Below are 57,025 nucleotides of genomic sequence, written 5' to 3' on the forward strand. Positions count from 1 at the left end.
CCATCGCTCCGCGACGGGGAGGATCGCCAAGGTCCGCTTCCCACCCCCGACCAGCCACTCAGCCTCAGCCGAATGCCGCGATCTTTTCCGTCGGCCGCGGTTCACTGCTCCGCCGGATCGCCTGATCGAGCTGGGTCAGGGTGAAGGGCTTGCGCAGCACGTCATGGTCGCCGAACGCCGCGACCTCGCTCGCGTCGCCGGCGAAGCCGGTCACGAACAGCACCGCGAGACCGGGCCAGCGCTGTTTCAGCTCGGCGACTAGCTCGGGGCCGGTGAGGTCGGGCATCAGCACATCGGACAGGATCAGGTCGAAGCCGTGTTTTTCGACCAGCGCCGCGGCGTCGCGCGGATCGTTGCACGCGACCGCGCGGTGCCCCAGTTCCTCGACCGCCTCGACCGTCGCGGTGAGCACGCGCGGATCGTCCTCGACGACCAATATATGCAGCGCTTCGCTTGCGGCCTCGGTCGCGGCCACCGGCGATGCGACGATTTCGGTCGGCATGGCTTCGGGCCGTTTGATCACCGGCAGCAGCATAGCGACGCTGGTGCCTTCGCCCTCGGTCGACTGGATCTGCACCTCGCCGTCGGACTGGCGGCAGAAAGCGAAGACCTGGCTCATGCCGAGGCCGGTGCCCTGTCCCGCGGGCTTGGTGGTGTAGAAGGGGTCGAAGACGCGTTCGAGCACATCGGGCGACATGCCGCAGCCGGTGTCGATTACCTGCACCGCGAGCGCTGCGGGTTCATCCTCGCCGTCGCCGAGCGTGCGGATCGTCAGCGAACCATGGCTCTCCATCGCATCGCGCGCATTGACCGCCAGGTTGAGCAGCGCATTTTCGAACTGCTGGCGGTCGAGCCACGCCGCGAGTCCCGGCGCCTGCAGGTCGAGCGTCAGCGCGATGCGGTCGCCGATCGTGCGTTCGATCAGTTCGGCAAAGGCGGCGATGCTGTCGTCGACCACCATCATCTCGGGCCGTGCGGGTTCCGACCGCGCGAAGGCGAGCAGGCGGCGGGTCAGGTCGGCGGCGCGGTTGGCGCCGTCGAGCGCATTGTGGATGTGTCGCTGCGCCTTGTCGGGCGCGTCGGCGAGCCAGCGCTGCGCGAGTTCGAGCCCGCCAACGACGACCGCCAGCATATTGTTGAAGTCGTGTGCGATGCCGCCGGTCAGCTGGCCGACCGCCTCCATCTTCTGGGCTTGGCGCAGCTGGTCCTCGGCCACCGCGCGCTCGGTCATCTCGTTGCGCAGCGCGAGGTTCGCCTGAGCCAGCTCGGCGGTGCGGTCGGCGACTGCGGCTTCGAGCTGGGTTGCGCGGTCGGTCTCGGCGAATTGTTCGCGGCGCGCCAGTCGGCGATCGCCCTCGGCGCGGATTAGCGAAAAGGTTGCGGCGATGGCGATGATCGCGGCGGCGGCACCGAGCAGCGAAAATAGCAGGATCGCCTGGTTGAGGCTGTCGCGGTCCGAGGCGGCAAGGCGATTGCGCTCGGCGAGCAGGGTGCGCTCGTTCTGGATCAACTGGGTCAGCAAGCGGTCGATGCGGATCAGCGCGACGTCGTGGCCCGCGGCGTTATATTTTGAGATCGCCGCGATCGTCTGCCGGTAGTTGGCGCTGAGCGCCGCGTCGCCGAGCTGCGCGCCGCGGCGGTCGAGTTCGGTCGTCAACTGCCCGACCAGTTCGGCCGCCTTGGGATTGTCGCGGACGTTGCGCCGCAGCAATGTCAGATATTGGCGCGCGAGGCCCCATTGCTGCTGATAGACGCGGCCATCCTCTTTCTGCAGCCCGACCGCGAAACGCCCGAGCGCCGCCTCCGACCGCGCGAGCGCGGCGTCGAGGCTTCGCGTTTGCGATATGACTTCGAGGCTGTGGGCCTGCCAGCCGAGCGAGCGGTCGTAATTGTCGTTGGCGCGGGTCACGAGCAGGACGAGCGCGACGACGACCCCGACGAGGATGGCGCCGACGCCGATCGTCAGCCAGAAGCGGAGACGCTCCCGCCGGCCATCGTTTTCGCTGTCATAATCCCGCTCGAACACGCGGCGCTTGTACCGGACAAGCGCCGCGTGGAAAAGCCGCGAACGGGTCGCCAGGCGTTGGCCCCGTCAACTCGCCCCGAAAATGAGTCCGCTGGTCGGCCAGCCCACTCGATTCAGCCGATAATGCCGACGCGTTTGCCCGCACGTTCGAAGCGGCCGAGGATTTCGCCGACCTGTTCGCTGCTATGCTCGGCGCAGAGCGAACAGCGCAGCAAGGTCATGCCCGCCGGGGTCGCGGGCGGACGCGCGAGATTGACGTAGAGTCCCTCTTCGAGCAGCGCTTCCCACATCATCGCGCCCTGTTCGAGGTCGGGCATGATGACCGCGATGATCGCCGACTGCGGCTCTTCGGTGCCGAGCGTGAAGCCGAGATCGCGCAGACCCTTGTGCAGCAGCTTCGAATTTTCCCACAGATGGGCGCGCTTGTTCGACCCGTGCATCAGCTTGCGGATGCTCGTCGCCGCGGTCGCGACGACGCTCGGCGGCAGCGAGGCGGTGAACACATAAGGACGGCAGACGAGCCGCAGGATTTCGAACTTCGGGTGGTTCGAAACGCAGAAGCCGCCGACGGTGCCGACGCTCTTGCTGAACGTGCCGATGACGAAGTCGACGTCGTCGAGCACGCCCTGCGCCTCGGCGACGCCGCGGCCATGTTCGCCGATGAAGCCCATCGAATGCGCCTCGTCGACCAGTATCATCGCGCCGGCCTCCTTCGAGACGCGGATCATCTCTTTCAGCGGCGCGATGTCGCCGAGCATCGAATAGACGCCCTCGAGCACGACAAGCTTGCCTGCCTCAGGAGGCAGGCGCTTCAGGCGCTTTTCAAGCGCTTCGACGTCGTTGTGGCGGAACGCGACGATTTCGGCATTGCCCATCGCGCAGCCGTCATAGATCGACGCATGGCTGTCGATGTCGAGGATGACATAGTCGCCCTTGCCGGCGATCGTCGAAATGATGCCGAGATTCGCCTGGTACCCGGTCGAGAACACCATGGCATGATCCATGGCGTAAAATTCCTTGAGCGCCTCTTCGCACTCCTTGTGGCCCTGATAGGTGCCGTTGAGGACGCGGCTGCCGGTGGTACCGCTGCCGAACTTGTCGAGCGCATCCTTGCCCGCGGCGATGACGTCCTCGTCGAAGGTCATGCCCATATAATTATAGGTGCCGAGCAGGATCGTCTCGCGCCCGTTGCAGATCGCGACGGTCGGAGAGACGACTTTCTCCATCACCAGATTATACGGATCGGTGACGCCTGTCGCGAGCAGATCCTCGCGCTGCTGGATCAGCGGATCGAATTTCGAAAAAAGGTCGGTCATTTTTGGTCTTCCGTGTTCCCCGGCGAAAGCCGGGGTCCAGATGAGTGGCGCGATATCGCATGGGCCCCGGCGTTCGCCGGGGAACACAAAGCTATCAGCCCTGCAGCTTTTCGACGGCGGCGATCAACTGGCCGACGGTTTCGATCTCGGCCTGCATGTTCATGCTGATGATGATGTCGAAGGTGTCCTCGACCTCGGCGACGAAATCCATCACCGTCAGGCTGTCCCATTCGAGATCGCCGGCAAAGGTGGTGGCGTCGCTCAGCTCGACGCCCTTCTTGTTGAACGGTTCGATCAGGCCGTGGATCTGGTCGGTGAGGGCGGTGCTCATAGGGGTGCGTCCCTTAAAGAAAGAATGTTGCGCGCGGGCATGCCGCGCTGTCCCCTGCTTGGCAAGCGAATGCGGCGGGATTCGGGCAGCATCTTGCCCGCGCCGGACGGACGTGCCATCGCTGCTGCGGGTCGCACCACACAGGCATGGCAGGGGCAAGCCGATGGACGACAAGGCCAGCGAGACCAGGAACCCGACCGGGGCGGCAGCGCCGCCGCCCGCGATCAGCTTTCCGCCGAACGCGGTCCATCTGGTGCGCACCAACCAGCAGATCACGCTGACGCTGTCCCAGATGGCGGACCAAAAGGCGTCGATCCTGATGGGGGCGACCTTCGTCGTCTTCACCCTCGCGATCGGCCAGGCGCGCGCCGGGGCGGGGGCGCTCGCCATACCGCTGGCGATCCTCGCGACCTTTTCCTTCCTGTCGGCGCTGCTCGCGATCTCCGCCGTCCTGCCGCGCGTCGGCAGGGCGCCGCCGATCGTCTACAAGGACGGCAAGGACCACAGCAATATCCTGTTCTTCGGGCGCTTTTCGCAGATGGAGGAGGATGAGTTTATCGACGCGGTGAAGACGCGGCTGCGCACCGAGGAAGATATTTACGAAACGATGCTGCGCGACACCTATCAGAACGGCATCGTGCTGGCGCGGCGCAAATATCGCTATCTGGCCTATGCCTATCGGCTGTTCGTTGTCGGGCTGACCGCGACCTTCATCGCCTTTGCGGTCGAAATGGCGATGCTGTGGAGCAAATGACGGCGTGAAGCATTAGGCCAAAGATGACCGACGTCTTCATCAGCTACAAGCGCGAGGAGCGGGCGCGCTGCGTCGCGATCTACAACGCGCTCGTCGACCTGAAACTATCGGTGTGGTTCGACGCGCATATCGAACCCGGTACCGATTTCGACCGCGAGATCGAGCGCGAGGTGCGCGGCGCCAGCGCGGTGCTCGTGCTCTGGTCCGAACGCGCCGCCGACAGCGACTGGATCCGCGCCGAGGCGCGTAGCGGGCGGCAGACGAACCGGCTGGTCGCGATCCGGCTCGACGATTGCCTGCCGCCGCTCGAATTCGCGTCGGTGCAGGCGATCGACCTGTTCAACCATCGCGATTTTCAGGCGAGCGAGGGCTGGCGCCAGATCGTATCGCGGATCGGACGCCTCGTTGGACGGCTGGGGCTCGGTGATTATGTCGGTTGCGAACAGGAGACCGACGCAGATCGCTGGCGCGCATGGATTGCGGACAACCCCGGCGATCCGCTGGTCGACAAGGCGAGGCAGCGGCTGGCGCTGCTGATCCGGCCCGAGCCCGCCTTATCCCTGGCGCAAGCCACGGCGCCCGCAGCCGATATCGCGCCGCCGGCGACCTCCATCCCGACACCGGCACCAGCCGAATCCGCCGCCGTATCCCCGCTATCATGGATAGGTCGTCACGGCTGGACCGTCGCAATCGCCGTGCTGCTGTTGTTCGGTACGATCGCGCTTTTCGATCGTTTCACGACCAGCGACAAGGCACAGAATGCGGCAATCGACGGCCCGCTGTCCGAACGTCCGTCGCAAGGCGTGCCTGTGCCGAACAATCCCGCCGCCGCCCCGGCCGCGACCGGGGTGGCGGGAAAGGACAAACCCGCGCGGTGCCCCGGAACCAATCCCTTTCGCATCGCCGCCTTGCCCGGGCGTACCGATCTGCAACCGCAATGGAAGCAGGCGGCCGACAGCGCCTGGCTCGCATGGCGGAATTGTCCGGGTCTGGTCGTTGTCGAGGGTCATGTGGAAAAGGGCGGTAACAGCCGCGACGCATCGAACATGGCCATTAAAATGGCGGAACAACTCGCGCTGAAGGGGATTCCGGAAGGAACATTGACCTGGACCGGCAAAGGCGCGGAGACACCGCTGCCAGGCCGCGACCCAGGCGATGCGGCGAACCGGCGCGTCGAAATCTATCTGATGGAGCCCTATCACCCCGGCCTGCGCTGATCGCTGAATGTGGCCAATATGCCACCATCGCCGACAATCTTGGGCCCGGCACCAACGCTCGATTGAAACCCCCTGCGGCCGCGCCTATTCGGGCCGGCTGTGTTGCAGACCGCCACCCCCCTGACCGCGGATGTTCCGTCGGGTCTTCGCACCGAATTTCGGGCGACGCTGGCGCTCGCCTGGCCGCTGGCGGCCGCGAACCTGTTGCAGATGCTCGTCCATGCGATCGACGTGATCTTCGTGGCGCGGCTCGGCGACGCGGCGCTCGCCGCCTCGTCGCTCGGCGTTTCGATCTTCGGGTTGCTGTTGTGGACCGGCTCGGGACTGGTCGGGGCGTCCGCGCCGCTGATCGCCGCCGAACTCGGCCGCCGCAAACATGCGGTGCGCGAGGTGCGGCGCACGGTGCGCATGGCGCTGTGGCTGAGCGCGCTCGTTGCCACGGTCTTTATGGGTATCTGTGCCGCGGGCGGGCCGATCATGATCGCGACGGGGCAGGGCGCCGACATGTCGACGCGCGCCGCCGGGTTCCTGCTCATCTTGATGTGGGGCATGTTCCCGATGATCGCGGCGAGCGTGCTTCGCATCTTCGTCTCGGCGCTCGGCCGGCCGACGATCGCGACCGCGATCACCTTTGGTGCGCTTGGGGTCAACGCGCTCGGCAACTGGATGCTGGTGTTCGGCAATCTCGGCATGCCCGCGCTCGGCCTTCATGGCTCGGCGATCTCCAGTGTGATCACCAGCACGCTGATGCTGCTCGCTTATGTCGTCATCATCCAGTCCGACCGGCGGCTGCGGCGCTATCACCTGTTCGGCAATTGGTGGCGCAGCGAATGGACGCGCTTTTTCGAAATGTTGCGCATCGGCGCGCCGATCGCACTGACCATTTTGGCGGAGGCAGGGCTGTTCACCGGCGCGGCCTTCCTGATGGGTCGCATCGGCGAGGCGCAGCTTGCGGGCCATACCATCGCGCTGCAGGTCGCGGCGCTGGCTTTCCAGATCCCCTTCGGCGTCGCACAGGCGGCGACGATCCGTGTGGGCCTGGCCTATGGCGCGGGCGACCATCGCGGCATTTCCTATGCCGGGACCGCTGCGATGATACTCGGCATCGGCTTCATGGGCGTCACCGCGCTGACGATGTGGCTGTTCCCGTCGCTCGTCCTCTCGATCTATGTCGACGTCGACGCCGCGAAGAACGCCGCGCTCGTCGGCTTCGCGATGCAGTTCCTGGTGGTCGCCGCCGCCTTCCAGCTGTTCGATGGTGCGCAGGCGGTCGCGGCGGGGGCGCTGCGCGGGCTGCAGGACACGCGCACCCCGATGATCATCGCGATCTGCGGTTACTGGATCGGCGGTTATGGCACCGCGATCTACCTCGGCTTCTGGACGCCATGGGCCGGAGTCGGGGTGTGGATCGGGCTGGCGGTCGGGCTGGTGCTCGTTGCCGGGCTGCTGCTGCTGCGCTGGCGGATGCGCGCCCGGCTCGGCCTGTTACCGGCCTGACGCAAAAACTTCACAAGAATCTTGTGGGAGTCGCCTTGACGCCTATCTGACTCCCACCCATATGCCCGCCTGTTAGCACTCCCCCGTGGCGAGTGCTAAAGGACTATAGTTCGTATCATTTGGAGGGAGTCCCATGGCTCAATTTCGTCCGCTGCACGACCGCGTGCTTGTCCGCCGTATCGAAGCCGAAGAAAAGACGGCCGGCGGCATCATCATCCCCGACACCGCCAAGGAAAAGCCGCAGGAGGGCGAAGTCGTCTCGGTCGGCACCGGTACCCGCGCCGATGATGGCAAGGTGACCCCGCTCGACGTCAAGGCGGGCGACCGCATCCTGTTCGGCAAATGGTCGGGCACCGAAGTCAAGGTCGACGGCGAAGAGCTGCTGATCATGAAGGAATCGGACATTCTGGGCGTCATCGCCTGAACCGTCCCCGCGTCCCTTGCGGATGCGATTTCAGTGTAAAGTTGCGCGGTTTTCCGTGCATTTCAAAGGAACAAGCACATGGCTGCTAAAGACGTCAAATTCTCGCGCGACGCGCGCGAACGCATCCTGCGCGGTGTCGACACCCTCGCCGACGCGGTGAAGGTCACCCTCGGTCCCAAGGGCCGCAACGTCGTGATCGACAAGAGCTTCGGCGCGCCCCGCATCACCAAGGACGGCGTCACCGTCGCCAAGGAAATCGAACTCAAGGACAAGTTCGAAAACATGGGCGCCCAGATGCTGCGCGAAGTCGCATCGAAGGCGAACGACAAGGCCGGCGACGGCACCACCACCGCGACCGTTCTCGCCCAGGCGATCGTGCGCGAAGGCATGAAGTCGGTTGCCGCCGGCATGAACCCGATGGACCTGAAGCGCGGCATCGACCTCGCGGTCACCAAGGTTGTCGAAACGATCAAGGCACAGTCGAAGCCCGTTTCGGGCACCGCTGAAATCGCCCAGGTCGGCATCATCTCGGCCAATGGCGACACCGAAGTCGGCGAGAAGATCGCCGAAGCGATGGAAAAGGTCGGCAAGGAAGGCGTGATCACCGTCGAAGAAGCCAAGGGCCTCGATTTCGAGCTCGACGTCGTCGAAGGCATGCAGTTCGACCGCGGCTACCTGAGCCCCTACTTCATCACCAACCCGGAAAAGATGCTCGTCGAGCTGGCCGATCCGTACATCCTGATCTTCGAAAAGAAGCTCTCGAACCTGCAGGCGATGCTGCCGATCCTCGAAGCCGTGGTTCAGTCGGGTCGCCCGCTGCTGATCATCGCCGAAGACATCGAAGGCGAAGCGCTCGCGACGCTGGTGGTCAACCGCCTGCGCGGCGGCCTGAAGGTCGCGGCCGTCAAGGCACCGGGCTTCGGCGATCGCCGCAAGGCGATGCTGCAGGACATCGCGATCCTCACCGCCGGTGAAATGATCAGCGAAGACTTGGGCATCAAGCTCGAAACCGTCACGCTCGCCATGCTCGGCCAGGCCAAGCGCGTCACCATCGACAAGGACAACACCACCATCGTCGACGGTGCCGGTGAAGCCGCAACGATCAAGGGCCGCGTCGAACAGATTCGCGCCCAGATCGAAACGACGACCAGCGACTACGACAAGGAAAAGCTGCAGGAACGTCTGGCGAAGCTCGCCGGCGGTGTTGCGGTGATCAAGGTCGGCGGCGCTTCGGAAGTCGAAGTGAAGGAACGCAAGGATCGCGTCGACGACGCTCTCCACGCAACCCGCGCTGCGGTCGAAGAAGGCATCGTCCCCGGCGGCGGTACGGCGCTGCTGTACGCGACCAAGGCCCTCGAAGGCCTGTCGGGCATCAACGAAGACCAGACCCGCGGCATCGACATCATCCGTCGCGCGTTGCAGGCTCCGGTTCGCCAGATCGCCGAAAACGCGGGCTTCGACGGCGGTGTCGTCGCGGGCAAGCTGTTCGACCAGAAGGACACGAGCTTCGGCTTCAACGCCTCGACCGACGTCTATGAAGACCTGGTCAAGGCCGGTGTCATCGACCCGACCAAGGTCGTCCGCATCGCGCTGCAGGATGCCGCCTCGGTTGCCGGTCTGCTGATCACCACCGAAGCCGGCATCGCCGAAACGCCCGACGACAAGCCCGCCATGCCCATGGGCGGCGGCGGCATGGGCGGCATGGGCGGCATGGACTTCTAAAGTCCTTGTTGCACCCATCGCTCGGCGCAAGCTGACAGGAAGGGCCGGGGAGGAAACTCTCCGGCCCTTTCCCTTTGTCCCTCGCGCTTGCGGGACAAGCGAGGGAAGGGCATGGAGGCGGCATGACGACCGCCACGCCCATCGACCGCCTCCGCGCCGCGCTGCTGGCCGATGAGGCGGCGCAGCTCCGGCTTGCTCCGCTTGCCGATACGGCGACCTTTCTCGACGCGATCACGGCTTATGCCGCCGAACTCGGCCTGCCGATCGCCCGCGATGCCTTTGCCGCCGGCCTTGCCCGCGCCGCGACGCCGCAGATGGAGCAGGAACTGCCCGCGCTGCGGCTGGCCGAGGCGCCGCCGCGCCACTGGTTGCCGGTCGAACTCAAACCCTATCAGGGTGCGATCGTCATCGAATGGCTGCATTTCGCCGGCCTGCCGCTGACCGATCCCTTTTTCGAAGAAACATGGCGCAAGGTCCGGCTGCTGCCGTTCAACCGGCTGATGCGCACCGCGACCCCGCTGTCGGCGATCGAGCCTTTCGTCGAGGCGTCGCCGCCCGACGGACTCGTCTTCCACATGTCGCGCTGCGGTTCGACGCTCGTCGGCCAGATGCTCGGCGCGGCGCCCGACCATATCGTCCTCGCCGAACCGCCGGTCCTCGACACGGTGATCCAGCTTGTCGGACTGGGGCAGGTGTCGCCCGCTGCGATCCGCGCGATGGCCGGCGCGCTGACCCGCGACCGCGGCGGCGATGCACGGCATCGCTTCATCAAGCTCGACGCCTGGCACGCTCTCGTGCTGCCGTTGCTCCGCGGTATATGGCCCGACACACCCTGGACCTTTCTCTACCGCGATCCCGTCGAGGTGCTGGTATCGCAGCAGCGCCGACCGGGGATGCATTGCCGGCCCCGGGTGCTGCCGCTCGAGGCCTATGGTGTCGATCCGGCGGAAGGCGCGGCGGCGGAGGATTATCCCGCGTGGATCCTCGGACGCATCTGCTCGGCCGCGGCGGACGCGGTCGACGGCGATTGCCTGCTGCTCAACTATGACCAGCTTCCCGCCGCCTTGACCGACGCGCTCCTGCCGCATTTCGGGGTCGCGCCCGATGCGGCCTCGCTCGACAAGATCGTCGCGGCGGGTGGGCGCTATTCGAAGGCGCCCGGACAGGCCTTCACCGGCGATTCCGCGGCCAAGCAGCGCGAGGCGTCGCCCGCGCTGCGCGCCGCCGCCGCACCCCTGCTCGCGACTCATGCGCGGATCGAGGAACTGCGGCTCGCGGCCAAGACGCCGTCGGAGCCGGTGGCATGATCGCGTCGCGCGTGCTCCTGATCGCTGCGGCGGCGCTCGCGCTGCCCGCCGTCGCCACCCCGCCCGCGCCGGCCCCCGCGCCCGCCGTGGCCGAGCCCGCACTGCCGACGGTGCCGCGCTGCGGCTATCGCATCGTCGAGACCTATCCGCACGACAAGGACAGCTTCACCCAGGGGCTCTTCTGGCACGATGGCTATCTTTACGAAGGTACCGGCCAATATGGCCGCTCGCGCCTCGCGCGGCTCGACCTTGCGACGGGCAAGGCGCTCGCCGAAACGAAGCTGCCCGTCGACGAGTTCGGTGAGGGCATCACGCGCTGGCGCGACCAGATCATCGGCGTCACCTGGCAGGGCGGCGTCGGCCATCGCTGGCGGCTCCAGGACCTGAAACCGATCGGCGATTTCCGCTACAAGGGCGAGGGCTGGGGGGTCACGATGGTCGGCGACGATCTCGTTCTCAGCGATGGCACGCCCGACCTGCGCTTTTTCGATCCCGCGACAATGACCGAAAAGGGCAAGGTTACGGTGCGCTTCGCCGGCCGGCCGCTGGCGATGCTCAACGAGCTCGAAACGATCAAGGGCGAAATCTGGGCCAATGTCTGGATGACCGACGCGATCGTGCGCATCGACCCCGCAACGGGAACCGTCAAATCATATGTCGACCTGACGGGATTGAGCGCGACGGCAGGCGTTGGCGATCCCGACGCGGTGCTCAACGGCATCGCGTGGGACGCGAACAAGAAGCGCTTGTTCGTCACCGGCAAATATTGGTCGAAGCTGTTCGAGATTGCGCTGACCGACTGCCGCTAGGGCGGCGTCAGCGCCGCCTCCATCCGCGCCGCCGCCGCATCATAGACCCGCGTCTTCAGACCGGCGGTAATCGCGGCGGGTGTCCGGTCGGGATGGCCGCCGGCGAAGGGCGGCGCGGGGTCATATTCGATCGCAAGCTGGATCGCTTGTGCGACGGCCTCGCCCTTCAGCCGCGCAATCAGGGTGAGCGCGAAATCGAGGCCCGAGGTCACGCCGCCGCAGGTGACGATATTGCCATGTTCGACGACGCGTGCTTTCACCGGTTCGGCGCCGACGCGCGGCAAAAGATGGGTGTAGCCCCAATGCGTCGTCGCGCGCTTGCCCGCGAGCAATCCGGCGCGGCCGAGCAGGAAGGCGCCGGTGCACACGCTCGTCACCCATGCGGCGCCCGCCGCCTGCCGCGCGATGAAAGCGATCGTTGCCTGATCGCCCAAAGCGTTGACGACGCCGTGGCCGCCGGGAACGCAGAGAATGTCGGCTTGCGGCGCCGAGGCGAAATCATGCGTCGGCAGGATTGAAAAGCCACTGTCGGTGACGATCGGATCGAGGTTCGCCGCCGCACCGACGAGTGTGGCCCCGGGCATGCGGCTCAAGGCCTGAGCGGGCGCGGTGAAGTCAAGCTGGGTGATACCGGGGAACAGCAGGAAGACGATGGTGATCGGCCGGATATCGGTCATGGGCGTGTCCTTGCGCTGGCGATGGATCACCCAGGCGCGCGGCTCGCAGGACCGATCGGTCCGTCCCGCTTCCCGATGGGACTCCATCTTCAGCGCCAGTCGCGGGACGCCTCCATTCTAGCGCCGCGGCGGCGCGGACGGAAGGCGGTTATTTCTTCGCCTGATCCCGATCGGCGGCGGTCGCGTCGGGGGGCGCCGTGCCATCGCGGCTTTCGAGCATGTCGGCGGCGTCGTCGAGCGCCTTGGCCTCGCCGACGGTCACGCCGCCCGGGCCGGGTTCATTGTCGGTGCCGCCGCACCCGGTCATCAGCATCAGCGCTGCGGCAACGGGGGCCAGCGTAGCGGTCCTGCGGTTCGGCATCGTTTCTCTCCCGCAAAAAAGGGCTCCATCCGCTTTGGAATGGAGCCCTCTTTTTGATGCACGCGTCAGCGCGCCAACGACTTACTTCTTGTCGTTGGCTTCGGCCTTGGCGGTTTCGTCCTTGATCTTGTCGCCAGCGGCGGCAGCGGCGTCGCCGGCGGCGTTCACGGTGCCTTCGACGGCGTTGCCGGCCTTGTCGGCGGCAGCGGCGGTCGCGTCGGCGGCATCGGCTGCACCGGCGGCAACGGCATCGCCGGCAGCGGCGGCGTCATCGGCGACGGCGGCGCCGGCTTCCGAGGTTTCTTCCTTCGCCTTTTCCGAGCAGGCGGTCAGGCTGAAAGCCGCAGCGGCGATCGACGCGATGATAAGTTTACGCATGGTAATTCCTTTCGAATGCCAAGGTGACCGGCATCCGGTCCCTGACGGCAAGGACTAACCCCCCGCCGTGCGCTTGGCAACCGTAGAGCAGCGGTGCGGGGCGCTGGCCCTTGTTCCAAAACGGAAAAGGGCCGCCGGCTTGCACCGGCGACCCCTTATTCCTTCAGCCGAAAGGCTGGCGGAACGCTTACTTCTTGGCAGCGTCGACAGCAGCCTTGGCAGCGTCGGTCGCTTCGGTAGCGGCCTTGGCAGCTTCACCGGCCTTGTCGGCAGCTTCACCAGCCTTGTCGGCGGCGCCGGTCGCGGCGTCGGCAGCTTCGCCAGCGGCAGCGGCGGTCGCGTCGGCGGCACCGGCAGCGGCGTCCATCGCACCGTCGGCAGCACCTTCGGTGGTGGCTTCGGTCGTCGCTTCGGGGGTTGCGGCTTCGTCAGCCTTCTTTTCGCCGCAAGCGGCGAGGCCCAGCGAGGCGGCGAGGACGAGCGACAGAGTGATCGACTTTTTCATATGGGAATACCCCTCTCGATTGAACTGATCGGTAGCATTCCGGAGACGGTCCATTCCGAACCCGGCGAGTTGCCAACCGCCCTTACCGCTACAATTTCGCAGAATCCGGTGCAACGGGCTTTTTGCGTGGTCTGGCGCAAATGAGACGAGGCGGTCGTTCATCTTTGGGAAAGGCGCCGGAAATGCGGCACCGCGCTCGGTTGACTGGATATAAAGAAATCTTTATATGTGTGTATGTGACCGAGCTTATCGACATTTTCCGTGCCTTGGCCGACCCGACCCGCCTGCGAGTCGTCGCCTTGCTGCGCGAGATGGAACTGGCGATCGGCGAGCTTGCGGTCGTCCTCGAACAAAGCCAGCCGCGTGTGTCGCGCCACGTCCGTATCCTTGCCGACGCCGGGATCATCGAGCGCCGCCGCGAGGGGAGCTGGGTGTTCCTGCGTATCGCCGAGGGTGGTCCGGTCGGCGAAATCCTGGCGCGCGCCGAACTCTGGCCCTTCTCGCCGCGCGAGGCGCTGATCATCGGCTATGACGCGCAGCGGCTTGCCGCGGTTCGCACCGAACGCGCCGCGGTTGCCGAACGCTATTTCGCCGATCATGCCGCCGAATGGGACGCGATCCGTTCGCGCCATATTCCCGAAAGCGAAGTCGAGGCGGCGATGCTCGCGCTGGTGGCGGGCCGCCGGCTCGGCCATCTGCTCGATATCGGCACCGGGACGGGCCGGATGGCGGAGATTTTTGCGCCGAGCGTGCGCCGTATCACCGCGCTCGACCGCAGCCCCGAAATGCTGCGCATCGCGCGCGCCAAGCTCGCCGACCAGCCGGTGCCGATCGACCTGGTGCAGGGCGATTTCCTGAACCTGCCGCTCGACGACGCGACGATCGACAGCATCGTGATCCATCAGGCGCTGCACTTCGCGCACGAACCCGACCGCGTGATCGCCGAGGCCAGCCGGGTGCTGCGGGGCGGCGGGCATCTGTTGATCGTCGATTTCGCGCCGCACGAGGATGAGGAAATGCGCAACGTCGCCGCGCACGCGCGCCTCGGCTTTTCGGACGCGCAGATGCGCGGCTGGTTCGCCTCGGCGGGCATGGTGCTCGAAAATTCGCAAACGCTCGAAGGCGGCGATCTGGCGGTCAAGCTCTGGCTCGGCCGCCGCCGCTCGGACGAAGATCAATCCCCCGTTCGCGAGGACGGGCAGCGCAAAAGGCTTGCGGCATGACGACCAATCTCAACTCGCTGGCGGAGGCGCATCGCGCCGCCGCGTCGCCCTTGTTTGCCGGACTTGCCGGCGACATCGGCATCAGCTTCGAATTTTTCCCGCCCAAGACCGATAAGATGGGCGAGACTTTGTGGGACTCGATCCGCACGCTCGAACCGCTCGGTCCGCGCTTCGTATCGGTGACCTATGGCGCGGGCGGGTCGACGCGCGAGCGCACCCACGCGACCGTCGCGCGCATCGTTCAGGAAACGGGCATCCCCGCCGCCGCGCACCTGACCTGCGTCGATGCCAGCCGCGACGAGATCGCCGAGGTTGCGCAGGCCTATTGGGATGCCGGCATCCGCCACGTCGTCGCGCTGCGCGGCGACCCGCCGGTGAAGGGCGAGAGCTTCCGCGCCCACCCCGATGGTTATGGCTGCGCCGCCGATCTGGTGTCGGGCCTGCTCGAGATCGCGCCGTTCGAGATCTCGGTTGCCGCCAATCCCGAGATGCACCCCGAGGCGCTGAGTCCGCAGGCCGATCTGGACAATCTCAAGCGCAAGCTCGACGCCGGGGCGACCCGCGCGATGACGCAATTCTTCTTCGAACCCGATACCTTCTTCCGTTTCCGCGATGCCGCGGCGGCGGCGGGCATCACCGCGCCGATCCTGCCCGGCATCATGCCGGTCAGCAATTTCGCCGCGATCCAGCGCATGTCGGCGATGTGCGGCACCGACGTGCCGCGCTGGCTGGCTTCGTTGTTCGAGGGACTCGACGACCTCCCCGCCGCGCGCCAGCTCGTCGCCGCGACGACCGCCGCCGAACTTTGCCGCCGGCTTTATGCGGGCGGGGTTCGCGACTTCCATTTCTACACGCTCAACCGCGCCGAACTCAGCTATGCGATCTGCCATATGCTGGGGGTTCGTCCGGCGGCGCCCGCGACGGAGAAAGCCGCATGACGACCACCGCCCGCGAAGCCCTGATCGCTGCCGCCAAGGAACGCATCCTGCTCACCGATGGTGCGTTCGGGACCGAGATTCAGAACTGGAAGCTGGCCGAGGCGGATTATGCCGGGTCGCTCGGGCTGAGCCATGACCAGAAGGGCAACAACGACATCCTCGCGATCACCAAGCCCGAGGTGCCGGAGACGATCACCCGCGCCTATCTGGACGCCGGATCGGACATCGTCTCGACCAACACCTTCTCGGCCAATATGATCAGCCAGGCGGATTACGGGGCCGAGCATCTGGTCCGCGATATCAATGTCGAGAGTGCGAAAATAGCGCGGCGGCTCGCCGACGAATATGCCGAGAAGGATGGGCGCCCGCGCTTTGTCGCCGGCGCGATCGGGCCGACCAACAAGACCTTGTCCCTGTCGCCTGACGTCAACGATCCCGGGTTTCGCGAGATCGACTTCGACCATCTCAAGACCGTCTATCTTGAGCAAACGATCGCGCTGGCCGAGGGCGGCGCCGACTTCATCCTGATCGAAACGATCTTCGATACGCTCAATGCCAAGGCGGGCATCGCCGCGGTGATCGAGGCCGAGGCGAAGGTCGGGCGCGAGCTGCCGCTGATGATCTCGATGACGCTCACCGACCTGTCGGGCCGAAACCTGTCGGGGCATACGGTCGAGGCCTTCTGGTACGCGGTGCGCCACGCCAAGCCGTTGACGATCGGGCTCAACTGCTCGTTCGGCGCGGCGCAGCTGCGGCCGCATGTGAAAGTGCTATCGGAAATCGCCGACGCGCTGGTGATGGTCTATCCCAACGCCGGGCTGCCCAACGAACTCGGCGAATATGACGAGATGCCCGACACCACCGCGGGCCTTGTCGGCGAATGGGCCGAGCATGGCCAGGTCAATATTCTCGGCGGCTGCTGCGGTTCGACCCCTGCGCATATCGCGGCGATGGCAAAGGCGGTGACCGGCCTCACGCCGCGCCACCTGCCGCAGGTGCCGGTGCGCACACGCCTCGCCGGCCTCGAACCCTTCACGATGGCGGCCTAGCCCCCTCCCGCCTGCGGGAGGGGGCTAGGGGAGGGCCTGTCTCACCCCGCACCGACCGACGATGATTGAACAAGCCCTCCCCCGACCCCTCCCGCAAGCGGGAGGGGAGAAGATGGATCAGATGACCGAAACCGCTTCCTCCTCCGCCACCAATTTCGTCAATATCGGCGAGCGCACCAACGTCACCGGCTCGGCGGCGTTCAAGAAGCTGATCCTCGCCGACGACTATACCGCGGCGGTCGAGGTCGCGCGCCAGCAGGTCGAGAATGGCGCGCAGATCATCGACGTCAACATGGACGAGGGTCTGCTCGACGCCGAATATGCGATGACGACCTTCCTCAAGCTCATCGCCGCCGAACCCGATATCGCGCGGGTCCCGGTGATGATCGACAGCTCGAAATGGAGCGTGATCGAGGCGGGGCTGAAATGCGTCCCCGGCAAGCCGATCGTCAATTCGATCAGCATGAAGGAGGGCGAAGAGCCGTTCCTAGAACATGCGCGCAAATGCATGGCCTATGGCGCCGCGGTCGTCGTCATGGCGTTCGACGAGGTCGGACAGGCCGACACGATGGAACGCAAGATCGAAATCTGCGAGCGCGCCTACAAGCTGCTCGTGGGTATCGGCTTTCCGCCCGAGGACATCATCTTCGATCCCAATGTCTTCGCGGTCGCGACGGGATTGGAAGAGCATGACAATTATGCCGTCGATTTCATCGAGGCGGTCAAGGTGATCCGCGTCCGTTGCCCGCACGTCCATTTTTCGGGCGGGCTTTCCAACCTGTCGTTCGGCTTCCGCGGCAACGAGACGGTACGCCGCGCGATGCACAGCGTCTTTCTTTATTATGCGATCCCCGCCGGGCTCGACATGGCGATCGTCAACGCGGGGCAGCTCGACGTCTATGACACGATCGACCCCGAACTGCGCCAGGCGTGCGAGGATGTCGTGCTCAACCGCAAGGTTGAAGGAGAGGTGGAATCGCCGACCGAGCGGCTGATCGCGCTCGCCGAACGTTACAAGGGCAGCAATCCGGCGCAGGAGAAGGCCGCCGAGGAATGGCGCGGCTGGCCGGTCGCCAAGCGGCTCGAACATGCGCTGGTCAAGGGCATCGACGCCTATGTCGTCGACGATACCGAGGAAATGCGCCTGCTGCTGCCGCGCCCGATCGAAGTGATCGAGGGGCCGCTGATGGACGGCATGAACGTCGTCGGCGACCTGTTCGGATCGGGCAAGATGTTCCTGCCGCAGGTCGTGAAATCGGCGCGCGTGATGAAGAAGGCGGTGGCGCATCTGCTGCCCTTCATCGAGGCGTCGAAGGAGCCGGGCGCGAAGGGCAAGGGCAAGGTCGTGATGGCGACCGTCAAGGGCGACGTCCACGACATCGGCAAGAATATCGTCGGCGTCGTGCTCCAGTGCAACGGCTTCGAGATCGTCGATCTCGGCGTCATGGTGCCCTGGTCGAAAATCCTCGAGGCGGCGAACGAGAATGACGCCGACATCATCGGCCTGTCGGGGCTGATCACGCCCTCGCTCGACGAAATGGTGACGGTGGCCGAGGAGATGCAGCGCGCGGGCATGACGATGCCGCTGCTGATCGGCGGCGCGACGACGTCGAGGGTCCACACCGCGCTGCGCATCGACGTCGCGTACAAGGGGCCGGTGCTCCATGTGCTCGACGCGAGCCGCGCGGTCGGCGTTGCGACCGCGCTGGTCAGCGACACCGGGCGCGACGCTTATGTGCAGGGCTTCAAGGACGACTACGCCCATGTTCGCGACGTGCGCGCGGGCAAGGGACAGAGCGTGCTGCATACGCTCGAAGAGGCGCGCGCCAATTATTACGACGCCTATCTCAGCGACAAACCGCCGCCGCCGCTCCAGCCCGGGCTGCACCGCTTCGACGACTGGTCGCTCGAGGATTTGCGCGATTGCATCGACTGGACGCCCTTCTTCCGGGCGTGGGAATTGCACGGCACCTGGCCGTCGATCATGAACGACGAGATCGTCGGCGAAACCGCGCGGGCGCTCAAGGCCGACGCCGATGCGATGCTCGACCAGTTGATCGCGGAGAAATGGCTGACCGCACGCGGCGTCTGCGCCTTCTGGCCCTGCGCCCGCGACGGCGACAGCGTAACTATCCACCTCGCCGAGGAAGAGCGCCATGTGACGCTCCCCTTCCTGCGCCAGCAGATCAAGAAGAGCCGCGACCGCGCCAATATGTGCCTTGCCGACTTCATCGACCCGGCGGGCGACTGGATGGGCGGTTTCGCGGTCGGCATCCACGGCATCGAGCCGCATTCGGAGCGCTTTCGCGCCGACAAGGACGATTATTCGGACATCTTGCTGAAGGCGCTCGCCGACCGCTTCGCCGAGGCCTTTGCCGAGCGGCTGCACCAGCATGTTCGTACGACCTTGTGGGGTTATGCGCCCGGTGAGCAACTGACCAACGAGGCGCTGATCAAGGAGGAATATCGCGGCATCCGTCCGGCGCCCGGCTATCCGGCGTGCCCCGACCACAGCCTGAAACCGATCCTGTTCGACCTGTTGCAGGCGGGTGACACGGCCGGGCTGGTGCTCACCGAAAGCTATGCGATGCTGCCCACCGCTGCGGTCAGCGGTTTCTATTTCGGCCATCCCGAGAGCCAATATTTCGGGGTGGCGCGGATCGGCAGCGATCAGCTTGCGGACTATGCAGAGCGGCGCGGGGTCGATATCGAGACCGCGACGCGCTGGCTGCGCCCCAACCTCGACTGACGAAGGCTGTCCATGTCCGAAGTGCTTGAAATCGCCTGTCTCGAGGAATTTTGGGCGTCGCACAGCGGCAAGGGACCGCCGCTCGACGAGATGGTGGGAAAGCTGCTGCTCGACACGCTGGGCCTCGGCAACCAGCAGGTGTTCGAACAGCTTTATCAGGTGAAACCCGACTATGCGGGTTTCCAGGCGTGGATCCTCGAAACCGCCGGTCCGCCCGACCCGCGCCTCGTCGATCGCTATCACGCCTGGCTCTATGAAATGCCGCCGGGCGGGGACGCGCAAGCGCAACTCGACGCGATCGCGGCGATGCCCGACGTGCTCGACGCCGCCGCGCTCGCCCATTGGGACGCGCATGGCTATGTGATCCTGTCCGACGCGATCGGTGCAGACGAGATTGCGGCGGTCAAGGCGCTGCTCTGGGGGGTGATCGACGCGTCGCCCGACGATGTCGAAAGCTGGTTCACGGCGAAGACCAACGGCATCATGGTGCCGCATTTCCAACATCCCGCGCTTGAGGCCGCGCGGCGCAGCCCGCGCGTCCATAAGGCCTTCGCCCAATTATGGGGCGGCGAAAATCTGTGGGTGACGATCGACCGCATGGGTTTCAACCCGCCCGAGCGCGCCGACCGGCCGTTCGCGGGATCGGACGTGCATTGGGATGCCAGCCTGGTCCAGCCGATCCCGTTCGGAACGCAGGCGGTCCTCTATCTCAGCGACACTGCCGAGGATCAGGGCGCATTCCGCTGCGTGCCCGGTTTTCACAAGCGCATCGATGGCTGGCTGGCGGGCCTCGACGGCGCCAACCCGCGCGAGGCCGACCTCTCGGCGGACGTGAAGCACATCGCGGGCAAGGCCGGTGACCTGATCATCTGGCGCCAGGACCTGCCCCATGCGGCAAGCCCGAACCGCTCGGACAAGCCGCGGCTGGCGCAATATCTGACCTATTATTCGCCCAATATGACGATCCGACCCTGGCGGTAAGGGGTGGGTTTCGGACGTTTGCGGTCATGCTGCTAAGGTGGCAACTAATCAAAGATGCGCACCCAAATCGCGATTTTGCTGTTCTTGCTCGTGTCTTGCACCGATGCGCTCGGCGGCTCTTCTCGGGACGAAGTGGCTTGGGCTAAATCGCCTGATGGGCGCGTTCATGCGATCTTGCTGGAAACAAACGGCGGCGCCACGACCTCCTTCGGTTACCTGATTGAGCTTCACCCGGCGGACCATCGAGGTGAAAAGCCCGTCAATGCCGGCAGTTTATACGGCGCCGTTCGAAGTGATTGTGCATATGGCATCGACCTTCACTGGAATGACGCCAACACGCTGGTTCTCCGATTTGATAGTGCGAAGAAGATGGACGTCCCCGCATCGGTTACAGTTGCTGGCAAACGGATTCGCATCGCAGTTGAGGACGGTATGAAAAACGAGTCTGCGCCATGCGGTGGAATGGCAGCAAACCGAGCTGCAGCGAATGGCAGCTAACTGTCCCAAACCTGCCCTTAACCCATAGCACGTCAACCGTCCGCTTTCGGGACGGCGCCGATATTAACCAGCCTTGCAAACGACTGCCCCGCCCCCGTCGCCTATAGGTGCGCGATGATCCGCATTCGTCCCAGCCTCGTCACCGCGCTGCTCATCGCCGCTGCGGTTATTGCCGCCCCCGCGCCCGCGCAAACCGGTGGCGGTGCCCCCTACAGCATCGACGGCCGGGGCTTCTCGCGCCTGCAGGATGCGGTCGACGCGATCGGTGAGGGACAGGGGACGATCACCATCGCGCCGGGCTATCATCGCGACTGCGCGATCCAGACCGCCGGGCGCATCGCCTTCGTCGCCGCCGAACCGGGCCGTGCGATCTTCGACGGTGTGACCTGCGAGGGCAAGGCGGCGCTGGTACTGCGCGGCGCGGGCGCGAAGGTCGACGGGATCGTGTTCCAGAATATGCGCGTGCCCGACGGCAATGGCGCGGGCATCCGGCTGGAGAAAAGCGACCTCGAAATCGCCAACAGCCTGTTCCGCAACAGCGAGGAAGGCATCCTTACCGCTGACGATCCCGAGGCGACGCTGACCATCGACCGGTCGACCTTCTCGCGCCTCGGCCGCTGCGACCGCGGGCTGAGCTGCGCGCACAGCGTCTACACCGGCATTTACGGCCGTGTCGTCGTCACCCGCACGCGTTTCGAAAAGGGCAGCGGCGGCCATTATTTCAAGTCGCGCGGCATCCAGGTCGATGTGCGCGACAACAGCTTCGACGACACGCAGGGCACAGCGACCAACTATATGATCGACCTGCCGTCGGGATCGGTCGGCCGGATCGCGAACAACATGCTGATCCAGGGCCGCGACAAGGAAAATTACTCCGCTCTGATCGCGGTCGCCGCCGAGGAGCGCAAGAACCCGTCGCGCGGGCTGGTGATCGAGGGCAATCGCGCGACCCTGCCCGCCGGCATGGACCGCAAATCGGTGTTCGTCGCCGACTGGAGCGGCGAGGCGCTGGCGATCGGGCAGAATGAGCTGGGTGCGGGGCTGACGCGGTTCGAGAAGCGCTAAACGAATCTCTCAACCCTTTTGTGTCGAGCGAAGTCGAGACACGCTGATATCGTGCGCGCCTTCACCTGTCTCGACTTCGCGCTACACAAACGGAATAGGGGCGGGCGTCAGGCCTCGCCGCGCGTTTCGATCAGCGATGCCGCCAGCGCTTCCGCCGGGCTTTTGCCGCCCCACAGCACGAACTGGAACACCGGGTAAAAGCGCTCGCATTCGTCGATCGCGCTTTCGATCAGCGTCTCGGTCAGGTCGAGCGGCAGCGAGGCCTCGCTGCCGAGCAACAGGCCGTGGCGGAACAGGATCGTGCCGCTGTTCGACCACAGTTCGAAATGGCCGAGCCAGAGCTGTTCGTTGATCAGCGCCAGCGCTTCGTGCGCGACAGCGCGCTTGTCCTCGACGACGCGGATGTCGGGAAAAGCGAGCAGCTGGATGACGCCGTCGTCGGCGCGCCAAACGGCGCGCAGTTCATAGGTCGTCCAGCTGCCCTGCGCGGTCGCGACGATCTCGTCCTCGCCGACCATTTCGTGCGGCCAGTCGTGCGCGGCGAAATAGGACGCCAGCATTTCCATCGGCGCCGCGTCATGGCCGTCGTCTTCGTCGTAGATATCGTCACTCATGCGCGCGCCTTTAGCGACAAACGCGCAAGGTGGCGAGTCGCTGCGTCAGGCCTTGGGCTTGCGCGCCGCGGCGGGCTTGGCCGCCGGTTTGCCCGGGGGCGTCCTGACGGTATCGGCCTTGCTCACGCCTTCCAGCTTGTCGAGCCGCGCCTTCAGCGCTTCGGCCTCGGCGCGCGCGGTGGCGGCCATTTGTTTCACCGCCTCGAATTCCTCGCGGCTGACGAAATCCATGCGGCCGATCCATTCCTTGGCGCGCTCGCGCATCGCGGTTTCGGCCTCGCGGCCGGCGCCGGCGACGGTTCCGGCAACGCCATTCACCATCTTGGCCAGATCATCGAAAAAGCGGTTTTCGCTCTGCATGTCTTACTTCCTTCGTCGGGGGAGAGACCCCTTGCCGGGCTATATCTGGGTGCTTGCCGCGTGCGGGACAAGGGCTTCGGCGTCGGGATTGCGCTGATCGATCTGGAAATTGAGGATCGCGGCAAAGCTCAGCCAGATCATATAGGGGACGAGCAGCCACGCCGCCGCCTTGCGGATCGGGGCGAAGGCGAAGGCGGTGGCGATCGTCATCAGCAGGATGAACACGATCAGGTAAAAAGCCTTGGTCACCTCGTGCGCGCCGAAAAACAGCGGCGACCAGGCGAAATTGGCGATCAGCTGAACGAAGAAGAGCAGCAGCGCCATGCCGCGTCCCTTCGCCCCGCGCGCATGCAGAACCATCGCGAGCGAGAGGCCGAGGCAGATGTAGAGCGCGGGCCACACCGTGGCGAAAACCCACCCCGGCGGTGTGATCGCGGGCAGGTCGAGCGATGCGAACCAGCGATTGCCATAGCCGCTGTTCGACAGCAGCCCGGAGAGGCTGCCGAGCAGGACGACCGCTGGAACCGTCACCAGCGCCCAGCGCAGATAAGACATGCGTAGCTGACCCGGCGTGGCGATTTCCGTCATCCCCGCAATACCCCTCGCTTGCGATTCCGTTGCAGCGGTGTCGCGATTGCGCGGCGCAGCGTCAAGCGGGACCTTTGACGGCGGCGATCAGGAATTCGACATTGCCCTCGGGTCCGGTGATCGGGCTTTCGACCAGATCGACGACCGACCAGCTTTCGCCTTCGAGCCAAGTTCGCACTTCGGTGCATATACGCGCATGCACAGCCGCATCGCGGACAACGCCCTTCTTGCCGACCTCGCCGCGTTCGGCCTCGAACTGCGGCTTGATGAGCGCGACCATCCGCGCGCCGTCCTTCGCGAAGGACATCGGCACCGGCAGGACCTTCGACAGCGCGATGAAGCTCGCGTCGCAGACGATCAGGTCGATGGGTTCGGGGATATGCGCCGCCGTCAGGATGCGCGCGCTCGTCTGTTCGTGGACGATGACGCGGTCGTCCTGCCGCAGCTTCCATGCGAGCTGGTTGGTTCCCGAATCGACCGCATAGACGCGGGCGGCGGCGCGGCTCAGCAGCACGTCGGTGAAGCCGCCGGTCGAGGATCCGACATCGATCGCGACGGCGCCCGCCACGTCCCAGCCGAGATGCGCCAGCGCATGGTCGAGCTTGACCCCGCCGCGCGACACCCACGGATGGTCGCGGCCCTTGACGCTGATCGCGGCATCCGCGGCGACCTGTTGCCCCGCCTTGTCGACCTTGCGATCGCCGATGAAGGCGAGCCCGGCGAGGATCAGCGCCTGCGCCCGCGTCCGGCTTTCGGCGAGGCCTAAGTCGACAAGCAACTGGTCAGCGCGGATCTTCGCCATCAACCCAATCCCGTCATTGCGAGGAGCGAAGCGACGCGGCAATCCAGGGTGGCGTAAACCGCTCTGGATTGCTTCGCTGCGCTCGCAATGACGAACGGAAATGTCATTTTGTGGCCAAATCCGTCAGCGTGCCGGGGGTCAGGATCTGCGGCAAAATCTCGGGCTTGTCGGCGCCGGGGGCGTACCAGAGATAGAGCGGCACGCTGTTGCGGCCATGTTCGGCGAGGGTCCGCGTGATGACGGGGTCGCCATTGGTCCAGTCGCCGACGAGGGTGACGACGCCCTTCGCCTTGAAGACCTCTTGCACCGCCTCGCGGTTGATCGCGCCCGCCTCGTTCGCCTTGCACGACAGGCACCAGTCGGCGGTGAAATAGACGAAGACGGGCTTACCCGAGGCGCGGGCAGTGGTGAGGGCTTCGGGGGAAAAACGGTCGCCAGCGATGGTCGATTCGGCATCGTTCCGAGCGGCATGGACCAGCCCTCTTCCGCTGATCGCCGTGATGGCGACCGCGACGAAGAGGAAAAAGAGAACAGCCCGCCAGCCCGCCTGTCCGCGCTGTTGCCGTCCGAGCGCGTTAAAGAACACGATGGACCAGATGATGGCGGCGAGCGCCGACTGCCATCCTGCGTTACCCGCCTGTCGCCACAGCAGCCACGCGAGCGCCAGTGCCGTCAGCCCCATCGGCAGCGCCATCCATTTGCGGAAGGTTGCCATCCACGGTCCCGGCTTGGGCAGGCGGCGACGCAGCGCGGGAAGGAAGCCGATGGCGAGGAAGGGCAGGGCGAGCCCCAGCCCCAGCCCGCCGAAGATCGGCAGCGCGGCCCATGCTGGGAGCACGAGCGTCGCGCCGAGCGCGGCACCGAGCAGCGGCCCGCTGCACGGCGTCGCGACAAAGGCCGCGAGCGCGCCGGTCCAGAAACCGCCGGCCGCGCCGCCCTGGTCCGCGAGCTTTTGCCCGCCGCCGAAGGAGGGCAGTTCGTAAGTGCCGAGCAGGTTGAGGGTGATCGCGATCGCGAGCAGCAGCAGGATGAACACGCTCAGTGGATGCTGGAGCTGGAACGCCCAGCCGACCTGCTCGCCCGCCGCGCGCAGCGCGAGCAGTAGGCCGCCGAGCGCGAGGCTGACCAGCACCGCGCCCGCGGTATAGGCGAGCGCTTCGACCTTCGCTTCGCGCGCATTGCCGCCCGAGCGCGCGAGGCTCAGCGCCTTGAGGCTGAGGATCGGGAACACGCAGGGCATCAGGTTGAGGATCAGCCCGCCGAGGATCGCGCCGCCGAGCGCCGTCCAGAACAGCCCCATGTCGATACCCGGCTTGGCGACCGCGATCGGTTCGCCGGCCGCACGCACCGCGGCCGGTTCGAACGTCACCGTCAGCCCGCGCCCGTCGGCGAGCTTGACCAGCCCCGCCACCTGCCCGGTGGCGTCGCCATTGGCGCGGGTTTCGACGATGATCCAGTCGCCGTTGCGGCTGAAATTTTGCGGGGCGGGATAATCGATCAGATTCTGTGTTTCGAGGAACAGGTGCGGTGCATCGATCGCGGTACCCTCGGGCAGGGGGATGCCGAAGCGCAAGGTCTGGCCGCGGCGCTCCCACGTCCCCGGCCGGTCGAGCGGCTGCGGCAGCCGCGCGCGCCACGCGTCGAAGCGCGCGCGCGACGCCGCCGCGACCTTGCCGTCCCCTGCGGTCAGCTTGACCGACACCACCGCCTTTTCGGGCACGCAGATCTTGTCGGTGCAGGCGAGCCAGTTGGCGATACCCGACAGCGTCAGGTCGGTCCCCGGCGCGACGCTCTGGTCGACCCTGATATCGGCGAGCAGCGCATAGGGATGCTCATAGACATGGTTCATCATGCCGAAGAGCATCAGCGCCTCGGGCACCGGATAGCGGAAGGGGGCGACGGTCACGCCTTCGGGCAGGTTCCAGTCGACCGACATGCCGAACCCGGCATCGCCGCCGTTGAGCCAATAGCCGTGCCAGCCCTTGCCGGGCGTCATGCTCAGCGCCAGCGTCGATGTCGTGCCCGGCGCGGGCGTCGGCGACTCGGCGATCAGTTCGGGCGTGATGTTCACCGGCTGCGCGCGGGCGGGGGCGAGGGCGAGCGTCGCCAGCGCCAGCATGGCGAGCAGCGTGCGCCAAGCCCCTGTCACAAAAGCGTCCCTGCTGCGATCCATGCCCGTCCTATGTCCATCCATCGTTCGAGGCTTGCCATATAGGCGGCTTTCGTCGAGAGGACAGCCCGCGCTGACACCCCCTGTATCGGAGAAGCCGCCCGTGAAGATGAAATATCTCAACACCGCCCTCGCCGCCGCGCTTTGTGTCGCCGGAGCCGGTGCCAGCTTCGCGCAGGATGCGGCCGCGCCTGTACAGAAGGTCACCGCGCAGACGCCGCCGCCCAAGCTGATCGTCATGGTCGCGGTCGACCAGTTTTCGGCCGACATCTTCGCCGAATATCGTGGTAAATTCACTGGCGGCCTCGCGCGGCTTGCCTCGGGCGTCGTCTTCCCCGCAGGCTATCAGTCGCATGGCGCGACCGAAACCTGCCCGGGTCATTCGACGATCCTGACCGGCAACCACCCCGCGCACACCGGGATCATCGCGAACAATTATTTCGACCTGTCGACGCCGCGCGACGACAAGCGCGTCTATTGCGCCGAGGATGAGAGCGTGACCGGCACGACCTCGGGCAGCGGAAAATATGCCGCATCGGTCAAGCATCTGCTCGTCCCGACGCTCGGCGACCTGATGAAGGCGCGCGATCCCCGGACACAGGTCGTGTCGGTCGCGGGCAAGGACCGCGCCGCGATCATGATGGGCGGGCACCAGGCCGACGAGCTGATGTGGCTCGTCCCCACCGGGCTCACCAGCTATCGCGGCACGGCGCTGTCGCCCGTCGCGACGCAGGCCGGCGCGGCGATCGCCGCGGCGATGGCGCAGCCGCGCCCGCCGCTGCTCCTGCCCGCCGATTGCGCGGCCAAGGATATCGCGATTCCGATCGACAAGGGCGGGACCGTCGGCACCGGTCGCCTCGCGCGCGATGCCGGCAATTTCCGCGGCTTCATGGCCTCGCCCGAAGCCGATGGCGCGGTCCTCGCGACCGCCGCCGCGCTGCGCCAGACGCGCAAGATGGGCGAGGGGGACACCACCGACCTGCTCATCGTCGGGCTGTCGGCGACCGACTATGTCGGCCACACTTATGGCACCGAGGGCAGCGAAATGTGCCTGCAGATGGCGGGTCTCGACCGCGAACTCGGCGATTTCTTCGCGCGGCTCGATGCAAGCGGCATCGATTATGCAGTCGCGCTGACCGCCGACCATGGCGGCCACGACCTGCCCGAGCGCAACCGCCAGAATGCCTGGCCCGCCGCCGAGCGCGTCGACCGCGGTCTCGACGCCGACCAACTGGGCAAGGCGGTCGCCGAAAAGCTCGGCCTGCCGCAGCCTTTGCTCTATAGCGACGGCCCGTTCGGCGACATGTATCTGTCGAAGGCGCTGACCCCGGCGCAGCGCAAGGCGGCGTCGGCCGAGCTGCTCGCGCGCTGGCGCGCGCATCCGCAGGTCGAAGCCGTCGTGACCGGTGAGGAACTGGCGAAATATCCAATCTCGAAGCGTTCGCCCGACGTCTGGTCGATGATGGACAAGCTGCGGGCGTCCTACAATCCGCAGCGTTCGGGCGATTTCGTCGTCGTGCTCAAACCGCGCGTGACCCCAATCCCCGAATCCGGCCTTGGTTATGTCGCGACGCACGGATCGGTGTGGGATTATGACCGGCGCGTACCGATGCTGTTCTGGCGCAAGGGGCTGGCCGGTTTCGAACAGCCCAATGCGGTGATGACGGTCGATATCCTCCCCACGCTGGCGGGGCTGATCGGACTGCCGGTGGACGCCACCAAGATCGACGGCCGCTGCCTCGACCTGCTTTCGGGTCCGGACAGCAGCTGTCGGTAACAACGAAAAGAAAAGACCATGACCAAGACATTGCGGACTTTTTCCGGCCAGCTGTTGCTGGTCGGCTGCGGCAACATGGCTGGTGCGATGCTCGACCGCTGGCTGGCTGCGGGGCTCGATCCCGCGCAGGTCGCGATCGTCGATCCGGCGGCGGCCCCGCGCGAAGGCATCGTCCAATATGCCGCACTCGCCGAATGGCAGGCGGCGGGCGGCGATGCCGACTGGATCATGCTCGGCATGAAGCCGCAGCAACTCGGCGAAGTCGCGGGCGAACTCGCGCCGCAGGTGACCGACGACGTCCATCTGCTCTCGATCCTCGCCGGGGTGTCGTTGACCGATCTTGTCGCGCGTTTTCCAAATGCCCGCGCACAGGTGCGTATCCTGCCGAACCTCGCCGCGCGGATCGGCGCCGGGGTGTCGGCGGTCGCCAGCCTTGGCCGGACCGACGACAAGGCGGTCACCGCGCTTCTGAAACCCCTCGGCCAGGTCGTGCCGCTCGCCGACGATTCGACGATGGATCTGGTCACCGCCTTCACCGGCAGCGGCCCGGCTTTCGTCTTTCGCCTGATCGAAGCCTATGCTGCGGCCGGCGAACGGCTTGGCCTGTCGAGCGAGGACGCGCTGGCGCTGGCGCTTGCGACCTTCGGCGGCTCGACCGCATTGCTCGCCGACAGCGAGGACAAGCCGGGGGTGCTCGTTGCACAGGTCGCGAGCAAAGGCGGCACGACGCAGGCGGGACTCGACATCCTCGACGAGGGCGGCCAGCTCGTCGCGCTGATGACCAATGTGCTGCGCGCCGCGCGCGATCGCGGCCGCGAACTCGCCGATATCGCGCGCGGGGAAGGCTGACGTCGCCCCCGCGAAGGCGGGGGCCGTTGTCGGCATATCTCAGCCTCGCCGTGTCGAACTTCTAGCGGCCCCCGCCTACGCGGGGGGGCGACGCTCAGTTTTCGCTCCCCAATTTGCCGACCCGTTCGCGCTCGCGGGCCGGAAGCAACGCCTCGCTGACCTGCCAGAACCCCGTCACCGCCTGTTGCCCCGCATGGGTATAGGCGCGGCTCATCGCGTCGCGCAGAAGTGCGAAGATCGCCGCCTCGATCGCGCGGCCTTCGTCGGTGAGCCGCAGCTCCTTTTGCCGCCGGTCGCGGCCGCCGGGACGCGTCGTCAGCAGTTCGCGCGCCTCGAGGTCCTTCACCACACGTCCCAGCGACTGTTTGGTGATGCCGAGCAGCGCGAGCAGGTCCGAAATCGCGAGGCCGGGCTGGCGCGCGATAAAATAGAGCGCGCGGTAATGGGCGCGGCCCAATTCCTGCTCGGCCAGCCGCGCGTCGATCGTGCGCCATAGCGACGCATGGGCGAAAAACAGAAACTCGATACCGCGGCGGACCTCTTCCTCGCGCAAGAAAAGGGCCGAGGCACTGGGGACTTGTGAAAGAAAATTATCGTTCGGCATAGTCACCAGCGTTGCGCGAAGGGCCGCGCTTTGGCAAGAGGCGGCCTCGATTCACCCCCTGACCGAGTAGGTTCCCGCATGTCGCTCCCCGCCTTCACCCACCTGCCGCACCCCAGCAAGGTCGCGGACGAGGTACGCGCGGCGGCAATCGCGGACCCGGTGTTCGGCCGCGTCTTCACCGACCATATGGTCTCGATCCGCTATTCGGAGGAGAAGGGCTGGCACGATGCGCAGGTGATGCCGCGCGGCCCGCTGACGCTCGACCCCGCGACCGCGGTGCTCCATTATGCGCAGGAAATCTTCGAGGGGCTGAAAGCCTATCGGCTCGACGACGGGTCGATGGCGCTGTTCCGCGTCGATGCCAATGCGGCGCGTTTCAACGCCAGCGCGCGTCGCATGGCGATGGCCGAACTGCCCGAGGAGCTGTTCATCGCCGCGGTCAAGGAAGCTGTCGCCGCCGATGCCCACTGGTTCCCGCCGGTCGACGGCGGCGCGCTGTACCTGCGCCCCTTCATGTTCGCGAGCGAGGTGTTCCTCGGCGTCAAGCCGGCCGCCGAATATCAGTTCCTCGTCATCATCTCGCCGGTCGGCAATTATTTCCGCTCGGGCGCTCCCGCGATCTCGCTGTGGGTGTCGGAGGATTACACCCGCGCCGCGCCCGGCGGCACCGGTGCCGCCAAATGCGGCGGCAATTATGCGTCGAGCCTCGTCGCGCAGCGCGAGGCGATCGCCAAGGGTCACGACCAGGTCGTCTTCCTCGACGCCGCCGAGCATCGCTGGATCGAGGAACTGGGCGGCATGAACATGTTCTTCGTGTTCGACGACGGCAGCATCGTCACCCCGCCGCTGACCGGCACGATCCTGCCCGGCATCACCCGCGACGCGATCATCACGCTCGCCCGCGACGCCGGGCTGACGGTGCGCGAGGAGCCCTATGCGATCGACCAGTGGCAGGCCGATGCGGAAAGCGGCAAGCTGACCGAAAGCTTTGCCTGCGGCACCGCCGCGGTGGTCACCCCGGTCGGCAAAGTCACGCGCGGCGACACCGCCTTCACGATCGGCGCCGGCGGCCCCGGACAGGTGACCGCGATGCTCAAGGACAAGCTCGTCGACATCCAGCGCGGCCGTTCGGCCGACCCGCATGGCTGGGTGACGCGGCTCTAAGCCTGCCTTGCCATTCATGCGCCCGGCGCTATAGAGCGCCCTCGCACCGGCCCGTTGGGGCGTCGCCAAGTGGTAAGGCAGCGGCTTTTGATGCCGCCATTCGCAGGTTCGAATCCTGCCGCCCCAGCCAGCCGGTGTGACCAGGCCTTGCGGCTTTGCACAGGGCGCCTTGCGCTCCATCTGCGCTGTTCGCGCCCGCGTTAGGCGCGCTCCCGAGAGCGGCTATTTTCGACCAACAATCGAATATCGGCGCTTCGGCATTGTCTCGCTCAACAGTCTATTGGGGCGGGTCGGCATGAACCACGTTGCCGTGCCAACTGCGGAACTCATGCTCGCGTGTGTCGACGATGAACTCGTGCCGGTGCGTCGGATATTTGTTGACCTGCCGAAAAGTGACGCGTGTCACGCCTTCGATACGATAGATGTTTTCGATCGTGGCGGTCATCGCGCGCTGATCCTTGGCATACATATGCGCGAGCAGGTTATATGCTCCGGTCTTCATCGCGCAGCCCGAGCAGCGATCCATGCCGGCGATTGCCTTGTACGCCGCGCTCAGATGCAGGGGATGCACCTCGATATACATCCAGCCGAATATCCGCATGTTCGTGGCGGCGACGTCGATCAGCAGCCCATATGTAATCAGCCCGGAGTCGGTGAGGCGTTTCAGCCGCTTGCGAATGGCGGCTTCCGACAGTTCGAGCTGTCGCCCGATCGCCCGGTTGCTCGTTCGCCCATCGTCATGAAGCAAGGCCATGATGCGCCGGTCGATCGCGTCGGGGATGAAAGGCCCGCTCACAGCGATGCGATGCCCTGCTTGATGCACGCTTCGCCGATCGAAACATCCGCGGCGATTCCGCTGACCCCGGCTATGGTACCGATCCTGTTCTCGATCAGGTCGCGAAGGTCGGCCGCGCTCTGCACGAACACCATCACCTGAAGGAAGGGATTCTCGAAAAAAAGCGAGATCGAAAAGACGTTTTCGATCTTGCCGACTTCTTCCGCAATCCTTTCGGCTTCCCCGAATGCGCAGCTCACATCGATCCAGCCCAATACGCCATAGCCAGCCTTGGCGATATTTTGCTGAACCGAAAGCTTGATCACCTTCTCGCGGATCAACGTGTCGACGCGGACCGATATGGTACTCTCGGCCACGCCGAGTTTTACCGCCAGGTCACGGTTGGACGTCTGGGGCGCGTGCGCGAGAATCGCGATGATTTGCCGGTCGATCGAATCGAGGCGTTTATTCGAACCCATATGCCTCCCTCGACGTCACCGCGAGCCGGATCGCCCGAGGCGGGCATGATACCAAGCTGCCCGTAACTCAAGAAAATTCTGCGATTATCGCATGTGGTACCATTTATACGAATTATGCGTTCCAAAAACCATTTGACAGGTTCGCATACATCGGAGAACATGGGCCTCGACAAAAGCTCGACAATGAGCAGTGGCCGCGATGGGAGCGGCTGACACAGCCGCCGTAGCGCGGCGGTCGATGGGAGAGGGAAAGCCATGAATCCGAAATCCGTGCACCAAGTCCGCTTTTTGCTGGCGAGCAGCCTGCTGTCGCTGGCCCTGGCATATCCGCTGGCCGCCGAGGCGCAGGATGCTGCGGCACCCGCGGACGCGGCCGACACGTCTCCCGACGCCACCGACGGCGACATCGTCGTCACCGCGCGCCGGCGCGAGGAAGGGTTGAGCCGCACGCCGGTCGCGGTTTCGGTGCTGACCAGCGACGCGTTGCAGTCGCGAAGCATCAATTCGGAAGCCGACCTGCAGACCGCGACTCCCGGCCTGATCGTTCGTTCGACGCAGGGTAGCAGCCAGTTCAGCTATGCGATCCGCGGCCAGTCGATCGATGCGTTCAGCGTGTCGCAGCCCGGCGTGTTGACCTATGTGAACGAGTTCCAGACCAACGCGCTGAGCGCGGGATCATTGTACGATCTCGCCTCGGTACAGGTGCTCAAGGGGCCGCAGGGGACCCTGTTCGGGCGCAACACGACCGGCGGCGCGGTGCTCTTTTCGACGGCGGACCCCGAATTCGATGCGGTTCGCGGCTTTGCGCGCGGCCGCGTCGGCAATCTGGGAGCCTGGCAGGCCGAGGGGATGCTGAACGTCCCGCTCGGCGACAGCGCTGGCCTCCGCGTCGCGGGCATGATCGACCAGCGCGACGGCTTCGTTCGCAATCTGGTCAATGGCGAACGCCTCAACGATATCGATCGCTGGTCGGTGCGCGCCTCGCTCAGTTTCGAGATCGGCGATAAGATCGAGTCGAAGTTCGTTGCGCAATATGGGCGCACGAAGGGCAATGGCGATCCGCTGCTGGCCTTCTCCGCAAACGAACCGGGGTCGGTCGGGCCGAATGGGCAGGTGCTTCCCGCGACGCTGACCACTTTCTACAGTCCGATACTCGACACGCTGGCCGGACCGGGCGCCTATGCGGCGCTGCGGGCCGCCTATCCGGGAAGCCCGGCGGGCGGTTACGGCGAATATGTCTCGATCCAGCGCGCACTGGGCAATCGCGCCACCTATCTTGACGCCGACACCGGGCTCGACGCCAAAAGCGCCTTCATCATCAACACGACCACGATCGCGATCTCGGACAGCGCCGAGATCAAGAATATCGCCGGCTATTCGTACAACCGCAATATCTCGCTGTTCGACCAGGACGGTAGCCCGCTCCCCTTTTACGGGCGCGTGCAGACGCTCAATCGCGTCGAATCGCTGTCCGAAGAATTGCAGCTGTCGGGCGAGGCGATCGACAACCGGCTGAACTATATCGTCGGCATCTATTATTCGAACGAGAAACGGACGAGCGGGCAGGACTTCAACTATTTCGACCTCGGCCCCGTTGCCAATCCGATCCTCGGCCCGGTGTTCGGCGGCAGCCTGCCGCTTGGCAATCGTCTCGAGGGCGATTTCGACATCTCGAGCATCGGCGCGTTCGCGCAGTTGTCGTTCAAGCTCACCGACGAACTGAGCGCGACGGGCGGCATCCGTTACACGCAGGAGCGGAACAAGTTCACCGAGGTGTCGGGTTTCGCGCCCTTCTATCCGGCGGGGATCGTTGAAAAACGCAAGGACAGCGAACCGAGCTGGACGCTTGGCCTCGAATATCAGGCGACGCCCTCGCTCTTCTTCTACGGCACCTATCGTGGCAGCTGGCGCGGCGGCGGCTTCAACTACAACGCGCCGCCGGTGAACGCGATCGCCGAACTCGGCGGCAATACCTTCAACCCCGAGAAGATCGAGGATGTCGAACTCGGTGCGAAGTTCAACGGCCATCTCGGCACGGTGCGCACGCGCGCCAATCTCGCCGTCTATAAAAGCTGGGTCGATGGCATCCAGCGCATTGCTTATCTGACCTTCCCCGATGTCGGACCGGGCGGTGCGACCGTCAACGCCGACGGCGCCACCTTTCAGGGGGTTGAGTTCGATGCCGAGGTCACGCTGGCGCCCGGCGTGGTGATCGGCGGTTCGTTCAACCACACCGATCCCAAATATCGCGGCGACACGCAGCAGACGCTGTTCGGCACCTTCATCGATTTCACGACCTTCGCCGACGTGACCAGATATTCGGGCAGCGGCTACATCGACGTGACCACGCCGCTCGGGGGGAACACGGGCGAACTGCGCGCGCGCCTCGATGTCTATGCCCAGTCGAGCCTCTATTTCTCCAACTATGGCAAGAGCGGCGCGCCGGGGACGCTGCTTCCCTCCTACGAGTTGGTGAACGCGCGGATCGGGCTCGACAATATCGGCGGGTCGGGGGTCTCGGCAGCCTTTTTTGCCAAGAACATCTTCGACAAGGAATATTTCGTGGGCGGCATCGGGCTCGGCACCGCGGGCGGATACAATCTCGCCGTGCCGGGCGAGCCGCGCACCTACGGCGTCGACGTCAGCTTCCGCTTCTGACTCCTCCCCCTGTCCCGGCCAGCGCCTGGCCGGGACGTCTTTCCCCAGGAGTGAAATCCATGATCGAACTCGATGCGATCGTCATCGGTGCCGGCATGTCGGGCATGTACCAGCTTCATCTTCTGCGCGGCCTGGGACTCACCGTCCAGGCGCTGGAGGCGGGCAGCGAAGTGGGCGGCACCTGGTACTGGAACCGCTACCCCGGCTGCCGCTTCGATTCCGAAAGCTACAGCTATTGCTTCTCGTTCGACGAGGAGATGCTTCAGGAGTGGGACTGGAGCGAGCATTTCGCGCCGCAGCCCGAGACGTTCGCCTATCTTCGGCGCGTCGCCGACAAGCTCGACCTGCGAAAGGACATCCGCTTCGCGACGCGGGTCGTCTCGGCGCACTGGGACGAGGCGGACGGTCGCTGGGTGGTGCGTTGCGACGACGGCTATGCAGTGCGTGCCAAATATCTGGTGACCGCCATCGGAATATTGTCGATCCCGGTCATTCCCGATTTTCCGGGACGCGGCAGTTTCGCGGGGGCGTCCTTCCACACGTCCGACTGGCCGCGCGGCGGCATCGACCTGTCCGGAAAGCGGGTCGCCGTGGTCGGTACCGGCGCGACCGGGATCCAGGTCATCCAGGAGGTGGCCAAGATCGCGGGCCACCTTACCGTGGTGCAAAAGGAGCCCAATTGGAGCAAGCCGCTCTGCAACGCGCCGATCGCGCCCGATGAAATGGCGGACATCAAGGCGCGCTATGCCGATATTTTCGAGTCCTGCCGAAGCAGCGACGCGGGCTTTCTCCACAATTGGGACCCGCGTTCGACGTCGGACGTCAGCGATGCGGAACGCGAGGCGTTCTACGAACAAAAATATGGCGAGCGCGGTTTCGCCTTCTGGCTGAGCAATTTCGCCGACCTGTCGGTCGATGAAAAGGCCGCGCGGCTCGCGAGCGATTTTCTGGCGCGCAAGATCCGCGAGCGCGTGACGGACCCTGAAACGGCCGAGAAACTGATTCCCACCGACCATCTCTTCGGCACCCGGCGGGTGCCGATGGAGACCGGCTATTATGAGGTGTTCAACCAGCCCAATGTCGATCTCGTCGACGTCAACGCCGACCCGCTGCGCGCGATCACGCCGGGCGGCATGACATTCGACAGCGGGTTCGTGCCGCTCGATGTCATCATCTATGCAACGGGCTTCGACGCGGTACGCGGGGCGTTCGACCGCATCGAGATCATGGGGCAGAGCGGCCTCACGCTGCGGGAGAAGTGGGACGACGGTCCCGTCACCTTCCTCGGGCTGCAGAGCCACGGCTTTCCGAACTTCTTCATGATCGTCGGCCCGCACAGCGGCGCGACCTTCTGCAACGTACCGCGCTGCGCCGAGCAGAATGTCGAATTCATCGCCGACCTTGTCGGGCATATGGAGCGCCGCGGCCTGGCACGATGCGAGGCCACGGTGGCGGCCGAGCAGGACTGGACAAAACAGGTTCTCGACCAGGCCGACCTCCTGCTCGCCGGCAAGACCAACAGCTGGTTCACCGGGATCAATCACAACATCGCCGGGCGAAACGAACGGAAGATGCTCCTCTACACGCTGGGGCAGCAATTTTTCCTGCAGGTCTGCCGCGAGACGGTCGAGCAAGATTATCGCGGTTTCGACATGGCGCCCGCGCGTTCGGCCGCCTGAACCGCCGCAAAGGAGAGGACCATGCCCAGCGACGCCTTCCAATCCCTCGTCGAACAATTGTTCGCCTCGCCCATGCCGACCGACATTATGGAAATGCGCGAGGCGTACCGCGCCATGGGCGACGCCTTCCCGCTCCCGCCCGATGTCCTGGTCGAAAAGGCGACGCTCGGCGGCCGGCCTGCCGAATGGCTTAGTGTGTCGAAGGCCCCCAGCCACGCGATCCTGCTCGTCCACGGCGGCGGCTATTGCATCGGCGGGCTGGACTCGCACCGTCACCTCGGCGGCGAGATCGCGCGGCAGACGGGCAGCCGGGTGGCGGTGATCGACTATCGCCTTGCGCCCGAACATGCCTATCCCGCCGGGCTCGAGGATCTGAAGCTGGCCTATTCGGACCTGCTTGCAGGGGCGGGCGGCGAGAAGATCGCCCTCGTCGGTGACAGCGCCGGCGCGGGGCTGGTGATGGCCCTGGTGGCCGAACTGCTGCGCGAGCAGCGCCCGCTGCCGGCAAGCATCTATTGCATGTCGCCCTGGGCCGACCTTTCGGACACCGCGACATCGCGAACCTTGAAGCGCGACGTCGATCCGCTTGCCAATGCCGACCTGCTCGCGCGGATGGCCGGCTTTTACGCCGGCGACATCGCGGTCAGCGATCCGCGCGTCTCTCCCGCCTTCGCAGACTTTCGCGGCTGCCCCCCGGTCTTCATCCAGGCGGGAACCGCCGAGGTGCTGATGGACGACGCGCTCAACCTCGCGAAGTCGCTGGGGGATGCCGACGTCGATGTCGATGTCGAACTGCGCGCGGACATGGTCCATGTCTGGCCCTGGTTCTTTCCCGCGATCCCCGAGGGCGCCGAAGCGCTCGCGCGCGCTTGCCGCTTCCTCTCGCGCCACTTTGGCGGGGGCGCCTGATCATGGCGCCCGCTGTCCGCTGTCCCCCGCAGAAAGGCCTCCCCGATGCTTGACGATGTGATGCCCGCCGCCGAGGACGATCTCGAATGGGCACGCGCCAAATATGGTGCCGAACGTGATAAGCGTGCGGGACGCCGCGGCCGGACCGCGTATCGCACGCCCGATACCGGGATCGCGATCGACCTTGCCGACACCTATGTCCCGCGCATCGAGCGCGCGGCGCGCGACGAACAGGTCGAGGCGCTTGTCATCGGCGCGGGTTTTGCCGGGCTGATCGCGGCGATCGAGATGCGCCGATGCGGGGTCGGGCCGATCCGCATTCTCGACACGGCGGGGGATTTTGGCGGGGTGTGGTACTGGAACCGCTACCCGGGCGCGCAGTGCGACGTCGAATCCTACATCTATCTGCCGTACCTTGAGGAAACCGGCTATATTCCCAGCGAGAAATATTCGCACCAGCCCGAAATCCTCGCGCATGCCCAGCGGTTGGGGCGGCATTTCGACCTTTATAAGGATGCGCTGTTTCATACCGGCGTGACCGACGTGCGCTGGTCCGACGCCGAGCGCTGGACGGTGCGCACCGACCGCGGCGACACGATCCGGTCCAATTTCGTCGTCATGGCGGGCGGTGGCCAGGATCAGCCGCGGCTTCCCGACCTTCCGGGCCTCGACGCCTTTCGCGGTCGCATCTTTCACAGTTGTCGCTGGGACTATGAGTATACCGGCGGCGACGCGTCGGGCAATTGCACCGGGCTGGAGGGCAAGCGGATCGCGGTTGTCGGAACCGGCGCTTCGGCGGTGCAGGCTGTTCCCTATATCGCGCCGTCGGCCGCGCATCTTTATGTCCTACAGCGCACGCCGGTCGTCGTGGGCGAGCGGCTGAACAAACCGACTGACCCCGCCTGGGCGGCGACGCTCGAACCCGGCTGGCAGGACCGCCGGATGCTCAACTATTCGACGCTCGTCCTCGGCGGCCAGCAGGACGAGGATCTGGTCGACGATGGCTGGACGCACGCGACCGCGGAGCTTGCCAGCGTCTATGGCGGCGACCGGAAGGAAAGCGATGTTTCGGCCGAGGCAGCCGCGGAAGCCGCCGAGCGCGCCGACCTTCGCTATATGGCGAAACTTCGGGGTCGCATCGACCGCGTGGTCCACAAGGACGCGGCCGCCGAGCTGCTGAAACCATGGTACCGCTATTTCTGCAAGCGACCCACTTTCAACGACCTCTATCTGCCCGCCTTCAACCGGGACAATGTCGAACTCGTCGACGTGAGCGGAGCCGCCGGCCTGGAACGGCTCACCGAAACAGGGTTCGTCGTCGACGGGAGCGAATATCCCGTCGATGCGATCATCTTCGCCTCGGGCTTTGCCAGCGACCTGTCCTCCCGCAAGGGCTATGAGATCGCCGGGCGTGGCGGGGTGACCTTGCGCGAACATTGGCGCGACGGCGCGCGCTCACTCCACGGGTCGCTGATCCACGGCTTTCCGAACCTGTTCCTGATGGGAACGGTGCATGTCGGGCTCACGATCAATTATACCGAGATGATGCTGCGCCAGGGGCGCCATCTTGCCCGGACGATCGAGCTGGTGCGCGAACGCGGCTTCGACGAAATCGAAGCGAGCGCACAGGCCGAGGATGATTATGTCGAAGCGATCGTGGATGCGCGCGAGGCCGATGTCGCCTTTCACGCCGCTTGCACGCCGGGTTATTTCAACAACGAGGGCATGCCCGTGAAGCGCGGCAAGGGACTCACCGACGCCGTTTACCCCGGCGGTCTCTTCGCCTGGGTCGAGATGGTCACCGACTGGCGCGAGCAGCAGGGCTTTGCCGGCGCGACGCTCCGGTGACGGCGCGGCGCTATCTGGAAATCGACAGGAGAGGCTGATGACATTTGACCGGATCGAGCGTTCGACGATTGCCGGCACCATATACGGGCATGTGGATTCCGCTTTTGCAGAACTGGCGGATATCTTCACCGCGAACTTCGAGGCGCGGGGCGAGGTCGGCGCGAGCCTCTCGCTCTTTCACGAAGGGCGGCTTGCGGTTGATCTCTGGGGCGGTCGCAAGGCCGTGGGCGGCGACGCGTGGGACGAAGACACGATCTCGATCGTGTGGTCGAGCACCAAGGGCATCGCGGCGATCGCCGCGCATCACGCGGTCGAGAGGGGCCATATCGACCTCGACGCGCCGATCGCCCGCTATTGGCCCGAATTCGCCCGCGAGGGGAAGGAAGATGCCACCGTCGCGATGATCCTCGATCATTCGGTCGGGGTTCCCGCGCTGCGCGATCCGGTGAAGCCGGGGGGCTTCGCGGATTTCGACTATATGTGCGACCGCGTCGCTGCCGAGCGCCCGTTCTGGGTTCCGGGAACGCGCCACGGCTATCACGGCCATACTTATGCCTGGACGCTCGGCGGGCTTTTTCGCCGCGCCGTCGGCGTGCCGCTCGGCGAATATATCCGCAGCGAGCTGGCGGTGCCTCTGGGTGCCGATTTCTGGCTCGGCCTGCCGACCAGCGAACATCGGCGGGTGGCGCCGATGGTCTATCCGACCGATCCGCTGTTCGGCGGCCAGTCGCGCGCCAACCATGCGATCGAGAATGAACCCGGTGCGCCCTTCACGCTGATGATGACCAACGACGGCGCCTATGACTGCAACGACCCGGCCTATTGGCCGGTCGAGATCGGATCGCTCAACGGCATGACCAATGCGCGGGGGCTGGCCACCCTCTATTCGGCGCTCGCCAATGGCGATCTGCTTGCCGCCGATACGGTCGCCCGCATGGGGCGGACGGCCAGCGCGAGCCACCTCGATGCGACGCTGCTGATGCCGATGCGGTTCGGGCTGGGTTTCATGAAGACGACCGACAACCGGCCGGCTTCGCATCTCGTCGACTGTACGCTCCTCCTCTCCGAGGATGCGTTCGGTCATGTCGGTTTTGGCGGTTCGGTCGGCTTCGCGGATCCCGCGGCGCGCATGGGGTTCGGCTACACGATGAACCGGATGGGCGCGGGCGTGATGGTCGGCGATCGCGCGCAACTGCTCATCGACGCCGCCTATCGCGCGCTTGGTTACCGATCGAAAGCGAGCGGCGCCTGGGTGTGAGGGCGCCGACAAATCCGAAACAGGGGCCGGGCCGGGCGAACCATCGAGCGCACGGAGCAATGACATTACCGCCGCGTAATTTGTTGGCCATGCACCGGCAGCGCTGACGCAGCTATGCGGTGTCCTGCACGCGCAGGATATCCGCGGCTCCTTCGGTTGCGCGTCCTGCGGAGGATGACATGGCCTTGCCCGTTTCCAGCGCCGAGCTCGACGAGCGCACGTGCCGGCTGATCTGCCCGATCGCGGCGGCGATGGTCGGCGTCTGTTTGACGGGGATCGGCATCTTGCAGGTCAGCATCAGCGTCGCCCGGCGCACGACGGCCGCCGACGATTTGCTGGCGATCGACGCGCTGCTGTTCCTCACCGCGATGCTGTCATCCTATTTCGCCCTGCGGCTGAATTCGTCGCGGCGGCTGCATCGGCTCGAGCAACTCGCCGATGCCAGCTTCATCGCTGCGATGCTGTTGATGACGATCGCCTGCTTCGTCATCACCTATGCCGTGCATATCTAGGATAGGTGACGCTCGGCGGCGATCGGCAAGGCCAGCCGCACCAGCAGCCCATGCGGAGAATGGGATTCGAGTCGCATCGTGCCGCCGTGCAGGTGGGCGATGGTTTCGACGAGCGACAGGCCAAGCCCCGCTCCGGTGCCGCCGCGCGCCGGGTCGAGGCGGACAAAGCGCTGCGCGGCTTCGGCCATCTGCTCGCTGGTCAGGCCCGGACCGTCGTCGTCCACCGTCAGGTCGATGGTGTTGCCGTCCATCGGGTGTGCGCCGATCCGGATCGTCGACCCGCCGGCGGCATATTTGAGCGCATTGTCGACAAGGTTCGACAGCGCGCGCATCAGCAATTCGCGGTGGGCGAATATGTCGAGTTCGGTGGGCGCATCGACCACTATCGCAAAGCCGCGATCCTCGGCCAGCGGGCCATAGACCTCCGCCGTGTCATCGAGCATCGGACGCAGGGCAAAGCGCGTGAACTGGTCGCGGCCGATACCGGCCTCGGCCCGGCTGATCTCGAGCGCGGTGTCGAGCAGGCGGTGCAGGCTGTCGGCTTCCTCGATCGCGCCGGCGATCGCGGCCTGCGCCTCCGCATCCTTTGTCCGCCCGAGCGCCTGTTCGAGGCGCGCCTTCATCCGCGATACCGGCGAACGCAGATCATGCGCCATCGAATCGGTCACCATGCGCAGTTCGCGCACCAGCCCTGCGATGCGGCCGAACATCGCGTTGATCGAGAGCGCCAGCCGGTCGAAGGCATCGCCGGTTTCGTCGCGCTCGACGCGGGTGTCGAGCTTGCCGCCGACAAACGCGTTGGCCGCGCGTGAGAAGACATCGATCCGGCGCGCCAATATCCACGCCACGAGCGCGGCCATCAGCGCAGCGATCAAAAGCCCGACGGCGAGCGCGTAGAAAAAGGCCGTCTCGCTGGCCTCGGCCAGTTGGCGCTGCGCTTCCAATGTCTCGCCGGTCAGCAGGGCATAGCCGCCGGGCAGGCGCGCGGTGACCACGCCCATCGGTTCGGCGGCGGTGGCGCCTTCGCGGGTGAGCGACCTTTGTCGCCAGTGCGCGGTGTCGGCGACGGTCGCCGGCCATTCGCGCAGATTGCCCGCCAGGCGCTTTCCGTCCGGCGCTTTCAGCAGGACGATGAAATTGCGATCGTCGCGCGCCTTCAACCGGTAATCGATCGCCTCGATCAGGCCGGGCAGGCCGAGCTGGCGGTAATCGTCGATCAGGTCGTCGCGCGCGACTTCGGCGGCGGTGCGCGCGTCGGACAGGATCGTCGCCGAGGTGAATCGGTGGATGACGGTCAGCCCCAGCGCCAGCGCCGCGACCTGCGCGAGCACGAGCATCAGCGTCAGGCGGACGATCGTGCTGTTGCCCCAACGCATACGGCCTAGTCCGGATCGCCGAGCATATAGCCGGCGCCGCGAATGGTGTGGACGAGCGGCTTGTCGAACCCATCGTCGACCTTGCGGCGCAGCCGGCTGACATGGACGTCGACGACATTGGTGCCGGGGTCGAAATGATATTCCCAGACGCCCTCGAGCATCATCGTCCGGGTCACCACCCGATCCTTGTGACGCAGCAGATATTCGAGCAAGCGGAACTCGCGCGGTTGCAGGTCGACGCGCTTGCCGGCACGGGTGACGCGGCGATTGAGCAGGTTCATCTCCAGGTCCTGGCACGCGAGAATCGTTTCGGCGGTCGTCGCGCCCGATGGCCTGGCCATCAGCAGTTGCAACCGGGCGAGCAGTTCCGAAAAGGCGAACGGCTTGGTGAGATAATCACTTGCACCCGACGTCAGCCCTTCGACCCGCGCATCGACCGCGCCGAGCGACGAGAGAATGATGACGGGGGTGGCGATGTGCGCGGCGCGCATCGCGGCCAGCACCGCCATGCCGTCCATGCCGGGCAGCATGCGGTCGAGGACGATCGCGTCGTAACTGCCGTCGGTCGCATGGAACAGGCCGTCGCGCCCGTCGCTGGCATGGTCGACCAGAAAGCCTTGTTCGATCAGGCTTTTGCAGACGAAATCCGCCGTCGTCCTATCGTCCTCGATCACCAATATCTTTTGCGACATCGCGAAACTTTCCAACCCGGAGCGGTGTGTCCGACAGGCGTCTATACGCGCTTGCATCGTCATGGCGAAGATGAAGCCGCAGGCGCGGGGTCGCGCGCCGCTGGCCTGGCGGCTGCGCGCTCCTCCTTCGTGCGGGCGGGGCGCGAGACGATGTGATGCACAGCGGTCATGCCGCGGGCGAACGCCATGCCGCGCGATCCGGCGATATAGCGTGGTTCCCAATGCGTCGCGAACTTGGCCTTGTAGCTTCGCAGCCCCTCGAAGCCATAAAGCATCTCGCCGTGCCGGAACAGGAAAGCGGCGCCGCGCGCCCACGCCGGCGCCAGCTTGCGCCCGTCGATCCCCGACAATGGTGCAATCCCCAGCGTGAACCATCGATAGTCCTCCGCCTGCGCATATTGGATCAGGCGAACGAAAAGATAATCCATCGCGCCATAAGGAACATCGCGCGCATGGCGCATCAGGTCGACCGACATTTCCGCTCGGTTCGGGGTCGCAAGGATGTTGGCAAAAGCGACGATGCGCCCGCCGACGCGCACGACGGCGCAGGGGAAGTGCGTCAGATAGGCGGGGTCGAAGCTGCCGAGGCTGAACGCCTTTTCGCGCTGTTTTTTCGCATCGAGCCAATCGTCCGACACGGCTTTGAGTTCGGTCAGATGTTGTGGAACTTCGGCCGCCGGGATGATGGCGAAGGTGGCGCCTTCCTGGATCGCGCGACGTTCCGAATGGCGCAGCGATTTGGCCTGCGGACCGGCCAGCGAAAAGGCGGCGAGGTCGACCCGCGCCTCCTCGCCATATTTGACGATCGACAGACCCAGATCGATCGCGGGCGGCAGGCACGCGGCGCTGATCTGATAGAGCAGGATGCGGCCCTGCGCGGCGTCGGCGCGTTCGCGCAGTTTCCACAGCAGGTCGGCCCAGCGCTCCTCGCGCCCGACGGGGTCGCCCATCACGATCCAGTTTGCGTCCTGCACCCGGTACATCAGGAAGGCGTCGCCCTCTTCGGCGAGCAGGAAATTTTTGTCGCCGGTGAAGGCGAGGAAGGCGTCGCTATGGTCGGCGACGGCCAGCGCGGGTCCGAGCCGGTCGAAGCCGATCGTCGTGTCGCCCATCGCCCGCGACGATGGCGCGAGCAGCCTCCACAGCGCGAGACCGGAGACCAGCACCGCGACACCGAACAGCGTGCGCAAAAAGCGCGGCGCATCGCCGTTCAGGCTGAACTGCCACCACAGGCTGCTGGTGTAGGCGACATGTTTATAGGCAAAAAAGCCCGCGAAGGCCGACGCCATGACGGCGGTCATCGCGGCAACGATCCAGCCGCTCGACAGCGGTGCATCGAGCAACGATGTCCTGCGGTAGAAGGCGGGCCGGCTCCATTGGAGCGCGGCGCAGATCGCCGACAGAATCAGCGCTTCTTCATAGTCGAAGCCCTTGGCGAGCGAAAAGACGATGGCGGCGAGCAGCAGCGCGCGGGTCGCGACAAAGGCGCCGTCGAGGCGGCGGAGCAATCCGGGGGCGAGGAAGAGCAGCAGCGTCCCCGACAGGCTGGCGGCGATATGCGACGCCTCGACAAAGGGCAGCGGCAGGATAGGCTTGAGGTCGTGCATGCGGCTGACCTCGGCAGGGGTTGCACCCGACAGCAGCAGGATCAGCCCGCCCGCGAACACGAGCGCGGCCAGCAGCGGCGGCGCGAGTTCGCGGAGCAGCGACTGGCCCGCTTGCGCAATCTCCCTCGCCGGCGGCCGCCAGGCCTTGCTTTCGTGCCAGGCGAGCAGCAGCGCCGCGACCAGCAAGGGCAGCAGGTAATAGAGGACACGGTAGGCGAGCAGGGCGGCGAGCAACTGCGCCTTGTCGCCGGGTACCGTCGCGATCACCACCGCCTCGAACACCCCCAGCCCGCCGGGCACATGGCTGATCAGCGCGGCGATGATCGCGAGCGCATAGCCCAGGAAAAAGGCGGGATAGGCGGCGGGGTCGGGGGCAGGGAGCAGGACATAGAGCGCCGCGCTGGCGGCGGCGAGGTCGAGCGCGGCGACCGCGGTCATCCCCGCGCTGCGCGTCAGGTTCGGCAGCGGGGTGCGCCAGCCGCCGATGTCGACGACCTTCAACCCGAAATAGCGCAGCAGCAACGGAATGAGGCACAGCGTCAGCACGACCAGCCCGGCGAGATGCAGCCAGTGGAGCGACAGCCCCCAATCGAAGAAGGGCAGGATATGCGTGCTTGTCACGGCGGCGAGGCCGGCCAGCAGGATGACGCCGTTCCAGAAACTGAGGCTGGCCAGCGCGATCACGCTGCCGATTTCGCCGCCGCTCAGCCCCGCCGCGCGATAGACGCGATAGCGCGCCGACCCTCCGGTGAGGAGCGCCAGCCCCAGATTGTGGCTGAGCGTATAGCTGGTGAACGACGCGAGCGCATAGGTTCGCCAGGGCAATGTCCGATCGATGACCCGCAGCGCGAACCGGTCGTAGAGCGTCAGCATCAGATAGCTCGCGACCGTCAGCAGCAATGCTGCACCGATCTGACCCGCCGACAAGGCATCGAAGGCATGGCGGACCTCGTGCGGCCGGACCGAATGGAGCAGCCGGAACAGCGCGGCGAGGCCGAGCGCCGCGACGAGCAGCGCGGCACCGATCGACAGGATCCGCTTGTTGTGCCGGACCCACACCATGCCATTCTCGAATGCGGTCACCGCCGCGTCCACTCCTGATGCTTGCAGATCAGTCCGCCGAGGATACAGCCGGATATCCGCAAGCTGTTTGCGCTTTCTAATTCGATCGTCGAATAAAAGCGACGTCCCTGATCGGGGACGTAGACCTGTCCGGTCCAGCGGCCGCGACCGTTTGCGCGATAGTCGGAGAGCAATTCGGTGCCGACCAGCGACTTCACCCCGGCCTCGCGCGCGTCGGCGATCGCCTTTGGACCGGCCCAGACGATATTGCCGCAGAGCAGTGGGCCGCAGCTGTGCGTGCGCACCAGCAGCGTCCCCTTGGGATTCTGCCACAGGCCGAACGGTGTCGCGGTGGTTGCGGCGTGGGCGCCGCCAGATAGCGCCAGAAGCAGCGCCATGGCCAAAACTCTCATGTCATATGCTCCTTGCTGACTGTGCACCCCGGATCGCGGGCAGGATCGCCGCTTCGAGCGCGCGGGCGTCCGAATTAAGCTTGTGCCCGCCGGGCAGGGTGATGCGACGGACGTTCGGCAACTGAAGTTCGGGGCACAGGCTGCCCGCTTCGTCGGCGCCGTGAATGCAGGTCACGGGCACCCAGCGGAGCCGCGATGCGGTCGGATAGGCGCGCTGATCGGGGGTTTCGAGGCCGGCGAGTTCGATCGGCGAGGCGCGGAAGATGATGTCCTCGCCGGGCACGATCAGCACCACCGACCGGATCGGTTGGCGCGCGGCCGCGGAGAATCGCGCGAGGCCGGCGTGGAGCATATCGGCGCCAAAGGACTGGCCGATCAGCACGACATGATCGGTCTTTCCCAGCTTCATCGCCCGGACCATCGCCGTCTTGATCAGTTCGGCGGTTTCCTCGGGCGTCCGGCGCGGCGAGAAATAGGTCAGCGAGTTGACGGTGACGATCGCATAGCCGCGCGCGCCCAGCCGCGCCGCAACCCTGGGCGTCATCCCGACCCGGTTGCCCATGTCGCCCGAGAGCATGACGATCGCGGGTTTGGCAGGGCCGGCATCGGCGGCCGGCATGTCGTGGAACAGCGGACCGTTATAATAGCCGGCATGGAGATAGGCCGCCGACGCGATGGCGAAGGTGAGGAACAAAGCAAAAAGCCATTTTTTCATGGGAGGTCCTTCGCAATCGGAATGGTCATCGCGCTTGGCTCCCGTCGGTTGATGGGGCGACAATAGGCGCGCGGGTTCGTCCGGAAGCTGGCGCGAGGATTACGATATTGTCATGTCGCGGCCATGCCCCGGTTGGATCGGCCGGCCTAGAAAAAGGGTGTCCAAGGCGGGACCATCCCCCCCTGACTCCCTCTGGCCCCGGTCCCGCCTGGACACCCCGGATCGTCCCGTCCGCACCCATGCGGATTTCTATGGAGAGAAGAATATGGCACGCTTTCGTACCCTCATCGGCTTCGGCCTTGCGTCGACGATGATGATCGCCGCTCCGGTCTTCGCATCGGCACCGTCCGCTTCGACGACCACCGCCAAACCGGCAGCGACGCACACCCTGGCGAAACAGACCGTGGCGCCCAAGGCCGCCAAGGCCATCAAGGTTGCGGCGCCCAAGCGGGTCGCGTCGACCCGGCAGAATACCCATCTCGCCAAGGCGACGCTGAGCAACGGCAAGAAGGTCACCTATGACTGCCGCCTCGCGGGCAACAAGAACAAGCAGGCCTGCAAGGGCTGAACCCCGGCACTCGCCAGCTTGAGCCGGCCCGCTGTCCGACCAGTTCCCGAAATCCTCCGGAACTGGTCGGTTCGGCATGTCCGGAACGAACCGCGGATCGCGGTGCCGACACCCTGGTCAAAGACGATTTGGTCGATGACGTCGCAGCAACGCGGACCCGTCAGCCGCGATCCCGAACTTGCCGAATCAAAATTGGCAGTCCGAATGAAGGAGTTTGCAGCGATCGGCATGCCGGGCCGTTATCTCCCTTAGCTGTGCGCTTGAGATACAGGCTGGTCTTGAGTTTTCGTACCGCGGGCCGGTTCCATCGAGACGGTGCTTCTCCATCGTCCTCGGTGGCCGGCCGAGGGGCCGTGCAGCCTCGAATATACGCAAATATTGGAATGGTGGGACTTTCGAAGTCATCGTGAGCATTCGTCAGCCGAGCGCCGCATTGCCCGATGGAGCCAGCATCTTCGTTACCAAGGCGAAGGGGGATTCCAGTGGTGCGTAGATCGTCCGAACGCCCGACGACCACAATCGGCGCACCCAGTAAGCGATGGACAGATGCAATGGTCCAAATCGCATCTTGATCGGCTTTGGCAAGACGAAGGACGTTCAAGCATAAGCGACCCGATGAGGGGGCGTTAGCACCCGAAACAGGACCATCCAAACGCCGACGATCGGCACCGACGCGGACATTTAGCCTCAAAAGATTAACCCGCCTGCTATAGTCCCGCCGCGCGAGGGGAAGGCGATGGACATGACAGCCGAGGAACGAGTCGGTCCGGCCGACGATGCGCCCATGAGGCTTGGTCGCTGGACGATCGGACGCAAGTTCGTCGGCTTGTCCGTGGTATTGTTGTCGATCATGCTGGTCGCGGCGCTGTGGTCGTTCATGCAGGCGGCGCGCGTCAATCGCGAGACGATATTGCTCGAACAGGTCCTTGAACCGCTGCGCCGGGAAATCGCGGCGATCGAACAGGAAACCGCGAACGAGGAACTCGCGACCGAAAGGGCGCTCCGTTACGGCGGCCCGCCGCTTCGCGATCCGGCGCGCCACGCCGCGGAACTGGCGCGGTTTGAAGAGCTCAATGACGATGTCGATCGTCGACTGACCATGCTGCAAAAGGCGATCCGGCGATACCAGGGCACCGAAATTCCCGTCGAGGTGGCGATCATCCTCGGCCGGCTGCAGCTGGAAAGCGAGTCGGTACAGCGCGACCATGCCGCCTATCGGCGCAGCGTCGGCGCCTATATCGACCCGGCCGCGCCCGCGATGCTGAACGGCAATATCGAACGCGAGGCCGCCGCGACCGGCGATGAAAAGCGCGTGCTGGCGTCGCTCGAACGCATGGGAACCGAATCCGACGCGCTGGCCCGGGCGCATGAAGAACGTCTGGCGGCGATGGAACATCGCAGTTTCATCATATCGGTCGAAAGCCTGTTGCTGGCGATCCTAGCGTTCCTGATCGGCATTATCCTGTCGCTGATGATCACCCGCCGGATGATGGTCCCGGTGCAAAGCCTGATCGATGGCGCCGAAGAAGTCGGTCGCGGCAATCTCGACGTCTCGCTGAAATCCCAGTCGCGCGACGAGATCGGCCAGTTGGCCCATGCCTTTTCGTCGATGGTCGGTGAGCTGAGGACCAAGGCCGCGATGAAGGATACATTTTCCAGCTACCTCGATCCGCGCGTCGTCGACCGCCTGCTGGGTGAGCGCCGCGCCGAACTGGAAGCGGGCGAGAAGCGCGAGATGACGGTGTTCTTCTCCGACCTTCAGGGCTTTAGCGCGATTTCGGAAACCCTGACCCCGACGGCCCTGGTCAAGCTGATCAACCGGTATCTCTCGCTGGCGGCCGAGCCGATCCAGCTTCATCGCGGGGTGATCGACAAATATATCGGCGATGCGATCATGGCCTATTGGGGGCCTCCGTTCACCCCCGACGACCCTGCGCTCTCGGCCGTCCAGGCCGCGCTGGAACAGCGTGCGCAAATCGATCGGCTCGAGCTGGAATTGCCCGAGTTGATGGGGCTGCGCCGCGGCGCTCCGCGGATCGCGGTCCGGATCGGGCTCGCGTCGGGCGATGTCGTCGTCGGATCGATCGGATCGACCGCCTCGCGCAACTTCACCATCATGGGCGACACGGTGAACATCGCGTCGCGGCTGGAAGGAGCGAACAAGGCCTATGGCACGATGATCCTCGCCGACGAAGCGACGGTGCGGCAGGTTTCGCACCGGATCGAAACGCGCGAGATCGACCTGTTGGCGGCAGTGGGCAAAAGCGAAGCGGTGCGGGTCTATGAGTTGCTGGGCGAGGTCGGCGAGGTCGGCGACGCGATGCTCGATTTGCGCGAGACGTTCGAAAATGGTCTCGCCGACTACCGGGCGGGTGACTGGGACCGAGCCGGGAGCGCCTTTGCCCGGTGTCTGGAAATCGCACCCGGCGACGGGCCGGCGCAGGTTTTCGCAGATCGGGTCAGAGCCTTTCGCACAGCTCCACCGGCCGCCGATTGGGGCGGCGTGTGGCAGAGTGTCGGGAAGTAACGTGCCGACAACCTGCCGGAGGATGGCCGACGAAGGCCGGTAAGCGCCCGCGTCTCACTCCCCCATCACCGCTGCCCAGTGCGCATCGCCGAACATGTTCGACCATAGCCGAGTGAGCGCGCCGGCCAAAGTCGCTGCGGGTGACGCATGACGAAATTTGCGACTGCCTGAAAGCTTGCACGGCGGGTTCACCGCGCTCATTGTCGCGCAATGGCGGTGCCATGCTGAACAACTGGCTTCCCTGGGCCCTGCTTTCGGCTTGCTTCGCCGCGCTCACGGCCGTTTTTGCCAAACTCGGGGTCGAGAAGATCGACCCCAATTATGCCACGTTCATCCGCACGCTCGTGATCGCGATCTTCATCGCCGCGCCATTGCTTGTGACCGGCGGCTTCCAGTCGCCCGCGACCTTGCCGCTCGCATTCCGGCCGGCTTGAGCGTGGCCGCGCCGGCGCGTCGACCGATTTTTCGTCCTGCGGTGCGGATTCTGTCCCGCAGCGGCGTCAACAGCCCAATGTCGATTCCGCGCGATTCCAATATTGTGAATGATGTCGAGGTGTTAATGGCGTGCGTCCGGACGCGAAAGGGCTATCGTTCGAGAATGACCACGCGGTTCTGCACCTTCTCTACAGCGTTGCTGCTCTTCCCGCTGGCAGCCTGCGCTCATTACGAGCCAAAACCGCTCCTCGTCGATGCCGCTGCTGCGCCGTCGCTTCAGGCCCCGCTGAACGACATCCTGTCGCGCGATGCTGCGGCGATTGACCGGCCTTATCTGAAGCCAGTCGCGCTCGACCTTTCGGCGCCGCTCGACCCCAATGGCATCGCGATCCTCGCGGTGATCGCCAATCCCGATCTCAAGGCGCAGCGCGCGCGTGCCGGAGTTGGTGACGCGCAGGTTTTTGCCGCCGGGCTGCTGCCCGACCCGACCTTCAGCTTCGGCGTCGACCATATTCTTTCGGGGCCGGACCCGCTCGACAATATCGCGGGCACGCTGGGGTTCAGCCTTAATGCACTCCGCACGCAAAAGGTGCAGCGCGCGCAGGCCATCGCCGAGGCGCGGCAAGTACGACTCGATCTTGCCTGGGCCGAGTGGCAGACGGCGTGCAATGCACGGCTGCAGGCGGTGCGCGTTCTCGCGCTCGAGCAGGCGCTCGCCAATACGGCGACCAGCGCCGACGCGAGCGAAGCGCTTCTCGGCCGCTATCTGAAGGCGGCGGGCCGCGGCGACATTTCGCCCGACCAGGTCCAGTCCTCGCGCATCGCCGCGCTGGACGCCCAGAGCAATTTTCGCAGTGCCCAGACCAATCTTCAGGCCGCGCGCTCCGAGCTTCACCGTCTGCTTGGCTTGCCGCCGGACTATGCGCTGCGGCTGGCTCCGACGCCGATGCCCGCGACGGTGCCCGACGCGAATCGCCTCTTCGCGATGGCGCTTGCCGGGCGTAGCGATCTCGACGCGCTGCGTGCCGGCTATGATGCGCAGGAAGCTGCCGTGCGCCGCGCGATCCTTGAACAGTTTCCGAATCTCGATCTCACGATCAGCGGCGCGCGCGATACCGGCGGCAACAAACTGCTCGGTCCGTCGATCGGCTTCACGCTTCCGCTATGGAACCGCAATCGCGGCGGTATCGCGGTTGCCGAGGCCACGCGCGAAGCGCTCCATCAGGAATATGATGCACGCCTGTTCCAGACCCGCGCCGATATCGCCGCTGCGGTGTCGGGCCTCGCGATCGCGCGCCAGCAATATGAAATCCTGCGCGCGGGCATGCCAGCCATCGAAAGCTTTGCGAAGGCGAGCCGCCGCGCCGCGCAGCGCGGCGACCTTGCGCTGGCGACCGCCGAGGTCGCCGAGCAAAGCCTTCGCGACCGGCAACTGCTCCTTCTCCAGTCCGAGCAGGCGATCGCCGAACAAACCATTGCGCTCGAACTGCTCGTTGGCGCCCCGCAGGAATCCTGGACCCTATGACCAGCCGGACATCCCTCGCTCTACCGCTCGCCTTCGCCTGCCTTCTGGGCGGCTGCCAATCCTCGACCGATACGGCCGCGACCGCCGATCCGGTCGCGACGATCGACGTCGCCACCGCGACCACCGGCGATATCGACGAGAAGATCACGCTCTATGGCGCGGCCGAGGCCAATGGCGCGGGCAAATATACGCTGTCGGCTCCGATGGAAGCGATCGTGCAGGCGGTCGACACGCCGGTCGGTAGCCGCGTGACGCGTGGCCAGATCTTGGTGCGGCTGAGCCCGAGTCCGACCGCGCGGCTCGATCTCGCCACCGCCTCGGCCAATGCCAACGCCGCCGATCTCGCGCACGCCCGGGCGCGGCGCCTTCGCGCCGACGGGCTGGTGAGCGATGCCGAGGTCGAAACGGCGCGCGCCGCGAAACAGGCGGCCGACGCATCGCGCGCGAGCCTCGCGACCCGCAACGGGGCTTTGGTGCTCCGAGCGCCGGCAAGCGGCACGGTCGAGGTGATCGGGGCAAGCGCGGGCGAACTCGTCGCCGCCGGGGCGACGATCGTATCGCTCGTCAAGGAGGGCGATTTGCGCGCGCGCTTCGGGGTCGATCCGGCGATCGCGCGGCGCATTCCCAAGGGGAGCTATGTCGAGGTTACTGCGGCAGGCAGCAAGCTGGCCTTCAACGTCCCCGTACTGTCGGTCGACAGCGTCGTCGATCCGGTGACGAAGCTGGCGTCGGTCTATGTCCAGATACCGAATGAGCGCGGGGTCGGCGCGGGCGAAAGCCTGACCGGGCGGGTGCTGCTTGCCAATATCGCCGGCGGCATCACCATTCCTTATGCCGCGCTGCTCGACGACGGCGGCCAGCCTTTCGTCTTCGTCATCGCGAACACGATCGCCAAGCGGCGCGATATTGTCGTCGGGCCGCGCACCGGCGACCGGATCAGCGTCACCTCGGGGCTGAAGGCCGGCGAACGCGTCGCCACGGTTGGCGTAACCGCGCTTGAGGACGGGATGAAGACCCGCATCCAGGGCGCGAAAAAGTGACCGACATCATCAGCAAACATGCGCGGTCGATCTGGCTCGCGGTGATCCTGCTTGCGCTCGCGGGCGTGGTATCGGCGACGCGCGTGCCGGTCGGGCTGTTCCCCAACATCGATTATCCGCGGGTCGTCGTCTCGGTCGATGCCGGCGATCGCGACGCCGCGCAGATGGAAGCCGAGATCACGCGCCCGATCGAGATCGGGCTGCGCGCGGTGCCGGGGGTGACCAATGTCCGTTCGGTCACGAGCCGCGGCAGCGCCGAGGTCGCGCTCAATTTCCAGTGGGGCGACGATATGGTGGCGGCCGCCCAGTCGACGCAGGGGGCGCTGGCGACCTTGCTTCCGACCTTGCCGGCCGGCACGAGCTTCAACGTGCGGCGCTCCGATCCGACGATCTTTCCCGTCACCGGCTTTGCCTTGACCTCGGACAACCTCAGCCCCGAGGCGCTCCGGACGATCGCCGATCTCAAGATATTGCCTGCCTTGACGTCGGTCGAGGGTGTCGCGGGTGTCGATATCCTGGGAAGCAGCCCCCGCGAGTTCGCGGTCGATGTCGATCCGGCGCGGCTGCAATCGCTCGGCATCAGCCTCACCGATGTCGTCACCGCGCTCGGCAAGGCCAATATGGTCCGCGGCCTCGGCAAGATCGAGGATCGGCACCGCCTGTATCTGGTGCTGATCGAAAACCGCGTCGCCAATGCCGACGATCTTGGTGCGGTCCCGATCAAGGCCGCCGCGGGCGGGGCAGGGGTTGTCACGCTCGGGCAGATCGCGACGATCTCGTCATCGACGGCTCCGGCGTTCAGCCGCGTCACGTCGGACGGCAAGCAGGCGGTGCTCGTCAACGTCCGCCAGGCGCTCAAGGGCGACACCGTGGCGATCGTAAAAGCGGTCGATGCGCGGCTCGCCGAGCTTCATCTGCCGCCGTCGGTCAAGGTCACCACCTTCTATGACCAGTCCGAACTGGTCGTCGGCGCGGCGAACGCCGTGCGCGATGCGATCCTGATGGGGGCGCTGCTCGCCGGGATCGTGCTCTTCGTTTTCCTGCGCTCAGGGCGGCTGATGGTCATCACCGGGCTGATGCTGCCTGCGGTGCTCGCCGCCACCTGCCTGCTGCTTTTCGCCTTCGGCATGAGCTTCAACATGATGACGCTCGGCGGTATGGCGGCGGCGGTCGGGCTCGTGGTCGACGATGCGGTCGTGATGCTCGAGCATATGATGCGGCGCATGCAGGAGCAGCGGTTGACCGAACCTGGGCCGCTCCTCGCTGCGGCTGCCGAAATGGGCATGCCGCTGCTCGGCTCGACCACGGCGACGATCGTCGTCTTCCTGCCACTTGCCTTTATCAGCGGCGTGACCGGCGGATTTTTCAAGGCGCTGGCGATCACGATGGTGGCGGCGCTGGTCATCTCCTTGCTCTTCGCCCGCTTCGTCATCCCGCTCGTGGCGGCCCATTGGCTCCGCGAGAAGGATGCCGAGTCCGCCGATCGTGCCAACAAGGTCCTCGATCCGCTGCTCGACCGTTATGGGCGCGCGAGCACGCGTGCCTTCGGACGGCCGGTCCTGTTCGCGGCGCTTGTCGCGGCGCTGCTTGCGGTCAGCGGCTATATGGCCTGGCGGAGCGTGCCGTCGGGGTTCATGCCCAAGATGGACGAGGGCGGGTTCGTCCTCGATTATAAGGCGCAGTCGGGCGCGTCGCTCGAAGATACCGACGCGCTGCTGCAACGCGTCGAGACGATCATCAGCGCGACGCCCGAGGTCGCGAGCTACTCGCGGCGCACCGGTGTCCAGCTTGGCGGCGGTCTCACCGAAGCCGACGAGGGCGATTATTTCATTCGTCTCAAGGGCGGCTCGCGGCGCGATATCGAAGCGGTGATGACCGACATGCGCGAGAAGATCGCCGCCGACGTGCCGGGGCTCGAAGTCGAGCTGATCCAGCTCATGGAGGATCTCATCGGCGACCTGACCGCGGTCCCGCAACCGATCGAGGTCAAATTGTTCGGCGACGACACGGCGGCGCTGGAAGCCGCGGCAAAGGCGATCGGCGAGCGCATCGGCAAGATATCGGGCGTCGTCGAGGTCGTTGATGGCCTGCGCGTGGCGGGTGACGCGATCAGCATATCGGTCGATCCCGGTGCAGCGGCCCAATATGGCCTCGACCCCGACAGCATCGCTTCGCAGCTCGAAACCGCGGTCGGCGGCACCCCGGCGACGCAGGTCCGCATCGGCGCGCAACTCATCGACGTGCGCGTGCGTGCGCCGCGGGATTTGCGCAGCGATGTCGCGCGGATCGAAAACCTGCCGCTTATCGCACCCGACGGGAGCAGCATCCGGCTTGCCGCGGTCGCGACCGTGTCGGTGCAGAGCGGACAAAAGCAGCTGACGCGCGAGAATCTCGCGCCTTATATCGCCGTGACGGCGCGGCTCGATGCCCGCGATCTCGGCTCGGCGATGGCGGAGATCAAGAGCGCGGTCGGCCAGCTCAAGCTGCCCGCCTCGGTCCGCGTCGACTATGGCGGGCTTTATGCGGAGCAGCAGAAGAGCTTCGCCGATCTCTCGCTGGTCTTCGGGGCTGCTTTGCTGCTCAGCGCGTTGCTCATCACCCTGTTGTTCGAGCGCGCTGGCTGGACGGTGGCCGCGATCGCGACGGTGCTGCTCACCGCGGCGGCGGTGATGATCGGTCTGTGGATCATGGGGATCGAGCTGAACATATCGGCGCTGATGGGGCTCACCATGGTCGTCGGAATGGTCGCCGAACTCGTCATTTTCTTTCTCGCCGAGATCGATCGCGACAAGCCGATGACGTCGGCGGCGCTGCTCGAGGCGGGCCGGAAGAGGCTGCGCCCCATTCTGATGTCCGCGCTGATCGCGGTGCTGACCCTCGCGCCGCTCGCGCTCGGCCTCAGCCGGGGCGCCGGCCTTCAGCAGCCGCTGGCGACCGCGATCATCTTCGGCCTGATTGCCGCGGTGCCGCTGGTCCTGTTCTTTCTTCCCGCGATGCTGCTCGCGCTCACGCGGCGCGAGCCGAGGCCCGCCGCCTGAGGCCGGCGTCCGGTCAGACGATCGAGCGGCGCCTCGGCGAGTGGAGCGCGAGCGCGCGGGTAAGGCGATAGGTCACGCCATAGCCGACATGATCGGAGAGCATCGTGCCGTCGCGCTCGCGGCCGAACGGCACCGCCATCGCGATCGCCTGGATCGAGGCGTCATAGCCCGGCGAAAAGAACTGCCAGTCACGACCCTTCTGAAATACGGTCGCCGCGATGGTTGGGATCGTTCGCCCGCAAGGTGCATCCGATTTGAGGCAATGCTGCAGCGCATTGTCGATCGGAAGCCGGCGTTTCGTGGTCCAGTTCGCTGCGCTGTGGGCGGTGAGGTAAGTTCGCCGTTCGGCCGAACTCGCGTTGAAATCGCCTGCAAGGATCACGGGCAGATCGGGGTTGCGGTACCGCGTCAGGAAATCGTCGATCACCTCGACCTGCCGCCGATAGGCATAAAGCGAGCGCGTCTGGCTGACGCCGGAGGCCTTCTTGCTGTTCATATGGGTGGTGACCACGGTCACCGGGGTCGTGCTTCCGGGGACGGCGATCGTCACCATCAATATGCCCTTGTTGGCGAGGCAATCATACCCTGCGCAGGCAAAGGCGGGAAAGGCTTCGCGGCGCACCGAGAGGATCGGATAGTCCGACGCGAGGATCAGTCCTGACGAGACCTGCTTGCCCGACCGCTCGCCCTTGAAAAAGCTCGCGCCTTCGATGAATTCTCTGTCGCTCTCCTGCGGCTTGACCGGGCTTGTGAGATCGCGAGAAGGCCCCTCGACGACAAAGCGATAGCCGCTATGCCGCGCGATCGCTCTTGCCGGCGCAGTGAACGCTTCCTGCAGGATGACGACGTGCGGCTGCGCGTGCTGCGCCCGCATGGCGAGAAGCCGTGCCTCGATACGCGCGAAGTCGGCGCTTCGATCGGAGGCAAGGGGCCAGGGCAGGCCTTTGACATTATAGGCCATAATCGAGAGGCCGGCCGGCGGCGCCTTCATCGGCGCCTGCTGCTCCGCCTTGGAAGCGGCTGGCAGGGCCACGCTGCCCAATAGCATCGGCATCATCGCCATCAGCACGCCCGTCCCTGCCATCTTCTTGTTCACGCGCGCTGCTCCTGTCGGTTCGAGGTCGGCTGATTGACGCCGCGGGGCTCCCCGATCC

General features: G+C 65.7%; 51 protein-coding genes, 1 tRNA gene and 1 riboswitch. Of the genes, 30 read left to right on the top strand and 22 right to left on the bottom strand.

Features of this window, described 5'->3' with window-relative positions:
• Positions 1-64: 64 nt before the first annotated feature.
• The 3 genes from ASD67_RS09695 to ASD67_RS09705 all read right to left on the bottom strand — a co-directional run bounded on the left by ASD67_RS09695 (position 65) and on the right by ASD67_RS09705 (position 3,673).
• On the bottom strand, positions 65-2,026 hold the full coding sequence (locus tag ASD67_RS09695; protein ID WP_056346347.1) for a response regulator: 1,962 nt from the start codon (positions 2,024-2,026) through the stop codon (positions 65-67).
• A 113-nt stretch (positions 2,027-2,139) separates the two neighbouring features.
• Entirely contained in the window at positions 2,140-3,342 is a 1,203-nt protein-coding gene (spt, locus tag ASD67_RS09700; protein WP_056346350.1) for a serine palmitoyltransferase, read from the bottom strand.
• Positions 3,343-3,436: 94 nt separating this feature from the next.
• A complete protein-coding gene (locus ASD67_RS09705; protein WP_056346352.1) occupies positions 3,437-3,673 on the bottom strand; it encodes an acyl carrier protein in 237 nt (78 codons plus the stop codon).
• Between the two features lie 163 nt (positions 3,674-3,836).
• On the opposite strand from ASD67_RS09705, the gene ASD67_RS09710 reads away from it, so the two are divergent.
• The 7 genes from ASD67_RS09710 to ASD67_RS09740 all read left to right on the top strand — a co-directional run bounded on the left by ASD67_RS09710 (position 3,837) and on the right by ASD67_RS09740 (position 11,403).
• Entirely contained in the window at positions 3,837-4,427 is a 591-nt protein-coding gene (locus tag ASD67_RS09710; RefSeq protein ID WP_056346354.1) for a Pycsar system effector family protein, read from the top strand.
• Positions 4,428-4,450: 23 nt separating this feature from the next.
• A complete protein-coding gene (locus ASD67_RS09715) occupies positions 4,451-5,644 on the top strand; it encodes a TIR domain-containing protein (RefSeq protein ID WP_056346356.1) in 1,194 nt (397 codons plus the stop codon).
• A 99-nt stretch (positions 5,645-5,743) separates the two neighbouring features.
• A complete protein-coding gene (locus ASD67_RS09720; protein ID WP_200938002.1) occupies positions 5,744-7,141 on the top strand; it encodes an MATE family efflux transporter in 1,398 nt (465 codons plus the stop codon).
• A 133-nt stretch (positions 7,142-7,274) separates the two neighbouring features.
• On the top strand, positions 7,275-7,565 hold the full coding sequence (groES, locus tag ASD67_RS09725; RefSeq protein ID WP_056346358.1) for a co-chaperone GroES: 291 nt from the start codon (positions 7,275-7,277) through the stop codon (positions 7,563-7,565).
• A gap of 78 nt (positions 7,566-7,643) precedes the next feature.
• On the top strand, positions 7,644-9,287 hold the full coding sequence (gene groL / locus ASD67_RS09730; protein WP_056346359.1) for a chaperonin GroEL: 1,644 nt from the start codon (positions 7,644-7,646) through the stop codon (positions 9,285-9,287).
• Between the two features lie 122 nt (positions 9,288-9,409).
• Positions 9,410-10,594, top strand: a complete 1,185-nt coding sequence (locus ASD67_RS09735; RefSeq protein ID WP_056346362.1) for a hypothetical protein — start codon at positions 9,410-9,412, stop codon at positions 10,592-10,594.
• On the top strand, positions 10,591-11,403 hold the full coding sequence (locus tag ASD67_RS09740) for a glutaminyl-peptide cyclotransferase (RefSeq protein WP_056346364.1): 813 nt from the start codon (positions 10,591-10,593) through the stop codon (positions 11,401-11,403). Before ASD67_RS09735 ends, ASD67_RS09740 begins: the two co-directional genes overlap by 4 nt.
• On the opposite strand, the gene ASD67_RS09745 is transcribed toward ASD67_RS09740, so the two are convergent.
• From ASD67_RS09745 to ASD67_RS09755, 4 genes are all read right to left on the bottom strand, one after another.
• Positions 11,400-12,080, bottom strand: coding sequence for a DJ-1/PfpI family protein (locus ASD67_RS09745; protein ID WP_056346366.1), 681 nt, complete (start codon positions 12,078-12,080; stop codon positions 11,400-11,402). The genes ASD67_RS09740 and ASD67_RS09745 overlap by 4 nt on opposite strands.
• Before the next feature lie 21 nt (positions 12,081-12,101).
• Positions 12,102-12,193: riboswitch (ZMP/ZTP riboswitch) on the bottom strand.
• Between the two features lie 35 nt (positions 12,194-12,228).
• Positions 12,229-12,441, bottom strand: coding sequence for a hypothetical protein (locus ASD67_RS22620; protein WP_082544937.1), 213 nt, complete (start codon positions 12,439-12,441; stop codon positions 12,229-12,231).
• Positions 12,442-12,522: 81 nt separating this feature from the next.
• Positions 12,523-12,819 (bottom strand): hypothetical protein, encoded by a 297-nt coding sequence (locus ASD67_RS09750; protein WP_056346368.1) that lies wholly within the window; start codon positions 12,817-12,819, stop codon positions 12,523-12,525.
• Between the two features lie 187 nt (positions 12,820-13,006).
• Positions 13,007-13,324 (bottom strand): hypothetical protein, encoded by a 318-nt coding sequence (locus ASD67_RS09755; RefSeq protein WP_056346370.1) that lies wholly within the window; start codon positions 13,322-13,324, stop codon positions 13,007-13,009.
• A 236-nt stretch (positions 13,325-13,560) separates the two neighbouring features.
• Here ASD67_RS09755 and ASD67_RS09760 point away from each other — a divergent pair, with 236 nt between their 5' ends.
• The 7 genes from ASD67_RS09760 (at position 13,561) to ASD67_RS09785 (ending at position 21,827) form a co-directional block, all read left to right on the top strand.
• Positions 13,561-14,547, top strand: a complete 987-nt coding sequence (locus ASD67_RS09760) for an ArsR/SmtB family transcription factor (RefSeq protein WP_056347243.1) — start codon at positions 13,561-13,563, stop codon at positions 14,545-14,547.
• On the top strand, positions 14,544-15,485 hold the full coding sequence (gene metF, locus ASD67_RS09765; protein WP_056346372.1) for a methylenetetrahydrofolate reductase [NAD(P)H]: 942 nt from the start codon (positions 14,544-14,546) through the stop codon (positions 15,483-15,485). The genes ASD67_RS09760 and metF overlap by 4 nt, the downstream gene beginning before the upstream one ends.
• Positions 15,482-16,534 carry a homocysteine S-methyltransferase family protein gene (locus tag ASD67_RS09770; RefSeq protein ID WP_056346374.1) on the top strand — a complete coding sequence of 351 codons (1,053 nt, stop codon included), beginning with the start codon at positions 15,482-15,484 and terminating at the stop codon, positions 16,532-16,534. Before metF ends, ASD67_RS09770 begins: the two co-directional genes overlap by 4 nt.
• A 121-nt stretch (positions 16,535-16,655) precedes the next feature.
• Positions 16,656-19,283, top strand: a complete 2,628-nt coding sequence (gene metH / locus ASD67_RS09775) for a methionine synthase (protein WP_200938019.1) — start codon at positions 16,656-16,658, stop codon at positions 19,281-19,283.
• A gap of 12 nt (positions 19,284-19,295) precedes the next feature.
• Complete coding sequence (locus tag ASD67_RS09780) at positions 19,296-20,264, top strand: phytanoyl-CoA dioxygenase family protein (RefSeq protein ID WP_056346378.1); 969 nt, start codon at positions 19,296-19,298, stop codon at positions 20,262-20,264.
• A gap of 54 nt (positions 20,265-20,318) precedes the next feature.
• On the top strand, positions 20,319-20,762 hold the full coding sequence (locus tag ASD67_RS23015; protein ID WP_156377636.1) for a hypothetical protein: 444 nt from the start codon (positions 20,319-20,321) through the stop codon (positions 20,760-20,762).
• 114 nt (positions 20,763-20,876) lie between these two features.
• Entirely contained in the window at positions 20,877-21,827 is a 951-nt protein-coding gene (locus ASD67_RS09785) for a right-handed parallel beta-helix repeat-containing protein (RefSeq protein ID WP_056346380.1), read from the top strand.
• 107 nt (positions 21,828-21,934) lie between these two features.
• Here the strand turns inward: ASD67_RS09785 and ASD67_RS09790 are convergent, their stop codons facing one another.
• The 5 genes from ASD67_RS09790 to ASD67_RS09810 form a co-directional block, all read right to left on the bottom strand.
• On the bottom strand, positions 21,935-22,441 hold the full coding sequence (locus ASD67_RS09790; RefSeq protein ID WP_056346382.1) for a YbjN domain-containing protein: 507 nt from the start codon (positions 22,439-22,441) through the stop codon (positions 21,935-21,937).
• Positions 22,442-22,486: 45 nt separating this feature from the next.
• Entirely contained in the window at positions 22,487-22,801 is a 315-nt protein-coding gene (locus ASD67_RS09795) for an accessory factor UbiK family protein (protein WP_056346383.1), read from the bottom strand.
• Positions 22,802-22,840: 39 nt separating this feature from the next.
• Complete coding sequence (locus ASD67_RS09800) at positions 22,841-23,389, bottom strand: TspO/MBR family protein (RefSeq protein ID WP_056346385.1); 549 nt, start codon at positions 23,387-23,389, stop codon at positions 22,841-22,843.
• A gap of 61 nt (positions 23,390-23,450) precedes the next feature.
• On the bottom strand, positions 23,451-24,191 hold the full coding sequence (locus ASD67_RS09805; RefSeq protein WP_056346387.1) for a TlyA family RNA methyltransferase: 741 nt from the start codon (positions 24,189-24,191) through the stop codon (positions 23,451-23,453).
• Positions 24,192-24,294: 103 nt separating this feature from the next.
• Complete coding sequence (locus ASD67_RS09810) at positions 24,295-26,364, bottom strand: protein-disulfide reductase DsbD family protein (RefSeq protein WP_056346388.1); 2,070 nt, start codon at positions 26,362-26,364, stop codon at positions 24,295-24,297.
• Between the two features lie 106 nt (positions 26,365-26,470).
• Between ASD67_RS09810 and ASD67_RS09815 the strand changes: the two genes are divergently transcribed.
• Both ASD67_RS09815 and proC read left to right on the top strand, forming a co-directional pair.
• The gene (locus ASD67_RS09815; protein ID WP_056347245.1) at positions 26,471-28,138 is read left to right on the top strand and encodes an alkaline phosphatase family protein; all 1,668 of its coding nucleotides are present in this window, start codon (positions 26,471-26,473) and stop codon (positions 28,136-28,138) included.
• Between the two features lie 18 nt (positions 28,139-28,156).
• Complete coding sequence (proC, locus tag ASD67_RS09820; protein ID WP_056346389.1) at positions 28,157-28,987, top strand: pyrroline-5-carboxylate reductase; 831 nt, start codon at positions 28,157-28,159, stop codon at positions 28,985-28,987.
• A gap of 94 nt (positions 28,988-29,081) precedes the next feature.
• Here proC and ASD67_RS09825 read toward each other — a convergent pair whose 3' ends face one another.
• Positions 29,082-29,591: a MarR family winged helix-turn-helix transcriptional regulator gene (locus tag ASD67_RS09825; RefSeq protein ID WP_056346391.1), complete on the bottom strand. Its 510-nt coding sequence runs from the start codon at positions 29,589-29,591 to the stop codon at positions 29,082-29,084.
• A 78-nt stretch (positions 29,592-29,669) separates the two neighbouring features.
• Between ASD67_RS09825 and ASD67_RS09830 the strand changes: the two genes are divergently transcribed.
• Both ASD67_RS09830 and ASD67_RS09835 read left to right on the top strand, forming a co-directional pair.
• Complete coding sequence (locus ASD67_RS09830; protein ID WP_056346393.1) at positions 29,670-30,755, top strand: branched-chain amino acid aminotransferase; 1,086 nt, start codon at positions 29,670-29,672, stop codon at positions 30,753-30,755.
• A 55-nt stretch (positions 30,756-30,810) separates the two neighbouring features.
• Positions 30,811-30,885, top strand: a tRNA-Gln gene (locus ASD67_RS09835).
• Between the two features lie 147 nt (positions 30,886-31,032).
• Here ASD67_RS09835 and ASD67_RS09840 read toward each other — a convergent pair.
• Positions 31,033-31,551, bottom strand: coding sequence for an Lrp/AsnC family transcriptional regulator (locus ASD67_RS09840; RefSeq protein ID WP_056346396.1), 519 nt, complete (start codon positions 31,549-31,551; stop codon positions 31,033-31,035).
• On the bottom strand, positions 31,548-32,009 hold the full coding sequence (locus tag ASD67_RS09845) for an Lrp/AsnC family transcriptional regulator (RefSeq protein WP_056346398.1): 462 nt from the start codon (positions 32,007-32,009) through the stop codon (positions 31,548-31,550). Before ASD67_RS09845 ends, ASD67_RS09840 begins: the two co-directional genes overlap by 4 nt.
• Before the next feature lie 255 nt (positions 32,010-32,264).
• On the opposite strand from ASD67_RS09845, the gene ASD67_RS09850 reads away from it, so the two are divergent.
• The 6 genes from ASD67_RS09850 to ASD67_RS09875 all read left to right on the top strand — a co-directional run bounded on the left by ASD67_RS09850 (position 32,265) and on the right by ASD67_RS09875 (position 40,873).
• Entirely contained in the window at positions 32,265-34,667 is a 2,403-nt protein-coding gene (locus ASD67_RS09850; protein ID WP_056346400.1) for a TonB-dependent receptor, read from the top strand.
• A gap of 59 nt (positions 34,668-34,726) precedes the next feature.
• Positions 34,727-36,346, top strand: coding sequence for a flavin-containing monooxygenase (locus ASD67_RS09855; RefSeq protein ID WP_056346402.1), 1,620 nt, complete (start codon positions 34,727-34,729; stop codon positions 36,344-36,346).
• Positions 36,347-36,367: 21 nt separating this feature from the next.
• Positions 36,368-37,255 (top strand): alpha/beta hydrolase, encoded by an 888-nt coding sequence (locus ASD67_RS09860; protein ID WP_056346404.1) that lies wholly within the window; start codon positions 36,368-36,370, stop codon positions 37,253-37,255.
• Positions 37,256-37,300: 45 nt separating this feature from the next.
• The gene (locus tag ASD67_RS09865; protein ID WP_056346405.1) at positions 37,301-39,103 is read left to right on the top strand and encodes a flavin-containing monooxygenase; all 1,803 of its coding nucleotides are present in this window, start codon (positions 37,301-37,303) and stop codon (positions 39,101-39,103) included.
• Between the two features lie 37 nt (positions 39,104-39,140).
• Entirely contained in the window at positions 39,141-40,361 is a 1,221-nt protein-coding gene (locus ASD67_RS09870; RefSeq protein WP_056346407.1) for a serine hydrolase domain-containing protein, read from the top strand.
• 179 nt (positions 40,362-40,540) lie between these two features.
• On the top strand, positions 40,541-40,873 hold the full coding sequence (locus ASD67_RS09875) for a hypothetical protein (RefSeq protein WP_056346410.1): 333 nt from the start codon (positions 40,541-40,543) through the stop codon (positions 40,871-40,873).
• Here the strand turns inward: ASD67_RS09875 and ASD67_RS09880 are convergent.
• The 5 genes from ASD67_RS09880 to ASD67_RS09900 are packed head-to-tail and all read right to left on the bottom strand — an operon-like array spanning position 40,870 to position 46,738.
• A complete protein-coding gene (locus ASD67_RS09880) occupies positions 40,870-42,249 on the bottom strand; it encodes a sensor histidine kinase (protein ID WP_056346412.1) in 1,380 nt (459 codons plus the stop codon). The genes ASD67_RS09875 and ASD67_RS09880 overlap by 4 nt on opposite strands.
• A 5-nt stretch (positions 42,250-42,254) precedes the next feature.
• Positions 42,255-42,941 carry a winged helix-turn-helix domain-containing protein gene (locus tag ASD67_RS09885; protein WP_056347247.1) on the bottom strand — a complete coding sequence of 229 codons (687 nt, stop codon included), beginning with the start codon at positions 42,939-42,941 and terminating at the stop codon, positions 42,255-42,257.
• A 59-nt stretch (positions 42,942-43,000) separates the two neighbouring features.
• The gene (mprF, locus tag ASD67_RS09890; protein ID WP_235535622.1) at positions 43,001-45,631 is read right to left on the bottom strand and encodes a bifunctional lysylphosphatidylglycerol flippase/synthetase MprF; all 2,631 of its coding nucleotides are present in this window, start codon (positions 45,629-45,631) and stop codon (positions 43,001-43,003) included.
• Positions 45,628-46,023, bottom strand: a complete 396-nt coding sequence (locus ASD67_RS09895; protein WP_056346414.1) for a DUF2147 domain-containing protein — start codon at positions 46,021-46,023, stop codon at positions 45,628-45,630. Before ASD67_RS09895 ends, mprF begins: the two co-directional genes overlap by 4 nt.
• A gap of 1 nt (position 46,024) precedes the next feature.
• Positions 46,025-46,738 carry an AcvB/VirJ family lysyl-phosphatidylglycerol hydrolase gene (locus ASD67_RS09900; RefSeq protein ID WP_056346417.1) on the bottom strand — a complete coding sequence of 238 codons (714 nt, stop codon included), beginning with the start codon at positions 46,736-46,738 and terminating at the stop codon, positions 46,025-46,027.
• A 265-nt stretch (positions 46,739-47,003) separates the two neighbouring features.
• Between ASD67_RS09900 and ASD67_RS09905 the strand changes: the two genes are divergently transcribed.
• Entirely contained in the window at positions 47,004-47,306 is a 303-nt protein-coding gene (locus ASD67_RS09905) for a hypothetical protein (RefSeq protein WP_056346419.1), read from the top strand.
• 417 nt (positions 47,307-47,723) lie between these two features.
• Here the strand turns inward: ASD67_RS09905 and ASD67_RS23860 are convergent, their stop codons facing one another.
• Positions 47,724-47,858 carry a hypothetical protein gene (locus ASD67_RS23860; protein ID WP_268798433.1) on the bottom strand — a complete coding sequence of 45 codons (135 nt, stop codon included), beginning with the start codon at positions 47,856-47,858 and terminating at the stop codon, positions 47,724-47,726.
• A 184-nt stretch (positions 47,859-48,042) separates the two neighbouring features.
• Between ASD67_RS23860 and ASD67_RS09910 the strand changes: the two genes are divergently transcribed.
• The 5 genes from ASD67_RS09910 to ASD67_RS09930 all read left to right on the top strand — a co-directional run bounded on the left by ASD67_RS09910 (position 48,043) and on the right by ASD67_RS09930 (position 55,871).
• Positions 48,043-49,833, top strand: coding sequence for an adenylate/guanylate cyclase domain-containing protein (locus tag ASD67_RS09910; RefSeq protein WP_056346420.1), 1,791 nt, complete (start codon positions 48,043-48,045; stop codon positions 49,831-49,833).
• Between the two features lie 140 nt (positions 49,834-49,973).
• On the top strand, positions 49,974-50,267 hold the full coding sequence (locus tag ASD67_RS23865; protein WP_200938003.1) for an EamA family transporter: 294 nt from the start codon (positions 49,974-49,976) through the stop codon (positions 50,265-50,267).
• Between the two features lie 164 nt (positions 50,268-50,431).
• Positions 50,432-51,793, top strand: a complete 1,362-nt coding sequence (locus ASD67_RS09920; protein ID WP_082544938.1) for a TolC family protein — start codon at positions 50,432-50,434, stop codon at positions 51,791-51,793.
• Positions 51,790-52,833, top strand: coding sequence for an efflux RND transporter periplasmic adaptor subunit (locus ASD67_RS09925; RefSeq protein ID WP_056346424.1), 1,044 nt, complete (start codon positions 51,790-51,792; stop codon positions 52,831-52,833). The genes ASD67_RS09920 and ASD67_RS09925 overlap by 4 nt, the downstream gene beginning before the upstream one ends.
• The gene (locus ASD67_RS09930) at positions 52,830-55,871 is read left to right on the top strand and encodes an efflux RND transporter permease subunit (RefSeq protein WP_156377637.1); all 3,042 of its coding nucleotides are present in this window, start codon (positions 52,830-52,832) and stop codon (positions 55,869-55,871) included. Before ASD67_RS09925 ends, ASD67_RS09930 begins: the two co-directional genes overlap by 4 nt.
• Positions 55,872-55,884: 13 nt before the next feature.
• On the opposite strand, the gene ASD67_RS09935 is transcribed toward ASD67_RS09930, so the two are convergent.
• Positions 55,885-56,967: an endonuclease/exonuclease/phosphatase family protein gene (locus tag ASD67_RS09935; RefSeq protein ID WP_056346425.1), complete on the bottom strand. Its 1,083-nt coding sequence runs from the start codon at positions 56,965-56,967 to the stop codon at positions 55,885-55,887.
• Positions 56,968-57,025: the final 58 nt, after the last annotated feature.

The sequence above is a fragment of the Sphingopyxis sp. Root1497 genome (assembly GCF_001427085.1).
Lineage (GTDB): Bacteria > Pseudomonadota > Alphaproteobacteria > Sphingomonadales > Sphingomonadaceae > Sphingopyxis.

Excerpts from the sequence above, each read along its gene's own strand:
- spt (WP_056346350.1), bottom strand. The coding sequence starts at position 3,342 with ATGACCGACCTTTTTTCGAAATTCGATCCGCTGATCCAGCAGCGCGAG.
- ASD67_RS09705 (WP_056346352.1), bottom strand. The coding sequence starts at position 3,673 with ATGAGCACCGCCCTCACCGACCAGATCCACGGCCTGATCGAACCGTTC.
- ASD67_RS09710 (WP_056346354.1), top strand. The coding sequence starts at position 3,837 with ATGGACGACAAGGCCAGCGAGACCAGGAACCCGACCGGGGCGGCAGCG.
- ASD67_RS09715 (WP_056346356.1), top strand. The coding sequence starts at position 4,451 with ATGACCGACGTCTTCATCAGCTACAAGCGCGAGGAGCGGGCGCGCTGC.
- groES (WP_056346358.1), top strand. The coding sequence starts at position 7,275 with ATGGCTCAATTTCGTCCGCTGCACGACCGCGTGCTTGTCCGCCGTATC.
- groL (WP_056346359.1), top strand. The coding sequence starts at position 7,644 with ATGGCTGCTAAAGACGTCAAATTCTCGCGCGACGCGCGCGAACGCATC.
- ASD67_RS09735 (WP_056346362.1), top strand. The coding sequence starts at position 9,410 with ATGACGACCGCCACGCCCATCGACCGCCTCCGCGCCGCGCTGCTGGCC.
- ASD67_RS09740 (WP_056346364.1), top strand. The coding sequence starts at position 10,591 with ATGATCGCGTCGCGCGTGCTCCTGATCGCTGCGGCGGCGCTCGCGCTG.
- ASD67_RS09745 (WP_056346366.1), bottom strand. The coding sequence starts at position 12,080 with ATGACCGATATCCGGCCGATCACCATCGTCTTCCTGCTGTTCCCCGGT.
- ASD67_RS22620 (WP_082544937.1), bottom strand. The coding sequence starts at position 12,441 with ATGCCGAACCGCAGGACCGCTACGCTGGCCCCCGTTGCCGCAGCGCTG.
- ASD67_RS09750 (WP_056346368.1), bottom strand. The coding sequence starts at position 12,819 with ATGCGTAAACTTATCATCGCGTCGATCGCCGCTGCGGCTTTCAGCCTG.
- ASD67_RS09755 (WP_056346370.1), bottom strand. The coding sequence starts at position 13,324 with ATGAAAAAGTCGATCACTCTGTCGCTCGTCCTCGCCGCCTCGCTGGGC.
- metF (WP_056346372.1), top strand. The coding sequence starts at position 14,544 with ATGACGACCAATCTCAACTCGCTGGCGGAGGCGCATCGCGCCGCCGCG.
- ASD67_RS09770 (WP_056346374.1), top strand. The coding sequence starts at position 15,482 with ATGACGACCACCGCCCGCGAAGCCCTGATCGCTGCCGCCAAGGAACGC.
- metH (WP_200938019.1), top strand. The coding sequence starts at position 16,656 with ATGACCGAAACCGCTTCCTCCTCCGCCACCAATTTCGTCAATATCGGC.
- ASD67_RS09780 (WP_056346378.1), top strand. The coding sequence starts at position 19,296 with ATGTCCGAAGTGCTTGAAATCGCCTGTCTCGAGGAATTTTGGGCGTCG.
- ASD67_RS23015 (WP_156377636.1), top strand. The coding sequence starts at position 20,319 with ATGCGCACCCAAATCGCGATTTTGCTGTTCTTGCTCGTGTCTTGCACC.
- ASD67_RS09785 (WP_056346380.1), top strand. The coding sequence starts at position 20,877 with ATGATCCGCATTCGTCCCAGCCTCGTCACCGCGCTGCTCATCGCCGCT.
- ASD67_RS09790 (WP_056346382.1), bottom strand. The coding sequence starts at position 22,441 with ATGAGTGACGATATCTACGACGAAGACGACGGCCATGACGCGGCGCCG.
- ASD67_RS09795 (WP_056346383.1), bottom strand. The coding sequence starts at position 22,801 with ATGCAGAGCGAAAACCGCTTTTTCGATGATCTGGCCAAGATGGTGAAT.
- ASD67_RS09800 (WP_056346385.1), bottom strand. The coding sequence starts at position 23,389 with ATGACGGAAATCGCCACGCCGGGTCAGCTACGCATGTCTTATCTGCGC.
- ASD67_RS09805 (WP_056346387.1), bottom strand. The coding sequence starts at position 24,191 with ATGGCGAAGATCCGCGCTGACCAGTTGCTTGTCGACTTAGGCCTCGCC.
- ASD67_RS09810 (WP_056346388.1), bottom strand. The coding sequence starts at position 26,364 with ATGGATCGCAGCAGGGACGCTTTTGTGACAGGGGCTTGGCGCACGCTG.
- ASD67_RS09815 (WP_056347245.1), top strand. The coding sequence starts at position 26,471 with ATGAAATATCTCAACACCGCCCTCGCCGCCGCGCTTTGTGTCGCCGGA.
- proC (WP_056346389.1), top strand. The coding sequence starts at position 28,157 with ATGACCAAGACATTGCGGACTTTTTCCGGCCAGCTGTTGCTGGTCGGC.
- ASD67_RS09825 (WP_056346391.1), bottom strand. The coding sequence starts at position 29,591 with ATGCCGAACGATAATTTTCTTTCACAAGTCCCCAGTGCCTCGGCCCTT.
- ASD67_RS09830 (WP_056346393.1), top strand. The coding sequence starts at position 29,670 with ATGTCGCTCCCCGCCTTCACCCACCTGCCGCACCCCAGCAAGGTCGCG.
- ASD67_RS09845 (WP_056346398.1), bottom strand. The coding sequence starts at position 32,009 with ATGGGTTCGAATAAACGCCTCGATTCGATCGACCGGCAAATCATCGCG.
- ASD67_RS09850 (WP_056346400.1), top strand. The coding sequence starts at position 32,265 with ATGAATCCGAAATCCGTGCACCAAGTCCGCTTTTTGCTGGCGAGCAGC.
- ASD67_RS09855 (WP_056346402.1), top strand. The coding sequence starts at position 34,727 with ATGATCGAACTCGATGCGATCGTCATCGGTGCCGGCATGTCGGGCATG.
- ASD67_RS09860 (WP_056346404.1), top strand. The coding sequence starts at position 36,368 with ATGCCCAGCGACGCCTTCCAATCCCTCGTCGAACAATTGTTCGCCTCG.
- ASD67_RS09865 (WP_056346405.1), top strand. The coding sequence starts at position 37,301 with ATGCTTGACGATGTGATGCCCGCCGCCGAGGACGATCTCGAATGGGCA.
- ASD67_RS09870 (WP_056346407.1), top strand. The coding sequence starts at position 39,141 with ATGACATTTGACCGGATCGAGCGTTCGACGATTGCCGGCACCATATAC.
- ASD67_RS09875 (WP_056346410.1), top strand. The coding sequence starts at position 40,541 with ATGGCCTTGCCCGTTTCCAGCGCCGAGCTCGACGAGCGCACGTGCCGG.
- ASD67_RS09880 (WP_056346412.1), bottom strand. The coding sequence starts at position 42,249 with ATGCGTTGGGGCAACAGCACGATCGTCCGCCTGACGCTGATGCTCGTG.
- ASD67_RS09885 (WP_056347247.1), bottom strand. The coding sequence starts at position 42,941 with ATGTCGCAAAAGATATTGGTGATCGAGGACGATAGGACGACGGCGGAT.
- ASD67_RS09895 (WP_056346414.1), bottom strand. The coding sequence starts at position 46,023 with ATGAGAGTTTTGGCCATGGCGCTGCTTCTGGCGCTATCTGGCGGCGCC.
- ASD67_RS09900 (WP_056346417.1), bottom strand. The coding sequence starts at position 46,738 with ATGAAAAAATGGCTTTTTGCTTTGTTCCTCACCTTCGCCATCGCGTCG.
- ASD67_RS09905 (WP_056346419.1), top strand. The coding sequence starts at position 47,004 with ATGGCACGCTTTCGTACCCTCATCGGCTTCGGCCTTGCGTCGACGATG.
- ASD67_RS09910 (WP_056346420.1), top strand. The coding sequence starts at position 48,043 with ATGGACATGACAGCCGAGGAACGAGTCGGTCCGGCCGACGATGCGCCC.
- ASD67_RS09920 (WP_082544938.1), top strand. The coding sequence starts at position 50,432 with ATGACCACGCGGTTCTGCACCTTCTCTACAGCGTTGCTGCTCTTCCCG.
- ASD67_RS09925 (WP_056346424.1), top strand. The coding sequence starts at position 51,790 with ATGACCAGCCGGACATCCCTCGCTCTACCGCTCGCCTTCGCCTGCCTT.